The organism is Streptomyces sp. CB03238 (genome assembly GCF_002099185.1).
Taxonomy (GTDB): domain Bacteria; phylum Actinomycetota; class Actinomycetes; order Streptomycetales; family Streptomycetaceae; genus Streptomyces.
In genome coordinates this window covers 190,444-231,505 of the sequence record NZ_NBCN01000012.1, presented here as the reverse complement: position 1 = coordinate 231,505, position 41,062 = coordinate 190,444, and the positions used below count along the sequence as shown (strand labels likewise).

Genomic DNA, 41,062 nt, shown 5'->3' with positions numbered 1-41,062 from the left:
CAGTCAGACCCTGAGCCACGACCACCGGAACCCGCTACGAGTATCAATGTCAGACCCTCGCCGTAAGGTCGTAGATCCACGACACGACCAGCGTGAAGGGAGGTGACCGGCCATGCAGCAGGGGCCGCTGCACACCTGTGCCGCCGTCTTCCTCCCGGCCGCGCTGCCGCGTGAGGGCCGCGTCGCCTTCTGGTCCCCGGACGGCAGACCCCTGCCACCGCCGGCGTCCGGGGCCCGGCCCGAGACGATCACCGTCGTGCGGGCGCACGGGGCCGGAGTGCGGAGCCGGGCCGTCCCGGCAGTGGTGCTGTCCGTCGCCGGCGCCCTGCCCATGCTGGTCACGGCGCGGCACGACCCGGCCGCCCACCCCGCCGCCGCCTGCTGGGGCGCGGCCGCCCTGCACGCCCTCCACCTGGCCGGGCGCGGCCGGCTCCTGCCGGGGCTCACGGCGGACGACCTGGACGCATGGCGCGCGGGACCTCTGGACGCCGACGACATCGCCCACCTCCGGGCGGTCGCGGCGGCGATGCCGTACGAAGCCCATGCCGTGCCCGTGCAGGGCCTGCGGCCGCTCCAACTGCCCGAGCCGGAGGCCCTGGTGCGGGCGTTCCTCGACGCGGTCGCCGATACGCTGCCCCGTACGCCCGCCGCCGCGTACGCCGCGGGGGCGCCGTTCGCGGCCCGTGCCCCGCAGCACCTGCCCCGCGCGCGTGCCTGGGCCGCCGAGGCGGCGGCGGGCATGGACGCCGGCGTCCGTGTCTCACTCCGCCTCGACCTGTCCGGGTACGAGCTGTTCGACACCGTCCAGGAGGGGGGCGAGCAGCGGCAGGCCGCCGCCGCGCTGGTCCAGGTGCACAGCCTGGCCGACCCGACCCTGGTCGTCGACGCGGCCGCGCTGTGGGCGGGGGAGAGCGCCGAGCACTTCGGGCCGCGCGCCCGGATCGACGCCGTGCTGGCGCTGCGGCGCGCGGCCCGCGTCTGGGCGCCGCTCGCCCGGCTGCTGGAGCGGGACGTCCCCGACGTCCTGTCGCTCACCGAGGACGAGCTGTACGAGCTGCTGGGCCCCGCCGCGGCCCGGCTCGGCGCGGCCGGCGTGACCGTGCACTGGCCCAGGGAGCTGGTCCGGTCGCTCACCGCCGCCGCGGTCGTCCGGCCCGCTCCCGGCTCGGCCACCGACGGCACGGTGTTCTTCGACAGCGAGGAGCTGCTGAGGTTCAACTGGCAGCTCGCGCTGGACGGCGACCCGCTGACCGAGCGGGAGATGGACGCCCTCGCCGAGGCGCACCGCCCCATCGTGCGGCTGCGCGACCAGTGGGTGGTCGTCGACCCCGCGCTCGTACGCAAGGCGCGCAAGCGGGAGCTGGGCCTGCTGGAGCCGGTCGACGCGCTGGCCGTGGCGCTCAGCGGCACCGCCGAAGTCGACGGCGAGACAGTCGAGGCCGTCCCCGTGGGCGCGCTCGCCGCGCTGCGCGACCGGCTCGTCGCGGGCCCCGGCACCGTCGACCCGCCCCCCGGCCTGGACGCCACCCTCCGTGACTACCAACTGCGTGGCCTGGCCTGGCTCGACCTGATGACGTCCCTCGGCCTCGGCGGCTGCCTCGCCGACGACATGGGCCTGGGCAAGACCGTCACCCTCATCGCCCTCCACCTGCGCCGCGCCCGCCGGGCCCCCACCCTCGTCGTCTGCCCGGCGTCCCTGCTCGGCAACTGGCAGCGCGAGGTCGCCCGTTTCGCCCCCGGCGTACAGGTGCGCCGCTTCCACGGCACGGACCGCACCCTGGAGGGGATCGACGGAGGCTTCGTCCTCACCACCTACGGCACCATGCGCACCAGCGCCGAGCGGCTGGCCGCCCACGAGTGGGGGATGGTCGTCGCCGACGAGGCCCAGCACGTCAAGAACCCGTTCTCCGCCACCGCCAAGGCGCTGCGCACCATCCCCGCGCCCGCGCGCGTCGCCCTCACCGGCACCCCCGTCGAGAACAACCTCTCCGAGCTGTGGGCGCTGCTCGACTGGACCACCCCCGGGCTCCTCGGCCCGCTCAAGGCGTTCCGCTCACGGCACGCGCGCGCCGTCGAGAACGCCGAGCAGATCGAGAACGACGAGGCGGTCGAGAGGCTCGCCCGGCTCGTCCGCCCCTTCCTGCTGCGCCGCAAGAAGTCCGACCCGGGCATCGTTCCCGAGCTGCCGCCCAAGACGGAGTCCGACCATCCCGTGCCCCTCACCCGCGAACAGGCCTCCCTCTATGAGGCGGTGGTGCGCGAGACGATGGGGCGGATCGAGGGCGCGGAGGGCATCGCACGCCGCGGCCTGGTCATGAAACTGCTGACGTCCCTGAAGCAGATCTGCAACCACCCCGCCCAGTACCTCAAGGAGGAGCCCGCACGGCTGGCCGGCCGTTCCGGCAAGCTGGCCCTGCTCGACGAGCTCCTCGACACGATCCTGTCCGAGGACGGCTCCGTGCTGGTCTTCACCCAGTACGTGACCATGGCGCGGCTGCTCACGTCGCACCTGGCGGCCCGCGCGGTCCCTTCCCAACTGCTGCACGGCGGGACGCCGGTGGCGGAGCGGGAGCGGATGGTGGACCGGTTCCAGTCCGGCGAAGTACCGGTGTTCGTGCTGTCCCTCAAGGCCGCCGGCACCGGCCTCAACCTCACCCGGGCCGGCCACGTCGTGCACTACGACCGCTGGTGGAACCCGGCCGTCGAGGAGCAGGCCACCGACCGGGCGTACCGCATCGGCCAGACCCAGCCGGTCCAGGTCCACCGGCTGATCGCCGAAGGGACGGTGGAGGACCGCATCGCGGAGATGCTGCTCGCCAAGCGGGCCCTGGCCGACGCGGTCCTGGGCTCCGGAGAGGCCGCCCTCACCGAGCTGACCGACCGCGAACTGGCCGATCTCGTCTCCCTGAGGAGGCCGTCATGAGCCCGCACCGCGACCGCCCCGGCTCCCGCCCGGGCACCGGCGCCCGGCGCGTCCCGCTGCACGACGACCGCCGCCGTACGTTCCCGCAGCTCGCCCCGGTCCAGGGAGCCGACGGGAAGTTCGCCGCCACCTGGTGGGGCAACGCCTGGGTGGAGGCCCTGGAGGACACCGCCCTGGACCCGGCGCGCCTGGCACGCGGGCGTGCGTACGCCGCCACCGGGCACGTCGACGCCATCACCGTGACGCCGGGGCGCGTCGTGGCGTACGTGCACGGCAGCCGCCCCCGCCCGTACCGCACGGAGATCCGGCTGCGGGTCCTCGGCGACGACGACTGGGAGCGTTTCCTGGACGCCGCCGCTGCCCGCCCCGACCACATCGCCGCCCTCCTCGACAAGGACGTGCCGCACGCCCTGGCCGCCGGAGTCGACCTGCTGCCCGGCCCCGGCGATTTGATCCCGGACTGCTCCTGCCCCGACCACGGCTACCCCTGCAAACACGCGGCCGCCCTGTGCTACCAGGCGGCGCGGCTCCTCGACGAGGACCCGTTCGTGCTGTTCCTGATGCGCGGCCGCGGCGAACAGGAGATCCTCGCGGCGCTCAGCCACCGCAACGCCGCACTCGAGGCCGCCGAGACCACCGCCGCGCCCCCGCCCATGCCCACCGTGCCCGCCCGCACGGCCGTCACCTCCCCGCCCGCCAGGACCCTGCCGCCGCCGCTGCCCGCCCCCGACCGGCCCGGCCGCCCACCGCTCTACCCCGAGGACCCGGACGCCCCGGACCCGCTGGCCCTGGAGATGCTGGCGACCGAGGCGGCAGCCCGCGCGCACACCTTCCTGACCAGCGGGCAGGATCCGGTCGCCGCCCTCACCCCCTGGCAGGACGCGGTCCGCCTCGCGGCCGCCCACCCGGGATCCGGCCTGACCGCCTCCACCCGCGCCCTCTACCGTGACCTCGCCGCCGCCCTGGACCGCACCCCGGCCGACCTGGCCCGCGCGGTCGCCGCCTGGCGCCAGGGCGGACCGGCCGGGCTCGCCGTCCTGGAGGAGCCCTGGGACCCGCCGGCCGGCCCCTTCGACCGGGCCCGCCCCGCCCTGATCGCCGCCGACCTCCCGCACTTCCGCCCCTGGCGCAACCGCCTCTCCACCCGCTCGCTGCAACTGCGTTACGGCCGCGACGGCCTCTGGTACGGGTACGAATCGGACCCCGACCGGGAGGACTGGTGGCCGAGAGGCACCCCTGACGCGGACCCGGTGGGAGCGCTCACCGACCTGCTGGAGCGCTGACAGGCGCTGTTGACCGGCTGCTGACGGGGGCACCTCGTAAAGAGCATGTGAGGGTTCGAATGAGCCGCCACTCGTTGGGGTGAATGGCGGATGCGTCATAACCCGGCTTGCCTGTAAGGCGTTAATTCCGGTGCGGGCGGGTGCCCGTGAAAGTCTCCGGAAGGCAGGAAGCCATGAGGCACACTCGCCGAAATGGTCTGGTCACACTGATGGCCACGGGTGGCGCGCTCGCTCTGGCGGCGGGTTATGCGCAGGCCGACTCCGACGCGGCCGGTGCCACGGCGGATTCGCCGGGGCTGATCTCCGGCAACACCGTGCAGCTGCCGGTGGACGTCCCGGTCAACGTCTGCGGGAACACCGTCAATGTGGTCGGAATCCTCAACCCCGCGGCCGGCAACACATGCGCGAACAAGGGCGACGGCCACCACCACAAGGACCGGCCCGGCACGTCGCACGGCAAGCCCGGTGAGCAGGGCGGCAAGAGCGGAAGCAAGAACGGCGGCGGCGCTTCGGCGGACGGTGCCGCGGTGAAGTCGCCGGGTGTGATCTCCGGCAACGGTATCCAGCTGCCCATCGACCTGCCGGTCAACGTCAGCGGCAACTCCGTCAGCCTGGTCGGCATCCTCAACCCCGCCTTCGGCAACGCCTCCAGCAACGGCGGCAGCAAGACCCCCGTCACACCGCAGAAGCCGCCGAAGGACCACGACAAGCCCGTCTCCCCGCCCAAGAGCGACGGCCCCGCCGCTCCGGTGCCCGCGCCGGCCGACCAGGCCCCCGCGCCGACGCCGCGGACCAGCTCGACGACGCTCGCGGAGACCGGCTCCGGCGCCGGCCTCATCGGCATGGGAGTGCCCGCCGCCATGGGCCTCATGCTCGGCGGCGGTCTCCTCTACCGCCGCTTCCGCCCCACGTCCGACCGCACGTGAATTCCCGCGGCGGCCGGTCGCCCCGAGCACCCGGCCGCCCCGGACTCACCGCCGACCCGGCCGTCACGGCCGCCAGGCGGCCAGCACCGACTCGATGACCGGTGCCACCCGGGTACGCGCCTGGCGGCGGGGGACACCGCTCATCAGCAGGGCGTCGTACTCCGTGTCGAGATGCCGCACCGACGCCCGTACCGCCGCCGTGACCGCGCCCTCGTCCAGCCCGCGCCCCGCCGCCGTACGCCCCACGCGGCCGCTTCCGCGCTCCCCGGCGTGCCCCGCGATCTCGGCGGCACGCTCCGGCGGGCAGCCGGGGAACAGGCGCAGGATCTCGCCGGCCAGCGCGGCCCTGAACCGCTCGTCCTCCACCGCCCGGCGCACCGCGTCCCGGGCCCGGCGGCGGGCCCGCGCCTCCGCGTCGGCCAGGCACGCCGCCTCCGCCCGCGCGAGGGCTGCCTCCTCCACGAGGATGCCCTGGCGTTCGTACCGCGTACGGCGCCGGTTGTGGCGTACGACCACGGCCCACAGGCCGCTCGCCTCACGGGCCCGGCGGGTGAGTGCCGCGTCGCCGCGCGGCAGGTAGACCAGGTGGCCGAGGTCGGCGCAGTCCAGGCAGAGCGGCGCGTTGAACTCCAGGACCAGCCGGGGGAGCGGCCCACTGCGGCACTCCGCGCAGTGCCGCCGCTTGAGCGGCTCGATCACCACGAGCGGGACCGGCACCGCCGAGGCCGCCGCCATGTCAGCGCACGCCGGGGGCCGCGGCCTCGATGAGGCCCTCGCACACCAGTTGCGCCCGGACGAGAGCCTGCCGGGCGGCGGCACGCCGGTCGTACGAGCGCCGGTACGCGACGACCGCGCCGAGCAGCGTGCCGGTCACGGCTGTGAGCGCCGTCTCCATCCCGCCGTACTCCTAAAATCGTTCGATCCGGGCACGCCTGTGCTGATTCAATTCCCCCGTGGCAACGACAAGACTCAATCAGATCATCGCAGTTGAGAAGGGCGTCAAGGCCAAGGCGCAGCAGGACCTGGCCGCGGCGCACCACGGGCTGCAGAAGCCCGCGCTGCTCGCCGGCATTTCCCGTACGTACCAGCCGAAGGACGAGGAGGGGGAGCAGCTGCCGCCCGAGTCCACCCTGGTGCAGGTCAAGGCCGAGGACGTGCTGCGGGACACGGCGAAGACGCTGACGCGGCTGTTCGATGTCACCGCCACGAAGGACTGGGCGAACTGCGCGGCCCGCGCGGACATCACCGTGGACGGGCGTGTGCTGGTGAGCCAGGTGCCGGTCGCGTATCTCCTCTTCCTGGAGAAGCAGTTGACGGACATAGCCGGCTTCGTGCGCAAGCTGCCGGTGCTGGACGCGGCCGAGTCGTGGAGCCAGGACCCCTCGACCGACGCGTGGAAGACCGAGCCGGTGCGGACGCTGCGGACCAAGAAGGTGCCCCGCAACCATGTGAAGGCGGAGGCCACCGACAAGCACCCGGCCCAGGTCGAGGTGTACTACGAGGACATCCCGGTCGGGTACTGGACGACGGTGAAGTTCTCGGGCGCGCTGCCCGCGCGGCGCGTCAACGAACTGCTGGAGCGGGTGGAAAAACTCCAGCAGGCCGTGAAGTTCGCCCGCGAGGAGGCGAACAGCGCGGAGGTCACCGACCAGCGCGTCGGCGACGCCGTGTTCGGCTACCTGTTCGGGTAGCCTGCACAGCACACCCAACAGACTCCCCGGCCATACGCACCGTAGGGCCGGGGTGCGCGAGGAGCGCAAAGCTGAAGCTGAAGCTTGTCGTGATGGAGCGGTTCCGGTAAGGCCCCGCCCTCAAACTCAGACTCTTGCTCCAGACTCAGCATGCGCCGCTCATCGCCGGAACGACCGGGCCCGGGCCCCGGTGCGTCGAAATGCCGGTTCGACTCCGGCCCGCGCAGCTCGATGTGCGGTCGTCCAAAGGCAGGACGCGGCGACATAAGACTGACCCGGGTTCAACCGTGCCGGCGTGTGATGGGAGCGGTATCCACAGGGCTCGGGGGCCGGCTACGCCTCCGGGCCCGCTCCCGTTTCGCCCCGCACCGTCCGGTGTACGCGCGGTCGGTGGACGACGCGGCCCGCGCCCGGGCCATGTAGGCGGCCGGGTCGACACCGCCGTACTCTCACTGGCGGTATCCGCTCAGGAAGCGGCCGATGCGGCTGATCGCCGCGTCGAGATCGTCGACATGCGGGAGGGTGAGGACGCGGAAGTGGTCCGGGCGCGGCCAGTTGAAGCCGGTGCCCTGCACCACCTGGATCTTCTCCCGCAGCAACAGATCCAGGACGAACTTCTCGTCGTCGTGGATGCGGTGCACCTTCGGATCGAGGCGCGGGAAGGCGTACAGCGCGCCCTTGGGCTTGACGCACGAGACGCCGGGGATCTCGTTGAGCTTCTCCCACGCCTTGTCGCGCTGCTCATGGAGGCGGCCGCCGGGGGCGGTCAGGTCGTGGATGGACTGGCGGCCGCCGAGGGCGGCCTGGATGGCGTACTGGGCGGGGGCGTTGGCGCACAGGCGCATGGAGGCGAGCATGGTGAGCCCCTCCAGGTAGTTGCGCGCGTGCTGCCTGGGCCCGGTGACGACGAGCCAGCCGGAGCGGAAGCCGGCGACGCGGTACGTCTTGGACAGGCCGGAGAAGGTCAGGACGACCAGGTCGGGGGCGAGGGAGGCGGCGGTGTGGTGGACGGCACCGTCGTACAGGATCTGGTCGTAGATCTCGTCGGCGAAGACCATCAGCTGGTGGCGGCGGGCGAGGTCGAGGATGCCCTCGACGATCTCGCGCGGGTAGACCGCGCCGGTGGGGTTGTTGGGGTTGATGATCACGACGGCCTTGGTGCGGTCAGTGATCTTCGCGGCCATGTCGTCCAGGTCGGGGTACCAGTCTGCGGACTCGTCGCACAGGTAGTGCACGGGGCGGCCGCCGGCGAGGGTGGTGACGGCGGTCCACAGGGGGAAGTCGGGCGCCGGGATGAGGATTTCGTCGCCGTCCTCCAGGAGGGCCTGGACGGCCATGGAGACGAGTTCGGATACGCCGTTGCCGAGGAAGACGTCGTCGACGTCGACGTCGGTGAGACCGAGGGCCTGGTAGCGCTGGGCGACGGCGCGGCGGGCGGAGAGGATGCCGCGCGAGTCGGTGTAGCCGTGGGCCTGCGGGAGCATCCGGATCATGTCCTGGACGATCTCCTCGGGCGCTTCGAAGCCGAAGAGGGCCGGGTTGCCGGTGTTGAGGCGCAGCACGCTGTGGCCGGCCTCCTCCAGGGCGTTGGCATGCTCGATGACCGGGCCGCGGATCTCGTAGCAGACCTCGCTGAGCTTGCTCGACTGCCGGAACTCCATGCTCGACGACCTCCAGAAGTGGTGTTGCTTGGTTTTACCAAGTGTGAGCTTGGAAAGTCCAACAACTTGTCTAGACTGCCTCGCATGCCACGTCGACGAAGTTACGACCAGTACTGCGCCGCCGCCCGTGCCCTCGACGCCGTCGGTGACCGCTGGACGCTGCTGATCGTCCGCGAACTGCTCGCGGGTCCGCGCCGCTACACCGACCTGCACGCCGATCTCCCCGGCGTCAGTACGGACATGCTCGCCTCGCGGCTCAAGGACATGGAGCGCGACGACCTGGTGACCCGTCGTCGGCTGCCGCCGCCCGCCTCCTCGTACGTGTACGAACTCACCGACCGGGGGCGGGGCCTGCTGCCCGTGCTGCGGGCCCTGGCGGCCTGGGGAGCCCCCGCTCTCGCCGAACCCCGCCCCACGGACGCGGTGCGGGCGCACTGGTTCGCCATCCCGCTGCTGGACGCCCTGCAGGCGGCGGTCCCGGGGGCGGGAGTGGTCGAAGTCCGGCTCGACGAGGGGACGTTCCATGTGCGGGTGGGCGACGACGCCGACGGCGGTCAGGTGACGTACGCCGACGGCCCCGCCGCTCACGAGCCGGACGTCTGCCTGCGGATGGACGCGGCGACGTGCGCGGCCGTGGCGGCCGGAGGCCTGTCGGTCACCGAGGGCGTGAGGGCGGGGCGTATCGAGGTGGTGCGTGAAGCGGCTGACCATGGGGAGGAGAAGGTCACGTCGTCGTGGTAGGCGGCGAGGGTGCGGTCGACGGCCGGGCGGCGCCCGGGGTGTCCGGTGCGGGTCCGCGCTGACCGACGCGACGACGGTGCCCGCCGCCCGGTCGGCGTTCAGCGCGCAGCAACGCCGCCGCGAGCCGGTCGCGGGCGGCCGTCTGCGCCGCGATCCGGGCTTCCAGCACCGCGAGCCGGTCCCGGGCGATCTCCAGACCCCGCTCGGACGGCGGCGCGCCCGCGACGTCACCGTCCAGGCAGGCACTGAACGCCGCCACGTCCTCCAACGTCAGCCCGGCGTCCAGCAGATGGCGGATGTTGCGTACACGGACGGCGGCACCCTCGTCGTACTCCCGATAGCCGTTGGGTGCGCGGGTCGACGAGATCAGGCCCTGCTGTTCGTAGTGGCGAAGGGCGCGGGCCGTGGTGCCCGTCGCCCGTGCCAGTTCCCCGATGCGCACTGTGCTCCCCTCCAGGGAGCCATTGCTATCACAGGTGAGTTTTGCGGGTTCACGCCACCACGGCGCCACCGTCCACGGGCAGTACGGTGCCGGTGACGAAGGAGGCCTCGGGCGAGGCCAGTTGGGTGATGGCCCATGCGACGTCCTCCGGGCGGCCGATGCGGCCGAGAGGAGTGTGCGCCCGCTGCCAGGCGCGCATGCGGGCCAGTTCCTCGGGGGACAGCCCGGAGTGCTCGCCCATCGGCGTCTCGACCGCACCGGGCGCGACGGCGACGACGCGGATGCCGCGCGGGGCGAGTTCGACGGCCCAGCTACGGGTGAGGAGTTCGAGGGCGGTCTTGGTCGCCGCGTACACGGCATTGCCCGGCCAGGCCCGTTGGCCCACCGAGGTGGTGACGTTCACGACCACGCCGTGCGCCGCTTGCCGTTCCAGGGCGGGCAGCGCGGCCTGGGTGAGGAGGACGGGCGCCACGAGATTGGTGTCCAACTGGGGTGCCATGGAGGCACGGGTGTGCGTGCCGAGGCGGCCGCTTCCCACGACGGCCGCGTTGTTGACGAGGACGTCGAGGTGTCCGTACGTGTCGAGGGCGGCGCCGACGATGTGCTCGGCGGCACCCTCCGCGGTGACGTCGGCGGCGAGCGGCCGGATGCCGTCCGGGTGGGCCCGCGCGGTCTCGGCGAGGGGCTCCGGGCGGCGGCCGACGGCGAGGACGTGGGCACCCTGCGCGGCGAATGCCCTGGCGGTGGCCCGGCCGATACCGGTACCGGCGCCGGTGACGATCACGACCCTGGTGTTCTTCCGCGCGTGCTTCATGGTGCCGATCCTCGAACCCTGCCGCCAATGGCAAGGTCAACTCGTGGTGCGTCTCGGGCAGCATGGGGGCGTGAAACTCGAACCGATCACCTGGGAACGGCTGACCGACGCGCTCGCCGCGCACGTGGACGGGCTGACCCCGGGCGACGGCGGGCCGTGGCGGAAGGTCGCCGTCGACGGGGCGCCCGCCGCCCGGCCCGGAGAGCCGGCCGGGCTGCTGGCGGAGGCGCTGCGGGTGCGTGGGCGGGCGGTGATGACCGTGGGAACGGAGGGGTTCCTGCGGCCGGCGTCGCTGCGGTACGAGTACGGCAAGGAGGACCCCGACGCGTACTACAGCGGCTGGTTCGACACCGGCGCCCTGTGGCGGGAGGTCTTCGGGCCTCTGGAGCCGGGCGGCAGCGGGCGGGTGCTGCCCGACCTGTGGGACCCGGTGACGGACAGGGCGACACGCAGCCCGTACCGGACGCTGGCGCCGGGCGGGGTACTGGTACTGCACGGGCCGTTCCTGCTCGGCCACTGGTTCCCCTTCGACCTGACGGTCCACCTGCGGCTGTCACCCGGGGCCCTGGCCCGTCGTACGGAGCAGCCGTGGACGCTGCCGGCCTTCGAGCGGTACGAGGCCGAGGTCGCCCCGACGGAGACCGCCGACATCGTGGTCCGCACCGACGACCCCCGCCACCCGGCCTGGACGGGCCTGGGCTAGCCCCCGGCTTCCGGCCACCGGCGCGAGACCGTCCGGGCCGACCACCCGGCATGCCCCTGCCGACCCGCTGCTCCGCCCGGCCCCGGCGCCTCCACCGCGGCCTCCGCCCGGTTCTGTGGCTGCCCCTGCCACCCGGCGGCCCCCATTGCCCCGGGTGCCCCGCGTTGCCTCGGTCCGGTGGCCCCGCCACCCGGTGGCCCCGCCACCCGGCGGCACCCTTCGCCCCGCCCCTTCCGCCCCCGGGTGGCCCGCGTCGCCCCCGGTCTTGCGGCGGCTCCTGCCCTCGTCGGCACCCGTCGCGCGGCCTCCACCGGCCGGCCCGGGTGTCCAGCCCCCGGCTTGCGGCGGCTTCCCGCCACCCGCGACACCCTGGGCCCGCCCTTCCGCCCCCGGGTGGCCCGTCGGCCCAGTTCCGGCGGTGGCCCCCCGTCACCCGGCGGCCTCCGTCAGCCCACCATCGGGCGGCCGCCCAGTACCGTGACCGCCGTTGCGCCGGCGCGGCAGCCGGCTTCCGCGGCGGACGCCGGGTCCGCGCCGTACAGGCGGGCCGCCAGGAAGGCGCCCGTGAACGCGTCGCCCGCGCCCGTCGAGTCGACCGCCCGTACCGCCGGGGCCGGGACCGGCGAGAGGGCCTGCCCCGATACGGCGACCAGGGCGCCCGCAGCGCCCAGGGTCACCGCGACGAGCGGGAAGCGGCGGCTCAGCGCGGCCGCCGCACCCGCGGGGTCGGCCAGGCCCGTCAGCAGCGGGGCCTCGACGGCGTTGGGCAGGAGCACGTCCGCGCCCTCGGCCGCGGCCAGGAACCGGTCCACTCCCAGCTCCGTGACGAAGCCCGCCGACGCGGGGTCCACGCTCACCGGCACGCCCCGCTCCCGCGCTGTTGCCAGGGCCAGCCGCGCCGTCTCGCGGCTGGTCCCGGCGAAAAAGAGATACCCCGAGAGGTGCAGGTGGGACACCCCGTCCAGCAGGGTTGGCGACCAGTCGCCAACCCCGATCCGGAGCGCCGCGCCGCTGTCCGTGAGGAACGTCCGCTCGGCGGCCTCGTCGACCAGCGCGACCACCGTCGCGGTCGGCGCGCCCGGGTCCCGTACCAGCAGCGGCCGCACTCCCGCGCACCGTAGCCGTTCCTCGTGCCAGGCCGCCCAGTCGGTGCCCACCCGCGCCAGTATCCGTACGTCCGCGCACCCCGAACGCGCCGCCCAGCACGCCACGTTCGCCCCCGCCCCGCCCGGCAGCGTCCGGATCTCCGCCGCCGTGTCGGTCGCCGGGGCGAGCGGCGTACGGTGCCTGGCCACCACGTCGGTGACCACGTCCCCGACGACGAGCAGCGCGCCGGTCACAGCGCGGCCGCGATACGCGCCGCCAGCCGCACATTGCCGCGTACCGCCGCCAGGTTGGCCTCCAGGGACGCCCCGCCGGTGTGCCGCATCAGGTACTCCAGCAGGAACGGCGTCACGCCCTGCCCGGTGATCCCCCGCTCCCGGCACTCCTCCAGCGCCAGCGCGAGCACCCGGTCGTGGAGCTCCGGATCCAGCTGCTCCTCCTCCGCCACCGGATTGGCGACGATCAGCGCCGCCTCCGGGCCGCCCAGCGCGTCCTGCGCCCGCATCACCACCGCCACCTCCTCCGGCGACCGCACCGTCCAGTCGACCGGCTCGCCGGAGGACGCCAGGTAGAAGCCGGGGAAGTGTTCCGTCCCGTACCCCACGACGCCGACGCCCAGTGTCTCCAGCCGCTGGAGCGTCGCCGGCACGTCCAGGATGGACTTGACCCCCGCGCACACCACGGCGATCCGGGTCCGCGCCAGCAGCCGCAGGTCCGCCGACTCGTCCTGCGTCTGGACCCATTCACGGTGTACGCCGCCGAGCCCGCCGGTCGCGAACACCCGGATCCCTACCCGCGCCGCCAGGAACGCGGTCGCCGACACCGTCGTCGCCCCGCTCGCCCCCGCCGCCAGGGCGGGCGCCAGGTCACGATGGCCCAGTTTGCGTACGCCGGGATCGGCCGCGACCCGCTCCAGCTGCCCCTTGTCCAGCCCCACACGCGCCACGCCGTCCAGCACGGCGACCGTGGCCGGAACGGCCCCGCCGGCCCGTACCAGCGCCTCCAACTCCTCCGCCACGGCCAGGTTCCGAGGGCGGGGCAGGCCGTGCGCGATGATCGTCGACTCCAGGGCGACGACCGGCCTGCGCGCGGCCATCGCCTCCCGTACCTCTTCCGACAGGGTGACAGTGGTCTCCGGCATGTCCCCATCCCTGGCGCGGCGGCGGCCCGCGCAAACGTCCGGGCGGACTTTCCCGTGTCGCACTGGCGTTCACCCCGTGCGCCAAGCGCCCGGCAGCCCCGGTTAGAGTCACCGGCCATGACGACCATTGAGCAGCAGCCCTCGTTTGCCGTGCACATACCGGACGCCGAGCTGGAGCCGGAGCCGCTGGACCCGGAACAGATCGTTTCCGGCGACCCGGTGGTGACCGGCAAGGTGCTGTGGGAATCGGCCGACGGCACCCAGGTGCGCGGCATCTGGCAGATCACGCCCGGCGTCGTGACCGACACCGAGGCCAACGAGCTCTTCGTGGTCGTCAGCGGGCGCGCCACCGTGGACGTCGAGGGCGGGGACACGCTGGAACTCGGACCGGGCGACGCGTGCGTCCTGCGCGAAGGCGACCGTACGACGTGGACGGTGCACGAGACACTGCGCAAGGCGTACCACATCTGCCTCTGAGGCAGTGCCCTTCGCGCCGTTCTCGTCAGCCGCGCTTCCGCCGTACCGCCACGGCGGCCAGCGGAAGCAGCAGCAACGCCGCCACCGCGTTCAGCCAGCCGTATCCCGCCTGGGCGACGACCAGGCCGGCCCCCGCACCGCCGACGCCCGCCGCCGTGTTCATGGTCAGGTCCGACAGGCCCTGCACCGCTGCGCGGGCGGGCTGCGGCACGGAGTCCGTCAGCAGCGCCGAGCCGGTGACCAGCCCCGCGGACCAGCCCAGCCCCAGGACGAACAGCCCCGCAGCGGTCTGCCCATGGCTCGGCCCGGCCGTGCCGGCCAGGAGCGCGGCGGTGGCGAGCAGCCCGACGGCCAGACCGATCACGGACAGCCGTCCGAGCCGGTCCGACAGCCATCCCATCACGGGCGAGAACGCGTACATGCCCGCGATATGACCGCTGATGACGAGCCCGATCAGCGTGATGTCCGCCCCGTGGTGGCTGAGCGCCACCGGGGTCATCGACATGATCGAGACCATCGCGGTGTGCGAGACCGCCACGGTCACCAGCGCCAGCCTGGCACGAGGCGACTCCCGCACCGCGCGCACGCCCGCCCGCAGCGACCGGCCCTCGGGCCCCGCGCCCTCCTCGGTGCCGGCCGCCAGCGCCCGCGCGGTCAGCAGCGGATCCGGCCGCAACAGGACCGCGACCAGCGCCGCCGACAACAGGAAGACCCCAGCTGCCCACAGGAACGGTCCGGCCGCCGGCGGTATCCCGAGCCCGGACACGCTCCGTCCGGCGGGCGCGGCGATGTTCGGGCCCAGCACCGCCCCGATCGTCGTCGCCCAGACCACGGTGGAGATGGCCCGCCCGCGCCGCTCCGGCTCCGCCAGGTCCGCCGCCGCGAACCGGGCCTGGAGATTGGCCGACGACCCTGCACCGAACCCCGCCATGCCGGCCAGCAGCAGCGGGAAGTTCCCGAGGACCGCGGCCAGCACCACGACACCAGCTCCGGCCGCCCCGATCGCATACGCCAGGACCAGCCCGGGTCGCCGCCCGCGCGCCGTCATCAGCGCGGCCAGCGGCATGGACAGCAGCGCCGTCCCGGCCACGGTGGCGGTCGGAGCCAGCCCCGACAGCGCGTCCGTCCCGCTCACCTCCTGGGCCAGGACGGAGGCGAGGGCGATCCCGGTCGCCACCCCCAGCCCTCCCAGGATCTGGCTGGCGACGAGGACGGCTGAGATCCGCCGCCGCAGGGCGGGCAGTTCGGCGGTCACGACAGCCATGGAGCCGGACTGCGAGCCGGAGTCGGAGCCGGACTTCGAAGCGGACGGCTCCACCGGCGCGGAGGCATCGGGTATGTCGGAGTCGGTAGTCACCGCGGCAGTCTGCCACCCCTACAGGATCAGAACAGTGGCTGCGGCAGCACCCCCTCCAGAGCCAGCAGCCGGCGCTTGGTCTCCAGCCCTCCGCCGAACCCGCCGATTCCCCCGTCGCTCTCCACCACCCGATGGCACGGCACCACCACAGGCAGCGGATTGGCGCCCATCGCCGCACCGACCGCCTGCGCCGCCCCCGGCTGCCCCACCCGGCCGGCCAGCTCCCCGTAGCCGACGACCGTTCCGTACGGCACACCGGTGGCCAGCTCGCGCAGCACCTGCCGGTTGAACCCGGCCGTCAGCGACCAGTCCAGCCGCAGCCCGAACTCGCCCAGCCCGCCCGCGAAATACGCCTCCAGCCTGCGTATCGGCTCGGCCAGCCGCCCCGACGCGCTCTCCACCAGCTCCGCGCCGAGCTGCCCCTCCAGCCGCTTCAACGCCCGGTCGCGCACCGCGTCGTCGGCGTGGAACACCACGCTCACCAGCCCCTCGCCCGTCGCGGCGAGCAGCAGCGGGCCGATGTCGCTGCCGACGACGGCCCACTCCACGAACTGCCCGTTGCTGTCCATGCCGACCACCGTACGACCGACCACTGACAAGGCGGCCCGGACGAGGATCGCCGCAGGTCAGCGCACCGCGTCCGGGTCAGCGCACCGCGTCCCGCACGACGTCCGGGTTGTTGGTGATGATGCCGTCCACCCCGAAACCGTCCGCCCGCTCCGCCCCCGCGGCGTCGTTGACTGTCCACGTGTTGACCCGCAGCGGCTTGCCGTGCGCGCCCTTCAGCCGGTGCACCGCGGCGACGTAACCGGCGGTGAGCGTGGTGTGCGCCGGATTGATCTGATCGGTGAAGGCCGCGTAGGACGGCAGATCGGCGATCGCGGGCGTACCGAGGAAGCCGGTGGTGATGTCGGGCCGCTGCTGGTGCACGGCCCTCACGCTCGCGGCGCCGAAGCTCTGGATGACCAGCCGGCCGGCGACGTGCGGGCGGTCCAGCCAGCCCTCCTCGCCCAGGACGCGCAGGGTGTCGTTCTCGATCCCGGGGTACAGCTCGGGCTTCTTGATCTCCAGCAGCAGCTTCTGGTGGTTGCGGTCCACGCGGTTGAGGTACTGCTCCAGCGTCGGCACCCGCGCACCCGCCCACTTCTCGCCGAACCAGCTGCCGGCGTCCAGCGTGGCGATCTCCGCGGCCGTGAAGTCCTTGACCTTCCACGGAGCACGCCCGGGAAAGCGCTGCTCCACATCGGTGGTGCGGGCCAGGCTGTCGTCGTGCAGGACGACCAGCTCGCCGTCCCTGGTGCGCTGGACGTCGTTCTCCACCCACGTGAAGCCCATGTCACGGGCGAGATCGATCGCGGCCAGGGTGTTCTCGGGCGCGTACGCGGAGGCGCCGCGGTGTGCGATGACGAGCGGCTGGTCGCCCCCAGCCCCAGCCCCAGCCCCAGCCCCAGCCCCAGCCCCGGTCGTGGTCGCGGACGCGGACGCGGTGGCGGGCAGCAGCAGGGTGCCGGCCGCGGCGAGCGCGGTGGCGGTGGCCAGTGCGGGCCGTAGGGACACGTGAGCTCCTCGGGTCGGGGGATCGCGGACGGCCCCGAGACTGGCAGTCGACGGTCAACGGCGAACAGGCGAAGGATGGCCGGAACGTGAACGGACCGGCCCCGGCCCACCGCGCCGGGAGCTCCTCTGTCGACGAATCCCCCGGCAATGTTTGTTCGGTCCTGGATGCGCCATAGCCTCGCCCCCGTACCAGCGGGTACACATGGCACCACGGCGCCACGGCACGGGCACGGGGTTTCCGGACGGCGGGGCACAAGGAGCGAAGGGCATACGGGCATGCAGGGCACAGTCGACGGTTTCAGCTACGGCCTTGTCACACCCGTGGCCGCTTTTCTCATGGCGTGCCTGGGAGGCGCCCTGGGACTGCGCTGCACCACCAGGTCCCTTCGCGAGCACGGCACCTTCAAACCCGGCTGGCTCGCCCTCGGCGCCACCTCCATCGGCTCGGGCATATGGACCATGCACTTCATCGCGATGATGGGGTTCACGGTCCAGGAGGCGCCGGTCGGCTACGACCCGGCCATCACCTTCGCCAGCCTCGCCGTGGCGATCGTGATGGTCGGCATCGGGATCTTCATCGTCGGATACCGGGGTGCCACCGCGATGGCCCTGGTCACCGGCGGCACCATCACGGGCCTCGGCATCGCCACCATGCACTACCTCGGCATGGCCGGAATGCGCCTGCCGGGCCGGCTCCAGTACGAGACCCTCACCGTCGCCCTCTCCGTCGTGATCGCGGTCGTGGCGGCGACCTCGGCGCTGTGGGCGGCGGTCTCGATCCACGGGTTCCTGCCCAGCCTCGGTGCCGGCCTGGGCATGGGCGTCGCGGTCACCGGGATGCACTACACGGGCATGGCCGCGGTACGCGTCCACCTGCACGGCGACGGCCTCACGGCGGGCGACGGCGACACCACGACCTCGCTGCTCGGCCCCATGCTGGTGGGCCCGGCGGTGTTCCTGCTGCTCGCCGGCGTCGTGGTGATGTTCGACCCGCTGCTGGTGACGGGCGGCGACCGCGACGGGCAGCGGGCCGTGCTCGCGGCCCCCGGCCGGTCTCTCCGCCGCCCCGGTGCACCGGTCCAGTGGCAGAGCCACTTCTACGACGAGCCCGCCGTCCGGTCGCCGGCCCGCCGTCCGCGCCGCCGCGAGCGCACCGGCGACCGCTGACGACCTCCGATGACCTCGCTCGGTCCCCGACTGTCAGTGCCGGGTCGTACGGTGGTTGCATGCGGCCCGTTTCCAAGATCGAACGCTCGGTGGCGCCCTTCGAGGTCGTCAGCCCCTACCAGCCCAGCGGCGACCAGCCGGCGGCCATCGCCGACCTGGACCGGCGCATCCGCGCAGGCGAGAAGGACGTCGTCCTGCTCGGCGCGACCGGCACCGGCAAGTCGGCGACGACGGCCTGGATGATCGAGAAGCTTCAGCGCCCCACCCTCGTGATGGCGCCGAACAAGACGCTGGCCGCCCAGCTGGCCAACGAGTTCCGCGAGCTCCTGCCGAACAACGCGGTCGAGTACTTCGTCTCGTACTACGACTACTACCAGCCCGAGGCGTACGTCCCCCAGTCGGACACCTACATCGAGAAGGACTCCTCGATCAACGAGGAGGTCGAGCGGCTGCGCCACTCCGCCACGAACTCGCTGCTCACCCGACGGGACGTCGTCGTGGTCGCCTCCGTCTCCTGCATCTACGGCCTCGGTACGCCACAGGAGTACGTCGACCGGATGGTCCCCCTCAAGGTCGGCGAGGAGATCGACCGGGACCAGCTGCTGCGCCGCTTCGTCGACATCCAGTACACCCGCAACGACCTGGCCTTCGCCCGCGGCACCTTCCGCGTGCGCGGCGACACCATCGAGATCTTCCCGGTCTACGAGGAGCTGGCCGTCCGGATCGAGATGTTCGGCGACGAGATCGAGGCGCTGTCCACGCTCCACCCGCTCACGGGCGAGGTCATCAGCGACGACCAGGAGCTCTACGTCTTCCCGGCCAGCCACTACGTGGCGGGGCCCGAGCGCATGGAGAAGGCGGTCAACGGCATCGAGCGCGAGCTCGAGGAGCGCCTGGCCGAGCTGGAGAAGCAGGGCAAGCTGCTGGAGGCACAGCGGCTGCGGATGCGCACCACGTACGACATCGAGATGATGCGCCAGATCGGGTCCTGCTCCGGCATCGAGAACTACTCGATGCACTTCGACGACCGCGAGCCCGGCTCACCGCCCAACACCCTCCTCGACTACTTCCCCGAGGACTTCCTGCTCGTCATCGACGAGTCCCATGTCACCGTGCCGCAGATCGGCGCCATGTACGAGGGCGACGCCTCCCGCAAGCGCACCCTCGTCGACCACGGCTTCCGGCTGCCGTCCGCGCTCGACAACCGGCCGCTGAAGTGGGAGGAGTTCCAGGAGCGGATCGGCCAGACCGTCTACCTGTCGGCGACGCCCGGACAGTACGAGCTCTCCCGGTCCGACGGCTTCGTCGAGCAGATCATCCGCCCCACCGGGCTCGTCGACCCCGAGGTCGTCGTCAAGCCCACCGAGGGCCAGATCGACGACCTGGTCCACGAGATCCGCCTCCGTACCGAACGGGACGAGCGGGTCCTGGTCACCACCCTCACCAAGAAGATGGCCGAGGACCTCACCGACTACTTCCTGGAGCTGGGCATCCAGGTCCGCTATCTGCACAGCGACGTCGACACCCTGCGCCGGGTGGAGCTGCTGCGAGAACTGCGCTCCGGCGAGTACGACGTCCTGGTCGGCATCAACCTGCTCCGTGAGGGCCTCGACCTCCCCGAGGTCTCCCTCGTGGCCATCCTGGACGCGGACAAGCAGGGCTTCCTCCGTTCCGGCACATCGCTGATCCAGACCATCGGGCGCGCGGCGCGCAACGTCTCCGGCCAGGTCCACATGTACGCGGACACCATCACCCCGGCCATGGCGAAGGCCATCGACGAGACCAACCGCCGGCGCGAGAAGCAGGTCGCGTACAACAAGGCCAACGGCATCGACCCGCAGCCGCTGCGCAAGAAGATCAACGACATCGTCGCGACCATCGCGCGCGAGGAGGTCGACACCGAGCAGCTGCTCGGCACCGGCTACCGCCAGTCCAAGGACGGCAAGGGCGCCAAGGCCCCCGTCCCCTCGCTGGGCTCCAAGTCGGCGCATGGCGGCGGCACGGCAGGCGCCAGGGCCGGCAAGGCCGGCGGAAAGGGCGCGCTGGTCAGCGACCGTCCGGCGGCCGAACTGGCCGGAATCATCGAGGAGATGACCGAGCGGATGCGGGCGGCGGCGGCCGAGCTGCAGTTCGAGGTGGCGGCACGGTTGCGTGACGAGGTCAGCGAGCTGAAGAAGGAGCTGCGGCAGATGAAGGAGGCGGGCATCGCCTGACGCCGCCGCAGCCGGTGTGTTGCAACACCGCCACAAAAGAGGGCCTGGCCTGATGCCGTGTCGGGGCCCTGCGTAGGGTGCTGGTCAACCGCACTCTTCAGACGGTCGCGGGGGTACGCAACGAGAGGGGACAGCGCGTGACGGTCAATATGACCAAGGGCCAGGCCATCAACCTGCAGAAGAGCGACGGGGGTACTCTCACCGCGGTGCGGATGGGGCTCGGATGGCAGGCGGCGCCGCGTCGCGGTCTGTTCGGCTCGCGCACCCGTGAGGTCGACCTCGACGCCTCGGCGGTGCTCTTCGCCGAGAAGCAGCCCGTGGACGTGGTCTTCTTCCGCCACCTGGTCAGCGACGACGGCTCCGTCCGCCACACCGGTGACAACCTGGTGGGCGGCGCGGGACAGGGCGGCGACGACGAGGCGATCCTCGTCGACCTGCAGCGCGTCCCGGTCCACATCGACCAGATCGTCTTCACGGTGAACTCCTTCACCGGCCAGACGTTCCAGGAGGTCCAGAACGCCTTCTGCCGCATCGTCGACGAGACGAACGGCCAGGAGCTGGCGCGCTACACCCTGGACGGCGGCGGCCAGTACACCGCGCAGATCATGGCCAAGGTGCACCGGGCCGGTTCCGGCTGGCAGATGACGGCCCTGGGCAACCCGGCCAACGGCCGTACGTTCCAGGACCTGATGCCGTCGATCCTGCCGCACCTGTAGGCGCACGGCACCACCCGTACACACATCGCAGCTCCCGGAGGCCAGGCCGCCGGGAGCTGCGGTTCACACCGAGGCACCGCAGCACCGAGGGGACACAGGCATGACGGCCGAGCTGGTCCGGGGGCAGAACCATCCCTTGCCCCACACCCGACTCGAGATCCGGGTGTCGGCCGGCGCGCCGGTCATCGCCGGGGCCACGCTCGGCGACGAGAACGGCACGGTGGCAGGCGCCCAGTCGATCGTCCACCCCGGCTCGCCCGCGCTGCCCGGCCTCGAAGTGTCCCGGCAGGCGGCCGCCGACCACCGGCTCGCCGTCGACCTCGACGCCCTGCCCGGGGAGGTGCACCGGGTGACGGTGCTCCTCGCCCTGCCCCATGGCGCCGGCGGCCCGGCGCGGTTCGGCGCCGTCGCCGCGCCGTTCGCCGCGGTCACCGCCCTCGACGGCACCGAGGTCGCCAGTTTCACCATCACGGGCCTGGACACGGAGTCCGCCGTGGTCGCCCTGGAGCTGTACCGCCGCCAGGGCGTCTGGAAGATGCGCGCCGTCGGCCAGGGGTACGCGGGCGGGCTCACCGCGATGCTCGCCGACCAGGGTCTGGACCGGGCCGCCGAGCTCGCGGACACCATCCAGGAAGCGGTCGCGAACGGCGTGACACGGTCGGTCTCCGCGCCCCCGCCCCGTACCGCCGACGGCGACCGCGCCAGGCGCGGGGCCTCGCTGACCGCATCCGGCGCACCCGGCGACACCACCCCTACCTCCACCACCGGCCCGTCCCACCCGGCCGTGCCCGCCGCCGCCCCGACCGGGCCCATCAGCTACGCCCACCCGCGCCGTGAGACCACCGCCCCGCCGCCCCCGGACGCCGCCACCAACCGGCCCGTATCCGCACCCGCGCCCCCAGGGCAGCCCGCCCCGCCGGTCGCCGGCGATGCCAGCGGCTGGTCCATGGACGAGCGCCTGTACAACCAGGTCTGGGGCATGTTCGAGGACCTGGCCCGCACCACCGCCGCGTACCGCAGCGCCGTCGACTTCGCCGAGTCCCGCATGGACCAGGAGCTCGACCGCGTCCTGTCCGACCCGCGCAGCCGGATCGGCTCCGCCGGCGACGCCGCCCGCGCGGCGGCCCGTGCCAGGTGCGACGAGCTGACGGCCCGCGCCCGCGAGGCGCTCGACCGGGACCTCGCACAGCTCACCGCCGAGGCGGAGGTCGTCGAGCCCGCCCTTCCGGCCGCCTACGCGGGCTGGGAGAGCCCGGTGTGGCACGGCTACCGCGCCCCCGCCGAGGGCCCCATGGCGCTGCGCCTCGGCGATCTCCACCTGCCCGAGCGCCCCGAGCTGCGCATCCCGATGCTGGTGCGGCTGCCGCTGGAGCGGGGCCTGTGGGTGGACAGCGGCCGTTCCGGTTCCGAGGCCGCCGCCTTCATGGACGACGGGGAGCTGCGCCGGCTCGCCGTGGACACGGCCGTCCTGCACGCGGCGCGGCTGCTCGCGGTCCACCCGGTGGGCGAGTACGCCGTCCATGTCATCGACCCGGCGGGCTCGGCGGCCGCCTCGTTCGCCCCGCTGGCCGATTCCGGGGTGCTCGCCGCACCGCCGGCGGCCGGGGCCGGGGGAGTGGCCGCCGTCCTGGGCGCTCTCACCCAGCGCGTGGAGCTGGTACGGATGGCCGTCAGCGGCGGCGCGACCGACGCGCTCCCGCCGGACCTGGACACCGCCGACCAGTTGCTGATCGTCAACGACTTCCCGCACGGCTTCGACGATCGTGCCGTCACCCAGCTGCGCTACCTGGCGGACGAGGGCCCGGCGGTCGGCGTCCACCTGCTGCTGATCGCCGACCGGGAGGACGCCAGTGCCTACGGGCCGGTGCTCGACCCTCTGTGGCGGTCGCTGCTGCGTCTGACGCCGGTCCCGGACGACCACCTCGCCGACCCGTGGGTGGGACACGCCTGGACGTACGAGCCGCCCCGGCTGCCCGAGGGGAGTGGGATCCTGCGCCAGGTCCTGTCGCAGGTGGCTGAAGCCCGTACCAACTGGCGGCGCTGACCTGCGGACTTGGGGCGCCTTTTACTTTTCTCTTTACCTTTCTTTGGTCTTTGGGGTAACGTTCTTGGTGCGGAGGGGAGTACTCCCATGCGCGGCGTGCCCGTCAGTACGGACGGTCGGACGTAAGACCGGTCCCGGGGCGCCGGCCCGTGGTGTGACCGGTGATGGACGCCGGGCCACCCGGGTGGAAGAGACCTCCGGCAGCGACGACGCTGATCAGTAGCCGTACGACGCCGGAGGCGCAGTGGACGTTTCAATGAGCCTGTGGGTGGCGACCATTCTCGGTCTGTCCGCCCTGATCGCGGTCGACTTCTTCATCGGGCGCAAGCCCCATGATGTGTCGATCAAGGAAGCCGGAACTTGGACGGTCGTTTGGATCGTCCTCGCCGCACTGTTCGGCCTGGGCCTGCTGTTCTTCGGCGAGAGCCAGGCGTCCGGCGAGTTCTTCGCCGGTTACATCACCGAGAAGTCGCTGAGCGTCGACAACCTCTTCGTCTTCGTCCTGATCATGGCGAAGTTCTCGGTGCCGACCCACCTCCAGCAGCGGGTGCTGCTGATCGGTGTTCTGGTGGCCCTCGTGCTCCGCGCGATATTCATCGCCGCCGGCGCCGCGATCATCGCCAGCTTCTCGTGGGTCTTCTACATCTTCGGCGCGTTCCTGATCTACACCGCCTGGAAGCTCGTCCAGGAGGCGCGTGCCGACGAGCCGGAAGAGGAGTTCGAGGAGAACCGCCTCCTCAAGTCCATCGAGAACCGCTTCGGTGTCGCCGACAAGTACCACGGCACCAAGCTCTTCATCCGCAACAACGGCAAGCGCGTGCTGACCCCGCTGATGGTCGTCATGCTCGCCATCGGCACCACGGACGTGCTGTTCGCGCTGGACTCCATCCCCGCGATCTTCGGTCTGACCCAGGACCCGTACATCGTCTTCACCGCCAACGCCTTCGCCCTGATGGGTCTGCGGCAGCTGTACTTCCTCATCGGTGGCCTGCTGAAGAAGCTGGTCCACCTGAGCTACGGCCTGTCGGTGATCCTGGGTTTCATCGGTGTGAAGCTGGTGCTGCACGCCCTGCACGAGTCCGGCGTGCACGTGCCGGAGATCTCCATCCCCTTCTCGCTCGCGGTCATCTGCGGCGTCCTGGTCATCACCACGATCACCAGCCTGATCGCCTCCAAGAAGCAGGCGGAGCGCGAGGCGGCCGATGGGTCCGATGGGTCCGAGAAGGCGCCGAAGGACAGCGTCGGGGCCTGACCGCACGAGTCACAAGCCGCACGAGGCGCAAGCACGGCACCGGCCGGTACGGGTTCGCATCGCGACCCGCACCGGCCGGTGCCGCTTCGGACGGCGGCTGCCCCCGCTCACGCGGGGCAGGCCCCCGATCGCCTCACGCGGCCGCCGACTCCATGGCCGGCTCCGCCACCGGCTTGGGCAGCGTCTCGGGCAGCAGGGCGAAGCAGCCGAGGCTGAACAGGGCGATCCCCGTCAGGTACGCCGCCACGCCCCAGGGCGGCCCGGAACCGCCGGCGGCGGCTGTCGCCACGATCGGGGTCAGAGCTCCGCCGAGGACGCCCGCCAGGTTGTAGCCGACGGCCGCGCCGGTGCAGCGCACCCTCGGCTCGTACAGCTCCGGCAGATACGCGGCGACCACCGCGAACGTGGTGATGAAGGCCAGCATGGCCCCCGTGAACCCCAGGAACATCAGCAGCGGCTGGGCCGTGTGCAGCAGGCCCACCATGGGGAACATCCACAGCGCGGAGGCCGCGCAGCCGGCCAGGCACATCGGACGCCGCCCATAGCGGTCACCCAGCATCGCGGCGAACGGCGTGGTCACCCCCTTGATCGCCACCGCCGCCATGATGCAGACGAGCATCACCGTACGGCTCACACCGAGCCGCTCGGTGCCGTACGACAGGGCCCACGTGGACACCGCGTAGAAGATCGCGTACCCGACGGCCAGCGCCCCGGCCGTCAGCAGCACCAGGCGCCAGTGCCCGCGTGCCACCTCCACCAGCGGGGCGCTCGCCCGCTTGCCGGTCTCGGCCAGCTCGCGGAACTGGGGCGTCTCCGCCAGGGACGTACGCAGCAGCAGCCCGCCGGCCGCCAGCAGCCCCGCAGCCCAGAACGGCACCCGCCAGCCCCACTCCCGGAACTGGGCGTCGCTCAGCCCCGCCGACAGCGCCAGCATCACCCCGTTCGCCAGCAGGAAGCCGACCGAGGGACCGATCTGCGGAAAGCTCGCCCACAGCGCGCGCCGCCGCTCCGGCGCGTGCTCCGCCGTCAGCAGCACGGCCCCGCCCCACTCCCCGCCGAGCCCCAGCCCCTGGAGGAACCGCAGCACCAGCAGCAGCACCGGAGCGGCCACGCCGAGCGTCGCGTACGACGGTACGCACCCCACCGCGACGGTCGCCGCGCCGGTCAGTACCAGGGAAGCGAGCATCACCGGACGCCGTCCGTACCGGTCGCCGATGTGCCCGAAGAGCGCAGAACCGAGCGGACGCGAAATGAAGCCGATCGCGAACGTACCGAAAGCCGCCAGAGTGCCGGCGACCGGCGAGAAGGTCGGAAAGAACAGCGGTCCCAGGACCAGCGCAGCGGCGGTCCCGTAGACGAAGAAGTCGTAGAACTCGATGGCGGTGCCGGCGAGCGAGGCGGCGGCGAGCCGCACCATGGAGGGCGTACGCGGCGTCGGCGTCGTCGACGGCGTAGGGGGAGTCGACGGCGTACGGGGAGTATGACTCTGGCGCATGTCGCGCCAACTACCCACCACGGCCCCGGGTTACGGGGCGCGGGGGAGGCGCACGGGAGCGTCTACCAGCCGCGCTCGCGCCACGCCGGGAGCCTCGGGCGCTCCTCACCCAGCGTGGTGTCCTTGCCGTGACCCGGGTAGATCCAGGTCTCGTCCGGCAGCACGTCGAACAGCTTCGTCTCGACGTCGAGGATCAGGCTCGCGAAGGCGTCGGGATCACCCCAGGTGTTGCCCACGCCGCCGGGGAAGAGGCAGTCGCCGGTGAAGACGTGCGGGTGACCGCGCGGGTCGTCGTAGATGAGCGCGATGGAGCCGGGCGTGTGCCCCACCATCCGGCGGGCGGTGAGCTCCACCCGGCCGACCCGGATCGTGTCCCCGTCCTCGACGGGGACGTCCGTCACGACGTCGATGCCCTCGGCGTCGTACTTCCCGGCGTACGTACGGGCGCCGGTGGCCGCCACGACCTCGGCCAGCGCCCCCCAGTGGTCGTGGTGGCGGTGGGTGGTGACGACGGACGCGATGCCGTCGTCACCGATCAGCCGGAGCAGTGTGGCGGGCTCGCTCGCCGCGTCGATCAGCAGCTGCTCATCGGTGGCGCGGCAGCGCAGCAGATACGCGTTGTTGTCCATCGGCCCGACCGCGACCTTGGAGATCATCAGGTCCGACAGCTCGTGCACATCGGCGGGCCCGCCGACCTTCACCGCTCCGCTGTACGTCATGAATCCAGCCTATAGCGGGGGCAGTACGGGAAGGGCGTCACCCGTGACCTCCAGGGCCGCGCCGTCGCGGCGCCCCGCGAGCCAGCCGAGCAGGTCCGCCGCCGGGCCGGAGACGGTCACCCCGGCGCCCTCGCCGCCGCCTGTGCGCCACTCCTTGCCGGAGGCCACCAGGCGGGTCGGAGGTACGGTGGGGTGGCCGGAGAAGCGCTCGGCCAGGAAGTCGATCTCGCGCTCAGTGAACTCCTGCGGCAGGTCCTCCAGCTCGTAGCCGATGCCCAGGTCCACGTGGTGCAGCTCCACCTCGACGAGGCGGCGGAAGGGCAGCCGTACGGCCCGGTCCGTCACCCCGTTGCGCAGTTCCACCCTGCGGTCCCAGTCGGCCGGCACCTCGCCCTCCGCCTGGAAGCGGGCGGCGCTCTCGCGTACGTCGTCGAGCTGGACGGCCAGGGGGCGGTGGGCGTCGCGCTCGATGTCGGCGTCGCGCGCCTCGGCGCTGACGTACATCGGGCGGCCCTGGAGAACATTCACGAGGGCGTCGGCGTTACGTGAGAGGTGGGCCAGGACGTGGCCCCTCGTCCAGCCCGGGAGCCGGGACGGCGCGGCGGCGTCGTCGAGTTTGGCGGCTGCGGTGAGCAGCCGGTCGGTCGCCTCACGTACAGAGGCCAGGTCATGCACATGGTCGATCATGCTGCTGACCCTAGCGCCGCCACACGATCGGGTGAAGGTGGCGAAGAGCGGCCGGAAATCGAATGCACGTGCTATACGCTCGGTGGAGGCATCCTTGAAAGTCAGGCATCCATCCATTTGGCGGCCCCCCGTAGGCTTGAACAGTCTGGGACGGGGGCTGTGCCCCCGCTTCTCTCAAGAAAGGTGCGGACCGGCGTGGCCGACCGTCTCATCGTCCGTGGCGCGCGCGAGCACAATCTGAAGAACGTCTCGCTCGACCTCCCGCGCGACTCCCTCATCGTCTTCACCGGGCTCTCGGGGTCGGGCAAGTCCTCCCTCGCGTTCGACACGATCTTCGCCGAGGGGCAGCGCCGGTACGTCGAGTCGCTCTCCTCCTACGCCCGGCAGTTCCTCGGCCAGATGGACAAGCCGGACGTCGACTTCATCGAGGGCCTCTCCCCGGCCGTCTCGATCGACCAGAAGTCGACCTCGCGCAACCCGCGCTCCACGGTCGGCACCATCACCGAGGTCTACGACTACCTGCGCCTGCTGTTCGCGCGCATCGGCAAGCCGCACTGCCCCGAGTGCCGCCGGCCCATCTCGCGCCAGTCGCCGCAGGCCATCGTCGACAAGGTGCTGGAGCTGCCCGAGGGCAGCCGCTTCCAGGTCCTGTCGCCGCTGGTGCGCGAGCGCAAGGGCGAGTTCGTCGACCTCTTCGCCGACCTCCAGACCAAGGGCTACAGCCGGGCACGGGTGGACGGCACGACCATCCAGCTCGCCGAGCCGCCCACGCTGAAGAAGCAGGAGAAGCACACCATCGAGGTGGTCGTCGACCGCCTCACGGTCAAGGAGAGCGCCAAGCGGCGGCTGACCGACTCCGTCGAGACCGCGCTGGGCCTGTCCGGCGGCATGATCGTGCTCGACTTCGTCGACCTCCCCGAGGACGACCCCGAGCGCGAGCGGATGTACTCGGAGCACCTGTACTGCCCGTACGACGACCTGTCCTTCGAGGAGCTGGAGCCCCGCTCCTTCTCCTTCAACTCGCCCTTCGGCGCCTGCCCGGAGTGCACCGGCATCGGCACGCGCATGGAGGTCGACCCGGAGCTGGTCGTCCCCGACGAGGAGCGCTCCCTCGACGAGGGCGCCATCCACCCGTGGTCGCACGGCCACACCAAGGAGTACTTCGGGCGGCTGATCGGCGGGCTCTCCCAGGCCCTCGGCTTCCGCACCGACATCCCCTGGGCCGGGCTGCCCGCCCGCGCCAAGAAGGCGCTGCTGTACGGGCACAAGACCCAGGTCGAGGTCCGCTACCGCAACCGTTACGGCAGGGAGCGGGCGTACACCACGCCCGCCTTCGAAGGCGCCGTCTCCTTCGTCAAGCGGCGGCACAGCGAGGCCGAGAGCGACTCCAGCCGCGAGCGCTTCGAGGGCTATATGCGCGAGGTGCCCTGCCCCACCTGTGAGGGCACGCGCCTGAAGCCGATCGTCCTCGCGGTCACGGTCATGGAGAAGTCCATCGCCGAGGTCTCCGCGATGTCCATCAGCGACTGCGCCGACTTCCTGCGGCAGCTCACGCTGAACGCCCGTGACAAGAAGATCGCCGAGCGGGTGCTCAAGGAGGTCAACGAGCGGCTGCGCTTCCTGGTCGACGTCGGCCTGGACTACCTGTCGCTGAACCGCGCGGCAGGCACGCTCTCCGGCGGGGAGGCCCAGCGCATCCGGCTCGCCACCCAGATCGGCTCCGGCCTGGTGGGCGTGCTGTACGTGCTGGACGAGCCGTCCATCGGCCTGCACCAGCGCGACAACCACCGGCTCATCGAGACCCTGGTACGGCTGCGCGACATGGGCAACACGCTCATCGTCGTCGAGCACGACGAGGACACCATCAAGGTGGCCGACTGGGTCGTCGACATCGGCCCGGGCGCGGGCGAGCACGGCGGCAAGGTCGTGCACTCGGGCCCCTTGAAGCAGCTGCTGGCCAACAAGGACTCCGTGACCGGGCAGTACCTGGCCGGGAAGCGGTCCATCCCGACGCCGGACATCCGCCGACCGGCGGACCCGTCGCGCCGGCTCACCGTGCACGGCGCCCGTGAGAACAACCTGCGGGACATCGACGTCTCCTTCCCGCTCGGCGTCCTCACGGCCGTCACCGGTGTGTCCGGCTCCGGCAAGTCGACGCTGGTCAACGACATCCTGTACACCCACCTGGCGCGCGAGCTCAACGGCGCCAAGTCCGTGCCCGGGCGGCACACGCGCGTGGACGGCGACGACCTGGTCGACAAGGTCGTCCACGTCGACCAGTCGCCCATCGGCCGCACGCCGCGCTCCAACCCGGCGACGTACACCGGTGTCTTCGACCACGTCCGCAAGCTGTTCGCCGAGACGATGGAGGCGAAGGTCCGGGGCTACTTGCCGGGCCGGTTCTCCTTCAACGTCAAGGGCGGCCGCTGCGAGAACTGCGCCGGTGACGGCACCATCAAGATCGAGATGAACTTCCTGCCGGACGTGTACGTCCCGTGCGAGGTCTGCCACGGGGCGCGCTACAACCGGGAGACCCTGGACGTCCACTACAAGGGCAAGTCCATCGCCGAGGTCCTGGACATGCCGATCGAGGAGGCCCTGGAGTTCTTCGAGGCCGTCCCGACCATCGCGCGCCACCTGCGCACCCTCACCGAGGTCGGCCTCGGGTACGTCCGGCTCGGCCAGCCCGCGCCGACGCTGTCCGGCGGCGAGGCGCAGCGCGTGAAGCTGGCGTCCGAGCTCCAGAAGCGCTCCACGGGCCGCACGGTGTACGTCCTGGACGAGCCGACCACCGGTCTGCACTTCGAGGACATCTCGAAGCTGATCAAGGTTCTTTCCGACCTGGTCGACAAGGGCAACTCGGTGATCGTGATCGAGCACAACCTGGACGTCATCAAGGTGGCCGACTGGGTCGTGGACATGGGCCCCGAAGGCGGCAGCGGCGGCGGCCTGGTCGTCGCCGAGGGCACGCCCGAGCAGGTCGCGGGCGTCCCGGCCAGCCACACCGGCAAGTTCCTCCGGGACATCCTCGGCGCGGACCGCATCAGTGACGCGGCCGCGACGGTACCGGCGGCGCGCAAGCGCACCACCGCCAAGAAGACGGTCGCGGCGGCGGACGGCACGGCCCGCACGACGGCCATGGCGAAGACGACGAAGCCGAAGAAGCAGACGGCCCGGGCCGCCAAGCCCTGACCGGACGGCTGCCGGCTGTCCGGCCGCCTTCGCCACGGCACCGCCCCGGGTTCACGCCCGGGGCGGCGCCGTTCATCCACCGGGTCCGCCGGGTCCACCGGGTCCATCCGGTCCCGGCACGGGGCCGCCGGGTCCACCGGGTCCCGGTACGGGGTCGGGCGGGTCGACCTCGGCGACTGACGGAGCCGATCGTCCTGTTGGGCCCGGCGCGCCCGGGGCGTGGCCCCGCCGACGGGCCGCCGTGCCGCTCCGCCCAGGGGGCGTGCGCCCGCGCACCGGTGTGGCCTAGGCCCGGGCGGCCAGGCGAGCTGCCAGGGCGGGGATGGTGTCCGCGAACCGGATCTGGGTGCCGCGGTTCGCTTCGCGTACGAAGTCCCGCAGCGCCGTGCTCGCCGCCACGTGGGTGGAGACGTCCCCGACGATCGCCAGCCGGAGGCGGTAGTCCGCGAACTTCTGGACGACCTCGCCGGCCAGGCCCGAGCGGAGCGCGAAGAAGTCCTCGCCGAGCCGGGCCACCGGCACGACGACCAGGTCAGCGCCGTGGCCCATGGCGTCGCCGATCAGGTCGAGCGCGGCCTGCCGGCCGGCCAGCGGCGGGCCGTCGGGCGCACAGATCAGCGCGGGGACGCCGTTCAGCGGCAGCACGGTGTCGGCCGTCACCAGCTCCGCGGCGTACGGCGGCTCCGCGCCCGGCCGGGAGCAGGTGACCGCCGCCGCGCGGGCCGCGAACGAGAGCAGGTCCGTCCAGGCGGAGGCGTCCAGCGTGGACAGGGCGCGGGACTCCAGGCCGTGCAGGAGCGCCGCGTTCACCGTGTCGCCCGCACCGATGGTGTCGGCGACCGTCACCGGGACCGCGGGCACCGACACGGTCACGTCGCCCGTGAACACCGTCAGCCCCTCCGCGCCCCGGGTCAGCACCACCGCCGACGGCCCCTTCGCCAGCCACTCCTCGGGCGAACCGCCCAGCCACCGCGCGTCCTCCTCGGACACCTTCAGCAGCGACACATACGGCAGCCAGCCCGCGAACCGCGCCCGGTAGGCATCCGCGTCCGGAATCAGACCCGCCCGGATGTTCGGGTCCAGCAGGGTCAGCACCCCGCGCCCCGCCTCCCGCCGCAGCAGCGCCTCGTACGCGCTCGCGCCCGGCTCCAGGACCAGCGAGCACGTCCCGAAGGCGACGGCCCGTACCGCCTCCGGAAGCCGCTGCGGCGGCTCGAAGAGCCGGTCGGCCGTGCCGTCCGCGTAGAAGGAGTACCCCGCCGAACCGTCCGCCCCCACCGAGGCCACCGCCAGCGTCGTCGGCTCCGGACCGCGCTGTACGAGGCCGGTCGCGACACCCGCGGCCCGCAGCCCGTCCAGCAGCGCCTCGCCGTACGCGTCCCTGGAGATCCGCGAGCAGAAGCCGGCCTGGGCGCCGAGCCGGCCCAGCGCCACCGCCGTGTTGTACGGGCCGCCGCCCCGCAGCGGGACCAGGGCGGACAGCGGCTCGGGCCCTTCGGGTACGAGGTCGATCAGGGACTCTCCGGCGGCGACGATCACGAGCCCGAACGTAACCCATCACCCCCGCCCACGACAGCCCCCCAACCCGGGCGCGGGGCCGCCGATCTACCCCGGTATCGTCGCTTCCGTCACCGGAACCCCCAGCCCACCGTGGAGCCCCCATGCCCGGCCAGCCGCCCGCCCGCCGTACCGTGCTGAAAGGCGCCACCCTCGCCGGGGCCGCCGGGCTCGGGGCAGCCGCCTGCTCCACCGAGTCGAAGCTCGGCCACGCGCAGCCGCCCACCCCCACCGCCCCCGTGAACCTGGGCGCGGCGGACGAGGTACCGGTCGGCGGCGCCAAGCTCTACCGCGAGCAGCGCCTGGTGGTGAGCTGCCCCGCCAAGGGCCAGTACAGGGCGTTCAGCGCCCAGTGCACCCACGCGGGCTGCGTGTTCGACAAGGTCGAGGGCACCGAGGGCAACTGCCCCTGCCACGGCAGCCGCTTCGACGTCACCACCGGAAAGGCGCTGAAGGGCCCGGCCACCGCCGCCCTGCCCGAGGTCCCGGTCAAGGTGGGGGCCGACGGCAAGCTGATCGCCGGCCCCGACGCGTAAGCACCGGGGACCACAGGGGTCACTCCCAGTCCCAGTCGATCCCCAGGATCCCGGGCCTGACGCCCTGCTCGACGAAGTGGACCGTACGGTGCCGCCCGCTCAGCGTCAGGTCGCTGCGGGCACCGCGCGGTGCGCCCGCCGACGTCTGGGCGAAGCGCCGGCACCGTACCGGCAGGGCGTCCTCGTGGAACCGCACCTGAAGGACGTACTGCCCGCCCGCGAAGCTGAACCCGCGCACGTACTCGCCGCTCACCCCGCCCGTACCGTCCTCGAAGCCGTACCCGAAGAGGTACGTCTCGCCCGCCCGCAGCCGCGCGTCGAACAGCAGCTCCGCGACCACGACGCCCGTCTCGCCGTGCCACCGCACCCGCCCCGTACGACAGTTCTCGCCCGCCCGCACCACCACCCGCTCCGGGTCGCAGCCGGGGTCCCCGTGGTGGATTGCCAGGTAACGGTCGATGCCGTCCCGGTGGGCCCGCACGACCTGCTGCGAGTCCCGGCCGACCAGCTCCCGCCCCGCTCCCACCCGTACCCGCTCCTGGTGGCCCACCGTGTGCAGCCCGCCGTCCGCGGGCGCCTCCAGCTCCGCGATCAGCTGCTCCACCGCGCCCGACACCCCCACCAGCGAGCGGTACGAACGGGCCGCCGGCCGCGCCGTCCCCTCACCGCCCGGGGCCGGATCGCCGAGCAGCCGGATCAGGGACTCGCCGGGCAGCTGGAGCAGCTCCTCCAGGGCCCGCACCGCCTTCAGCGACTCCGGCCGCTGCGGGCGGCGGGCACCCTGCTGCCAGTAGCAGAGGCTGGTCACCCCCACCTTGATGCCGCGATGCGCGAGATGGTGCTGCACCCGCTGGAGCGGCAGCCCGCGCACCGCCAGCGCCGCGCGCAGCGCCAAGTGGAAGGGGCCGGTGTGCAGGATCTGCGTCAGATCGGTCTCGGTGTGTCCCATGGGAGTCCTCAGTGAACGTTCACGACGGGGCGGTGCGACTCCGGGCGAGGTGGTGACGGGCGGGCTGGTGGGCACGGGGATGCCGTTCACTCGTCAACCAGTGGCATTCACAGCGCGGTGTCACCCCGCATTGAAGCGTGTTGACCTGCCCCCGACAACGCTTGATGCTCCCAGCAGCGTCCGGACGCGATCCTCCCTCCCCCCATCCCCAGTCGGAGGAACGCGATGCGCAAACCGACTTTCCTCGCGGTGCTCCTCGCCGCCACCACCACCGTCCTCGTCCTCCCGGTGAACGCCGCCACCGCCGAGGACCGTTCGGCGACGGCGACGCTCGCCGCCAAACGCCTGAACATCACCATGCAGGCGCAGGCGAAGACCAACTGGTGCTGGGCCGCGGGCGGCAACACCATCGCCGCCTGGTTCGGCCGCTCCTACTCCCAGAACCAGTTCTGCAACGCCGCCTTCAACCGGCAGCAGGGCACCGACTGCCCCAACTGGCAGGCCACCCTCGGCAACGTACAGAACGGGCTGCGCTGGGCCGGCATCAGCCCGGGCTCGTACGTCGACGGCTGGCTGCGCTACTCCACCGTCCAGACCGAGATCAACGCGAACCGCCCCATCGAGACCCGCATCCAGTGGTCGAGCGGCGGCGGACACATGCACGTGATCTACGGGTACGACGACGCCAACAGCTGGGTGTACTGGGGCGATCCATGGCCCTCCAGCGACCGCTACAACTGGGCGTCGCACGCCTGGTACGTCGACAACGGCTCCTTCTCCTGGACCCACTCCCTCTACCGGACAGGGGCGTGAGCGCCATGACCCCACGCCGTCTCCTGGCAGCAGCCGCCCTCACCCCCGCACTGCTGCTGCTTCCCGCTCCCACCGCGACCGCCGCCGACACCCCGGGCGCGGCGGTCACCGCTCCCGCCACCCTCGACACGCTCTCCCGGTTCTTCGCCCGCGACGGCGCCGTGACGCGGGCCGCCGCCCACCCCCGTATCGAGGGCCCGGCCGTCCCCGTACGCGTCCTGTCGCCGGACTTCGTGGCGGGCAGAGCGGGGGCGCCGGTGGCCCGCGTCGAGTTCCACGCCGCCGGGGCGGTCTCCTCGGACGGGCAGAAGGCGTCCGTCTGGACCGCCCGCCAGGGTGCGAACGGCTGGCAGGTGGTCAACATCGCGACCGGTGACGACGAGATCCGGTACGCGAGGGAGGGCGCCCGCCGGCTGCCCGGCGGGACGGTCTTCCGCGAGCCGCAGATCGACGCCTGGTACGTCCACAAGGGCAGCCGGGTGCTCCCGCTGGACGAGGACGCGATACGCGCGGTGGGCGCGCGCGGCGCCACGCTCGCCGCCTACCGGGAGCGGGTCGCGGCGGCGTACGGGGACAAGCTCCCCGGCACGGCGTACGCCCGGAAGGGCGCCGCCGGCGGGTACGGAGGGCCCGCCTCCGGCCCCGCCGCCCGGCCGGACGCCCGGCCTGCCCCTGCCGTCGCGGCCGCCGGTGACCGTACCGGCCTCCCGTCGGCGCTCACCGGAGCCGCCGCCCTCTGCGCCGTGACGCTCGCCCTCACCGGCGCGTGGAGGCTCCACCGCCACCGGCGCGACTGAGCCCCGCCCCGCCGGGCCGCGGGCCGCGGGGCCCGAGCCGCCGGAGCCCCGAGCCCACGGTGCCGCGCCACCGGCGCCCCCCTCGCCAGGGCTCCGAACCCCCGCAGGTGCCCGAGCCGCCGGGTCTGCGGGCCGTCGGTGCCCTAGTGGGCACGGGCCCCCCGTTGGGGCCCGCTCCCGCCGGGCCCTGAGCGGGGAGACCCGGCTGCCGGGCCCCGGCCCCGCTGGGCCCGCTCCGGCCGGGGCTCTTGGGCTGTCGGGGCTCCGAGCCGCCGGTGCCCGAGCCGGTCCGGGCCCCGCTGGGCCCCCGCTCCCGCCGGTGCCCCAGCCGCCTCGGCCCCACCCGGCGCCCGCCCGCGCCGGGGCCCCGCCCCCGCCGGGGCGTCCGCCCCCACCCGGCGCCCGGCGGGGAGAGGCCGCGGGGTGCCTTCGACCCCCACCGGAGGTGCTCCGCGGCCGTTCCACGGACACCTCGGGGACACTCGTGGTGTCAGTGGACGCCAGTAGGGTGTGAGTCATGGCAGACCCCTCCAGCTACCGCCCCAAGCCGGGACAGATCCCCGACTCGCCGGGGGTCTACAAATTCCGTGACGAGCACCGCAGGGTGATCTACGTCGGGAAGGCGAAGTCCCTGCGCCAGCGGCTCGCCAACTACTTCCAGGACCTGGCGGGCCTGCACCCGCGCACGCGCACCATGGTCACGACGGCCGCCTCCGTCGAGTGGACCGTGGTGTCGACCGAGGTCGAGGCGCTCCAGCTGGAGTACTCGTGGATCAAGGAGTTCGACCCGCGGTTCAACGTCAAGTACCGCGACGACAAGAGCTATCCGTATCTGGCCGTCACCCTCAATGAGGACTTCCCGCGTGTGCAGGTGATGCGCGGCCAGAAGAAGAAGGGCGTCCGGTACTTCGGCCCGTACAGCCACGCCTGGGCCATCCGCGACACGGTGGACCTGCTGCTGCGCGTCTTCCCCGTACGGACGTGCTCGGCCGGGGTGTTCAAGAACGCCGAGCGCACCGGCCGGCCCTGCCTCCTCGGGTACATCGGCAAGTGCTCCGCGCCGTGCGTGGGCCGGGTCGACCCGGAGGAGCACCGGGAACTGGCCGAGGAGTTCTGCGACTTCATGGCCGGCCGCACCGGCACGTACATCCGCCGGCTGGAGAAGGACATGATGCTGGCGGCCGAGGACATGGAGTACGAGAAGGCCGCCCGGCTCCGCGACGACATAGAGGCCCTCAGGCGGGCCATGGAGAAGAGCGCCGTCGTCCTCGCCGACGCCACCGACGCGGACCTGATCGCGGTCGCCGAGGACGAGTTGGAGGCGGCCGTGCAGATCTTCCACGTCCGCGGCGGCCGGGTGCGCGGCCAGCGCGGCTGGGTCACCGACAAGGTGGAGGCCGTCGACACGGCGGGCCTCGTCGAGCACGCGCTCCAGCAGCTGTACGGCGAGGAGAGCGGCGACGCCGTCCCCAAGGAGGTCCTCGTCCCGGCGCTCCCCGAGGACCTGGACGCGATCACGCAGTGGCTCGGCGCCCGCCGTGGGTCGAACGTCTCCCTGCGCATCCCGCAGCGCGGTGACAAGAAGGCGCTGATGGAGACCGTCGGCCGCAACGCCCAGCAGGCCCTCGTCCTGCACAAGACCAAGCGCGCCAGCGACCTGACCACCCGCTCGCGCGCGCTGGAGGAGATCGCCGAGGCCCTGGACCTGGAGACGGCACCGCTGCGCATCGAGTGCTTCGACATCTCCCACCTCCAGGGCGAGGACGTCGTCGCGTCCATGGTCGTCTTCGAGGACGGCCTGCCCCGCAAGAGCGAGTACCGCCGCTTCCAGATCAAGGGTCGTGTCGGAGACACGCAGATCTGGCACGGCGAGGGCCAGGACGACGTCCGCTCCATGCACGAGGTGATCACCCGCCGCTTCCGGCGGTACCTCGCGGAGAAGGAGAAGACCGGCGAGTGGGCCGTGGAGGAGACCGACGGTGAGGTCCCGGCGGAGCTGCCGGAGGACGACGGCCGGCCGAAGAAGTTCGCGTACCCGCCGCAGCTCGTCGTGGTCGACGGCGGGCAGCCGCAGGTCGCCGCGGCCCAGCGCGCGCTCGACGAGCTGGGCATCGACGACGTCGCCGTCTGCGGGCTCGCCAAGCGCCTGGAGGAGGTCTGGCTGCCGGGTGACGACGACCCCGTCGTCCTGCCCCGCTCAAGCGAGGGGCTGTACCTCCTCCAGCGGGTCCGTGACACCGCACACGACTTCGCCATCCGCTACCAGCGCGCCAAGCGTCACAAGCGGATACGGACCAGCCCGCTGGACGCGGTCCCGGGCCTCGGCGACACCCGCAAGCAGGCGCTGATCAAGCACTTCGGCTCGGTGAAGCGGCTGCGGCAGGCGACAATCGAGCAGATCTGCGAGGTGCCGGGGTTCGGCCGGAAGACCGCCGAAGCCGTGGCCGTGGCCCTCGCCCAGGCGGCTCCGGCCGCCCCCGCCGTGAACACGGCCACAGGAGAGATCATGGAAGACGACGACGGGGGAACCGGAAATGATTGAGCACCACCCGACGGCGGAACAAGAGCCGACAGCGCGAGAAGACGGAGCAGCACACGTGAGTACGGGCACGACGATCGAGGCCGGAGAGGCCGCCGAGGCGGCCATCCCCGAGCTGGTGATCATCTCCGGCATGTCCGGCGCCGGTCGCAGCACCGCAGCCAAGTGCCTGGAGGACCTCGGCTGGTTCGTCGTCGACAACCTGCCGCCCGAGCTGATCCCCACCATGGTGGAGCTCGGCGCCCGTTCCCAGGGCAATGTGGCGCGCATCGCCGTCGTCGTCGACGTGCGCGGCCGCCAGTTCTTCGAGAGCCTCCGCGAGTCGCTCGCGGTCCTCGACGCCAAGCAGGTCACTCGCCGGATCGTCTTCCTGGAGTCGTCCGACGAGGCCCTGGTCCGCCGCTTCGAGTCGGTGCGCCGCCCGCACCCGCTCCAGGGCGACGGCCGGATCGTCGACGGCATCGCCGCCGAGCGCGACCTGCTGCGCGAGCTGCGCGGCGACGCCGACCTGGTGATCGACACCTCCAGCCTCAACGTCCATGAGCTGCGCGCCAAGATGGACGCCCAGTTCGCGGGTGACGAGGAGCCGGAGCTGCGGGCCACCGTCATGTCGTTCGGCTACAAGTACGGCCTGCCCGTCGACGCCGACCTGGTCGTGGACTGCCGCTTCCTGCCCAACCCGCACTGGGTGCCGGAGCTGCGCCCGTTCACCGGCCTCAACGAGGAGGTGTCGGGGTACGTCTTCAATCAGCCGGGCGCCAAGGAGTTCCTGGACCAGTACACCGAGCTGCTCCAGCTGATCTCCGCCGGCTACCGCCGCGAGGGCAAGCGGTACGTGACGATCGCCGTCGGCTGCACGGGCGGCAAGCACCGCTCCGTCGCCATGTCCGAGAAGCTCGCCGCCCGGCTCGCCTCGGAAGGGGTCGAGACCGTCGTCGTCCACCGGGACATGGGGCGCGAGTGAAGCAGTACCGTCGGCGTACGCGGTCCCTGTCCGTCCGTACGCTCCGCAGACGCGGCGCCCAGCCCAAGGTCGTGGCCCTCGGCGGCGGCATGGGCCTGTCCGCGTCCCTCGCCGCGCTGCGCCGTATCACCGGTGACCTGACCGCCGTGGTCACGGTCGCCGACGACGGCGGGTCCAGCGGCCGGCTCCGGGAGGAGCTCGGCGTGCTGCCGCCCGGGGACCTGCGCAAGGCCCTGGCGGCGCTGTGCGGCGACGACGACTGGGGCCAGACGTGGTCCCGCGTCATCCAGCACCGGTTCCAGTCCAAGGGCGACCTGCACGAGCACGCGGTCGGCAATCTGCTGATCGTCGCCCTGTGGGAGCAGCTCGGCGACCACGTCCAGGCGCTGGACCTGGTGGGCAGGCTGCTCGGCGCGCACGGCCGGGTGCTGCCCATGTCGGCGGTGCCACTGGAGCTCCAGGCGCTGGTCAAGGGCCATGACCCGGAGCGCCCGGACGAGGTGGACACCGTCCGCGGCCAGGCTACGGTGGCGCTCACGCCGGGCGAGGTGCAGTCCGTGCACCTGGTGCCGAACGACCCGCCCGCCGTGCCGGAGGCGGTCGCGGCGGTGCTGGACGCGGACTGGGTGGTGCTGGGTCCCGGTTCGTGGTTCTCCTCGGTGATCCCGCACCTGTTGGTGCCGGAGCTGCTGGAGGCGCTCGTCGAGACGAAGGCGCGCCGGGTCCTCTCGCTGAACCTCGCGCCGCAGCCGGGAGAAACCGAGGGCTTCTCTCCGCAGCGTCATTTGGAGGTTTTGGGACGACACGCCCCTAAACTCGCCCTGGACGTGGTGCTGGCCGACGAGGCCGCCGTGCCCGACCGCGAGTCCCTCGCAGACGCCGCCAAGCGGCTCGGTGCCGCGGTCGAGCTGGCCCCCGTGGCCAGGAAGGACGGCTCCCCGAAGCACGACCCGGAGCTGCTGGCCGCCGCGTACGACCGTATTTTTCGGATGCATGGAAGGATCGGCCCATGGCGATGACGGCAGCGGTGAAGGACGAGATCTCCCGGCTCCCCGTCACCCGGACCTGCTGCAGAAAGGCGGAGGTCTCGTCGATCCTGCGGTTCGCCGGCGGGCTGCACCTGGTCAGCGGGCGGATCGTGATCGAGGCGGAGCTGGACACCGCGATGGCGGCGCGCCGCCTGAAGCGGGACATCGCGGAGATCTTCGGGCACGGTTCCGAGCTGATCGTGATGGCACCGGGCGGGCTGCGGCGCGGCTCGCGTTTCGTCGTACGGGTGGTGGCGGGCGGCGACCAGCTGGCCCGCCAGACCGGTCTGGTGGACGGCCGGGGCCGGCCCATCCGGGGCCTGCCGCCGCAGGTGGTCTCCGGAGCGACCTGTGACGCGGAGGCCGCCTGGCGCGGTGCGTTCCTGGCGCACGGTTCGCTGACCGAGCCCGGCCGCTCCTCGTCCCTGGAGGTCACCTGCCCGGGCCCGGAGGCCGCGCTCGCGCTGGTCGGTGCCGCGCGGCGGCTGTCCATCCCCGCCAAGGCCCGTGAGGTCCGGGGCGTGGACCGCGTGGTGGTACGCGACGGGGACGCGATCGGCGCCCTGCTCACCCGGCTGGGGGCGCACGACTCGGTGCTGGCCTGGGAGGAGCGGCGGATGCGCCGCGAGGTCCGGGCCACCGCCAACCGGCTGGCCAACTTCGACGACGCCAACCTCCGCCGCTCGGCCCGCGCCGCGGTCGCGGCCGGTGCCCGGGTGCAGCGCGCCCTGGAGATCCTCGGCGAGGAGGTCCCCGAGCACCTGGCGGCGGCCGGCCGGCTCCGCATGGAGCACAAGCAGGCCTCCCTGGAGGAACTCGGCGCCCTCGCCGACCCGCCACTGACCAAGGACGCGGTCGCGGGCCGCATCCGCCGCCTGCTGGCCATGGCCGACAAGCGGGCCCAGGACCTGGGCATCCCCGGCACGGAGTCCAACCTGACCGAAGAAATGGCCGACGGCCTCGTCGGCTGACGGCCCCCATGGCCGCCGTCCCCCGCGCGGGGCGCCGCCGTCCCCCGCGGCCCGGCCCCTGCCCGTCCAGTGGGCCGGGCCGGGGCCCGCAACGGTCCGCCCAGGGCCCGGGAGCCCGGGCGGAACGCGCCAGGCCCGGACCCGAGGGCGCGGCCCCGAGGTCGCAGTCCCGGCAGGAGCCCGGAGCCGCCGGCGCCTCCGCCGGCACCCCGACCGAGCCGACCCGACCGCGTCCGCCGGCACCGTCACCCGATCCCGCCTCGGGCCGTACCGGGCCCGCCGCGCACCCTGGCCCGCCGCCACCCGTGCCGCGCCCGCCGGCCCCGTGGCCCGTCCCGGCCCACCGCCGCCCGACCGTGGCCCTGGCCGCGCCGCACACGCCGCCCCGCGCAGCCGGGCACCCGCGCCCGGCGGCGCCACGCCGCCCTGGCCGTGCTGCCGGCCCCGCCCCGCTCACCCGGGCACGCGCCCCTGGCCGTGCGCGTACCGGTCGCACCGCCCCGCCCCCGCACCGCCCGCCCCGGTTGCACGCCCTGCTCACCCGGGCCGCGCCCCGCGCCCGCTGGGCGTGCACGCACCGGTCGCACCCCCGCCCCGTACCGC

The 41,062-nt window shown here is 72.8% G+C and carries 35 protein-coding genes and 1 pseudogene; 20 read left to right on the top strand and 16 right to left on the bottom strand.

Annotated features, from left to right (window positions below):
- Nucleotides 1-112: 112 nt before the first annotated feature.
- From BKD26_RS23865 to BKD26_RS23855, 3 genes are all read left to right on the top strand, one after another.
- A complete protein-coding gene (locus tag BKD26_RS23865; RefSeq protein WP_084901711.1) occupies nt 113-2,923 on the top strand; it encodes a DEAD/DEAH box helicase in 2,811 nt (936 codons plus the stop codon).
- Nucleotides 2,920-4,206 carry an SWIM zinc finger family protein gene (locus BKD26_RS23860; protein WP_084901707.1) on the top strand — a complete coding sequence of 429 codons (1,287 nt, stop codon included), beginning with the start codon at nt 2,920-2,922 and terminating at the stop codon, nt 4,204-4,206. Before BKD26_RS23865 ends, BKD26_RS23860 begins: the two co-directional genes overlap by 4 nt.
- A 173-nt stretch (nt 4,207-4,379) precedes the next feature.
- Nucleotides 4,380-5,132, top strand: a complete 753-nt coding sequence (locus BKD26_RS23855) for a chaplin (protein WP_084901704.1) — start codon at nt 4,380-4,382, stop codon at nt 5,130-5,132.
- A gap of 63 nt (nt 5,133-5,195) precedes the next feature.
- Here BKD26_RS23855 and BKD26_RS23850 read toward each other — a convergent pair whose 3' ends face one another.
- Nucleotides 5,196-5,867: a DUF2293 domain-containing protein gene (locus tag BKD26_RS23850; RefSeq protein ID WP_084901701.1), complete on the bottom strand. Its 672-nt coding sequence runs from the start codon at nt 5,865-5,867 to the stop codon at nt 5,196-5,198.
- A 1-nt stretch (nt 5,868) separates the two neighbouring features.
- Entirely contained in the window at nt 5,869-6,027 is a 159-nt protein-coding gene (locus tag BKD26_RS40455) for a hypothetical protein (RefSeq protein ID WP_179166661.1), read from the bottom strand.
- A 58-nt stretch (nt 6,028-6,085) separates the two neighbouring features.
- On the opposite strand from BKD26_RS40455, the gene BKD26_RS23845 reads away from it, so the two are divergent.
- Nucleotides 6,086-6,823, top strand: coding sequence for a hypothetical protein (locus BKD26_RS23845; RefSeq protein WP_084901697.1), 738 nt, complete (start codon nt 6,086-6,088; stop codon nt 6,821-6,823).
- Between the two features lie 449 nt (nt 6,824-7,272).
- Here the strand turns inward: BKD26_RS23845 and BKD26_RS23840 are convergent, their stop codons facing one another.
- Complete coding sequence (locus tag BKD26_RS23840; RefSeq protein WP_084901694.1) at nt 7,273-8,484, bottom strand: pyridoxal phosphate-dependent aminotransferase; 1,212 nt, start codon at nt 8,482-8,484, stop codon at nt 7,273-7,275.
- An 84-nt stretch (nt 8,485-8,568) separates the two neighbouring features.
- Between BKD26_RS23840 and BKD26_RS23835 the strand changes: the two genes are divergently transcribed.
- Nucleotides 8,569-9,225: a helix-turn-helix domain-containing protein gene (locus tag BKD26_RS23835; RefSeq protein ID WP_084901691.1), complete on the top strand. Its 657-nt coding sequence runs from the start codon at nt 8,569-8,571 to the stop codon at nt 9,223-9,225.
- Here the strand turns inward: BKD26_RS23835 and BKD26_RS23830 are convergent.
- The gene (locus BKD26_RS23830) at nt 9,209-9,667 is read right to left on the bottom strand and encodes a MerR family transcriptional regulator (protein WP_084901689.1); all 459 of its coding nucleotides are present in this window, start codon (nt 9,665-9,667) and stop codon (nt 9,209-9,211) included. The genes BKD26_RS23835 and BKD26_RS23830 overlap by 17 nt on opposite strands.
- Nucleotides 9,668-9,716: 49 nt before the next feature.
- Nucleotides 9,717-10,481, bottom strand: a complete 765-nt coding sequence (locus BKD26_RS23825) for an SDR family oxidoreductase (protein WP_084901686.1) — start codon at nt 10,479-10,481, stop codon at nt 9,717-9,719.
- A 70-nt stretch (nt 10,482-10,551) separates the two neighbouring features.
- On the opposite strand from BKD26_RS23825, the gene BKD26_RS23820 reads away from it, so the two are divergent.
- Nucleotides 10,552-11,184 (top strand): uridine kinase, encoded by a 633-nt coding sequence (locus BKD26_RS23820; protein ID WP_084901684.1) that lies wholly within the window; start codon nt 10,552-10,554, stop codon nt 11,182-11,184.
- A gap of 446 nt (nt 11,185-11,630) precedes the next feature.
- Here BKD26_RS23820 and BKD26_RS23815 read toward each other — a convergent pair whose 3' ends face one another.
- Nucleotides 11,631-12,524: a PfkB family carbohydrate kinase gene (locus BKD26_RS23815; RefSeq protein ID WP_084901681.1), complete on the bottom strand. Its 894-nt coding sequence runs from the start codon at nt 12,522-12,524 to the stop codon at nt 11,631-11,633.
- On the bottom strand, nt 12,521-13,429 hold the full coding sequence (locus BKD26_RS23810; RefSeq protein WP_084901679.1) for a pseudouridine-5'-phosphate glycosidase: 909 nt from the start codon (nt 13,427-13,429) through the stop codon (nt 12,521-12,523). Before BKD26_RS23810 ends, BKD26_RS23815 begins: the two co-directional genes overlap by 4 nt.
- 117 nt (nt 13,430-13,546) lie before the next feature.
- Here BKD26_RS23810 and BKD26_RS23805 point away from each other — a divergent pair, with 117 nt between their 5' ends.
- Nucleotides 13,547-13,906 carry a cupin domain-containing protein gene (locus BKD26_RS23805; protein ID WP_084901676.1) on the top strand — a complete coding sequence of 120 codons (360 nt, stop codon included), beginning with the start codon at nt 13,547-13,549 and terminating at the stop codon, nt 13,904-13,906.
- A gap of 25 nt (nt 13,907-13,931) precedes the next feature.
- On the opposite strand, the gene BKD26_RS23800 is transcribed toward BKD26_RS23805, so the two are convergent.
- The 3 genes from BKD26_RS23800 to BKD26_RS23790 all read right to left on the bottom strand — a co-directional run bounded on the left by BKD26_RS23800 (nt 13,932) and on the right by BKD26_RS23790 (nt 16,820).
- Complete coding sequence (locus BKD26_RS23800) at nt 13,932-15,170, bottom strand: MFS transporter (RefSeq protein WP_084901766.1); 1,239 nt, start codon at nt 15,168-15,170, stop codon at nt 13,932-13,934.
- Between the two features lie 119 nt (nt 15,171-15,289).
- Nucleotides 15,290-15,832: a methylated-DNA--[protein]-cysteine S-methyltransferase gene (locus BKD26_RS23795; protein WP_084901675.1), complete on the bottom strand. Its 543-nt coding sequence runs from the start codon at nt 15,830-15,832 to the stop codon at nt 15,290-15,292.
- A 76-nt stretch (nt 15,833-15,908) separates the two neighbouring features.
- Nucleotides 15,909-16,820, bottom strand: coding sequence for a glycerophosphodiester phosphodiesterase family protein (locus tag BKD26_RS23790; protein ID WP_084901672.1), 912 nt, complete (start codon nt 16,818-16,820; stop codon nt 15,909-15,911).
- A 276-nt stretch (nt 16,821-17,096) separates the two neighbouring features.
- On the opposite strand from BKD26_RS23790, the gene BKD26_RS23785 reads away from it, so the two are divergent.
- The 5 genes from BKD26_RS23785 to BKD26_RS23765 all read left to right on the top strand — a co-directional run bounded on the left by BKD26_RS23785 (nt 17,097) and on the right by BKD26_RS23765 (nt 24,212).
- Nucleotides 17,097-17,987 (top strand): MHYT domain-containing protein, encoded by an 891-nt coding sequence (locus BKD26_RS23785; protein ID WP_084901670.1) that lies wholly within the window; start codon nt 17,097-17,099, stop codon nt 17,985-17,987.
- A 59-nt stretch (nt 17,988-18,046) separates the two neighbouring features.
- Entirely contained in the window at nt 18,047-20,200 is a 2,154-nt protein-coding gene (gene uvrB, locus BKD26_RS23780; protein WP_084901667.1) for an excinuclease ABC subunit UvrB, read from the top strand.
- Nucleotides 20,201-20,337: 137 nt separating this feature from the next.
- A complete protein-coding gene (locus BKD26_RS23775; protein WP_084901663.1) occupies nt 20,338-20,916 on the top strand; it encodes a TerD family protein in 579 nt (192 codons plus the stop codon).
- Between the two features lie 100 nt (nt 20,917-21,016).
- On the top strand, nt 21,017-22,960 hold the full coding sequence (locus BKD26_RS23770; protein WP_084901661.1) for a TerD family protein: 1,944 nt from the start codon (nt 21,017-21,019) through the stop codon (nt 22,958-22,960).
- 244 nt (nt 22,961-23,204) lie between these two features.
- Nucleotides 23,205-24,212, top strand: a complete 1,008-nt coding sequence (locus BKD26_RS23765; protein ID WP_084901658.1) for a TerC/Alx family metal homeostasis membrane protein — start codon at nt 23,205-23,207, stop codon at nt 24,210-24,212.
- Between the two features lie 133 nt (nt 24,213-24,345).
- On the opposite strand, the gene BKD26_RS23760 is transcribed toward BKD26_RS23765, so the two are convergent.
- The 3 genes from BKD26_RS23760 to BKD26_RS23750 form a co-directional block, all read right to left on the bottom strand.
- The gene (locus tag BKD26_RS23760; RefSeq protein ID WP_084901656.1) at nt 24,346-25,629 is read right to left on the bottom strand and encodes an MFS transporter; all 1,284 of its coding nucleotides are present in this window, start codon (nt 25,627-25,629) and stop codon (nt 24,346-24,348) included.
- 140 nt (nt 25,630-25,769) lie between these two features.
- Nucleotides 25,770-26,426 carry an MBL fold metallo-hydrolase gene (locus BKD26_RS23755; protein WP_084901653.1) on the bottom strand — a complete coding sequence of 219 codons (657 nt, stop codon included), beginning with the start codon at nt 26,424-26,426 and terminating at the stop codon, nt 25,770-25,772.
- 9 nt (nt 26,427-26,435) lie between these two features.
- Nucleotides 26,436-27,113 carry a maleylpyruvate isomerase family mycothiol-dependent enzyme gene (locus BKD26_RS23750; protein WP_084901650.1) on the bottom strand — a complete coding sequence of 226 codons (678 nt, stop codon included), beginning with the start codon at nt 27,111-27,113 and terminating at the stop codon, nt 26,436-26,438.
- Between the two features lie 195 nt (nt 27,114-27,308).
- On the opposite strand from BKD26_RS23750, the gene uvrA reads away from it, so the two are divergent.
- Entirely contained in the window at nt 27,309-30,305 is a 2,997-nt protein-coding gene (gene uvrA, locus BKD26_RS23745; RefSeq protein ID WP_241518794.1) for an excinuclease ABC subunit UvrA, read from the top strand.
- 285 nt (nt 30,306-30,590) lie between these two features.
- Here the strand turns inward: uvrA and BKD26_RS41495 are convergent, their stop codons facing one another.
- Together BKD26_RS41495 and BKD26_RS23735 are read right to left on the bottom strand one after the other, a co-directional pair.
- Nucleotides 30,591-30,950 carry a DUF4180 domain-containing protein gene (locus BKD26_RS41495; protein ID WP_241518797.1) on the bottom strand — a complete coding sequence of 120 codons (360 nt, stop codon included), beginning with the start codon at nt 30,948-30,950 and terminating at the stop codon, nt 30,591-30,593.
- A gap of 15 nt (nt 30,951-30,965) precedes the next feature.
- A pseudogene (locus BKD26_RS23735) lies at nt 30,966-31,844 on the bottom strand (carbohydrate kinase); the annotation flags it as partial.
- Between the two features lie 122 nt (nt 31,845-31,966).
- On the opposite strand from BKD26_RS23735, the gene BKD26_RS23730 reads away from it, so the two are divergent.
- The gene (locus BKD26_RS23730) at nt 31,967-32,398 is read left to right on the top strand and encodes a Rieske (2Fe-2S) protein (RefSeq protein ID WP_084901642.1); all 432 of its coding nucleotides are present in this window, start codon (nt 31,967-31,969) and stop codon (nt 32,396-32,398) included.
- Between the two features lie 19 nt (nt 32,399-32,417).
- On the opposite strand, the gene BKD26_RS23725 is transcribed toward BKD26_RS23730, so the two are convergent.
- On the bottom strand, nt 32,418-33,347 hold the full coding sequence (locus BKD26_RS23725; RefSeq protein WP_084901640.1) for a hypothetical protein: 930 nt from the start codon (nt 33,345-33,347) through the stop codon (nt 32,418-32,420).
- A gap of 225 nt (nt 33,348-33,572) precedes the next feature.
- On the opposite strand from BKD26_RS23725, the gene BKD26_RS23720 reads away from it, so the two are divergent.
- From BKD26_RS23720 to whiA, 6 genes are all read left to right on the top strand, one after another.
- Nucleotides 33,573-34,160: a papain-like cysteine protease family protein gene (locus tag BKD26_RS23720; RefSeq protein WP_084901637.1), complete on the top strand. Its 588-nt coding sequence runs from the start codon at nt 33,573-33,575 to the stop codon at nt 34,158-34,160.
- A gap of 5 nt (nt 34,161-34,165) precedes the next feature.
- Nucleotides 34,166-34,957, top strand: a complete 792-nt coding sequence (locus tag BKD26_RS23715; RefSeq protein ID WP_084901763.1) for a hypothetical protein — start codon at nt 34,166-34,168, stop codon at nt 34,955-34,957.
- 517 nt (nt 34,958-35,474) lie between these two features.
- Entirely contained in the window at nt 35,475-37,499 is a 2,025-nt protein-coding gene (uvrC, locus tag BKD26_RS23705; protein WP_084901631.1) for an excinuclease ABC subunit UvrC, read from the top strand.
- Nucleotides 37,492-38,460, top strand: a complete 969-nt coding sequence (gene rapZ, locus BKD26_RS23700; RefSeq protein WP_179166660.1) for an RNase adapter RapZ — start codon at nt 37,492-37,494, stop codon at nt 38,458-38,460. Before uvrC ends, rapZ begins: the two co-directional genes overlap by 8 nt.
- Nucleotides 38,457-39,479 carry a uridine diphosphate-N-acetylglucosamine-binding protein YvcK gene (yvcK, locus tag BKD26_RS23695; RefSeq protein WP_073752552.1) on the top strand — a complete coding sequence of 341 codons (1,023 nt, stop codon included), beginning with the start codon at nt 38,457-38,459 and terminating at the stop codon, nt 39,477-39,479. The genes rapZ and yvcK overlap by 4 nt, the downstream gene beginning before the upstream one ends.
- Nucleotides 39,470-40,459, top strand: a complete 990-nt coding sequence (gene whiA / locus BKD26_RS23690) for a DNA-binding protein WhiA (protein WP_084901626.1) — start codon at nt 39,470-39,472, stop codon at nt 40,457-40,459. The genes yvcK and whiA overlap by 10 nt, the downstream gene beginning before the upstream one ends.
- Nucleotides 40,460-41,062: the final 603 nt, after the last annotated feature.

What these genes read in the sequence shown, in the direction of transcription:
- BKD26_RS23770 (WP_084901661.1), top strand. Translation starts at nt 21,017, where the DNA reads ATGACGGCCGAGCTGGTCCGGGGGCAGAACCATCCCTTGCCCCACACC.
- BKD26_RS23810 (WP_084901679.1), bottom strand. Translation starts at nt 13,429, where the DNA reads ATGCCGGAGACCACTGTCACCCTGTCGGAAGAGGTACGGGAGGCGATG.
- BKD26_RS23795 (WP_084901675.1), bottom strand. Translation starts at nt 15,832, where the DNA reads ATGGACAGCAACGGGCAGTTCGTGGAGTGGGCCGTCGTCGGCAGCGAC.
- BKD26_RS23725 (WP_084901640.1), bottom strand. Translation starts at nt 33,347, where the DNA reads ATGGGACACACCGAGACCGATCTGACGCAGATCCTGCACACCGGCCCC.
- BKD26_RS40455 (WP_179166661.1), bottom strand. Translation starts at nt 6,027, where the DNA reads ATGGAGACGGCGCTCACAGCCGTGACCGGCACGCTGCTCGGCGCGGTC.
- BKD26_RS23865 (WP_084901711.1), top strand. Translation starts at nt 113, where the DNA reads ATGCAGCAGGGGCCGCTGCACACCTGTGCCGCCGTCTTCCTCCCGGCC.
- BKD26_RS23785 (WP_084901670.1), top strand. Translation starts at nt 17,097, where the DNA reads ATGCAGGGCACAGTCGACGGTTTCAGCTACGGCCTTGTCACACCCGTG.
- BKD26_RS23755 (WP_084901653.1), bottom strand. Translation starts at nt 26,426, where the DNA reads ATGACGTACAGCGGAGCGGTGAAGGTCGGCGGGCCCGCCGATGTGCAC.
- BKD26_RS23855 (WP_084901704.1), top strand. Translation starts at nt 4,380, where the DNA reads ATGAGGCACACTCGCCGAAATGGTCTGGTCACACTGATGGCCACGGGT.
- BKD26_RS23835 (WP_084901691.1), top strand. Translation starts at nt 8,569, where the DNA reads ATGCCACGTCGACGAAGTTACGACCAGTACTGCGCCGCCGCCCGTGCC.
- BKD26_RS23730 (WP_084901642.1), top strand. Translation starts at nt 31,967, where the DNA reads ATGCCCGGCCAGCCGCCCGCCCGCCGTACCGTGCTGAAAGGCGCCACC.
- BKD26_RS23750 (WP_084901650.1), bottom strand. Translation starts at nt 27,113, where the DNA reads ATGATCGACCATGTGCATGACCTGGCCTCTGTACGTGAGGCGACCGAC.
- BKD26_RS23760 (WP_084901656.1), bottom strand. Translation starts at nt 25,629, where the DNA reads ATGGTGCGGCTCGCCGCCGCCTCGCTCGCCGGCACCGCCATCGAGTTC.
- BKD26_RS23850 (WP_084901701.1), bottom strand. Translation starts at nt 5,867, where the DNA reads ATGGCGGCGGCCTCGGCGGTGCCGGTCCCGCTCGTGGTGATCGAGCCG.
- uvrB (WP_084901667.1), top strand. Translation starts at nt 18,047, where the DNA reads ATGCGGCCCGTTTCCAAGATCGAACGCTCGGTGGCGCCCTTCGAGGTC.
- BKD26_RS23800 (WP_084901766.1), bottom strand. Translation starts at nt 15,170, where the DNA reads ATGGCTGTCGTGACCGCCGAACTGCCCGCCCTGCGGCGGCGGATCTCA.
- BKD26_RS23860 (WP_084901707.1), top strand. Translation starts at nt 2,920, where the DNA reads ATGAGCCCGCACCGCGACCGCCCCGGCTCCCGCCCGGGCACCGGCGCC.
- rapZ (WP_179166660.1), top strand. Translation starts at nt 37,492, where the DNA reads ATGATTGAGCACCACCCGACGGCGGAACAAGAGCCGACAGCGCGAGAA.
- BKD26_RS23825 (WP_084901686.1), bottom strand. Translation starts at nt 10,481, where the DNA reads ATGAAGCACGCGCGGAAGAACACCAGGGTCGTGATCGTCACCGGCGCC.
- whiA (WP_084901626.1), top strand. Translation starts at nt 39,470, where the DNA reads ATGGCGATGACGGCAGCGGTGAAGGACGAGATCTCCCGGCTCCCCGTC.
- BKD26_RS23840 (WP_084901694.1), bottom strand. Translation starts at nt 8,484, where the DNA reads ATGGAGTTCCGGCAGTCGAGCAAGCTCAGCGAGGTCTGCTACGAGATC.
- BKD26_RS23805 (WP_084901676.1), top strand. Translation starts at nt 13,547, where the DNA reads ATGACGACCATTGAGCAGCAGCCCTCGTTTGCCGTGCACATACCGGAC.
- BKD26_RS23715 (WP_084901763.1), top strand. Translation starts at nt 34,166, where the DNA reads ATGACCCCACGCCGTCTCCTGGCAGCAGCCGCCCTCACCCCCGCACTG.
- uvrC (WP_084901631.1), top strand. Translation starts at nt 35,475, where the DNA reads ATGGCAGACCCCTCCAGCTACCGCCCCAAGCCGGGACAGATCCCCGAC.
- BKD26_RS23720 (WP_084901637.1), top strand. Translation starts at nt 33,573, where the DNA reads ATGCGCAAACCGACTTTCCTCGCGGTGCTCCTCGCCGCCACCACCACC.